Source organism: Bacteroides faecalis, assembly GCF_003865075.1.
GTDB lineage: Bacteria > Bacteroidota > Bacteroidia > Bacteroidales > Bacteroidaceae > Bacteroides > Bacteroides faecalis.
Genome location: NZ_BHWB01000001.1, coordinates 288,358 through 346,028, shown reverse-complemented (window position 1 = coordinate 346,028; position 57,671 = coordinate 288,358). Strand labels below are relative to the sequence as shown.

At 37.4% G+C, this 57,671-nt stretch carries 41 protein-coding genes and 6 pseudogenes (2 of these 47 only partly in view); 29 read left to right on the top strand and 18 right to left on the bottom strand.

What is annotated here, in order from left to right; translation table 11 throughout:
* Positions 1–1,976 carry the 3' portion of a TIM-barrel domain-containing protein gene (locus tag EJF25_RS01290; protein WP_125039656.1) on the top strand. It extends 1,891 nt beyond the left edge of the window, so 1,976 of the gene's 3,867 nt are visible here — the last part of the coding sequence; its start codon lies beyond the left edge, outside the window; its stop codon occupies positions 1,974–1,976.
* A gap of 299 nt (positions 1,977–2,275) precedes the next feature.
* Here EJF25_RS01290 and EJF25_RS01285 read toward each other — a convergent pair whose 3' ends face one another.
* Positions 2,276–3,961: a SulP family inorganic anion transporter gene (locus tag EJF25_RS01285; protein ID WP_125039655.1), complete on the bottom strand. Its 1,686-nt coding sequence runs from the start codon at positions 3,959–3,961 to the stop codon at positions 2,276–2,278.
* Between the two features lie 250 nt (positions 3,962–4,211).
* On the opposite strand from EJF25_RS01285, the gene rbr reads away from it, so the two are divergent.
* The 7 genes from rbr (at position 4,212) to EJF25_RS01250 (ending at position 15,090) form a co-directional block, all read left to right on the top strand.
* Positions 4,212–4,790 (top strand): rubrerythrin, encoded by a 579-nt coding sequence (rbr, locus tag EJF25_RS01280; protein ID WP_025076001.1) that lies wholly within the window; start codon positions 4,212–4,214, stop codon positions 4,788–4,790.
* A 237-nt stretch (positions 4,791–5,027) separates the two neighbouring features.
* Positions 5,028–6,572: a S8 family serine peptidase gene (locus EJF25_RS01275; RefSeq protein ID WP_125039654.1), complete on the top strand. Its 1,545-nt coding sequence runs from the start codon at positions 5,028–5,030 to the stop codon at positions 6,570–6,572.
* Positions 6,569–8,836 carry a S9 family peptidase gene (locus tag EJF25_RS01270; protein ID WP_125039653.1) on the top strand — a complete coding sequence of 756 codons (2,268 nt, stop codon included), beginning with the start codon at positions 6,569–6,571 and terminating at the stop codon, positions 8,834–8,836. Before EJF25_RS01275 ends, EJF25_RS01270 begins: the two co-directional genes overlap by 4 nt.
* A 57-nt stretch (positions 8,837–8,893) precedes the next feature.
* Positions 8,894–12,154 carry a SusC/RagA family TonB-linked outer membrane protein gene (locus tag EJF25_RS01265; RefSeq protein ID WP_235016663.1) on the top strand — a complete coding sequence of 1,087 codons (3,261 nt, stop codon included), beginning with the start codon at positions 8,894–8,896 and terminating at the stop codon, positions 12,152–12,154.
* Between the two features lie 13 nt (positions 12,155–12,167).
* Positions 12,168–13,568, top strand: coding sequence for a RagB/SusD family nutrient uptake outer membrane protein (locus EJF25_RS01260; protein WP_125039651.1), 1,401 nt, complete (start codon positions 12,168–12,170; stop codon positions 13,566–13,568).
* A 14-nt stretch (positions 13,569–13,582) separates the two neighbouring features.
* On the top strand, positions 13,583–13,798 hold the full coding sequence (locus tag EJF25_RS01255; RefSeq protein WP_125039650.1) for a hypothetical protein: 216 nt from the start codon (positions 13,583–13,585) through the stop codon (positions 13,796–13,798).
* Positions 13,799–13,824: 26 nt separating this feature from the next.
* Positions 13,825–15,090, top strand: a complete 1,266-nt coding sequence (locus EJF25_RS01250) for a Calx-beta domain-containing protein (protein ID WP_160119354.1) — start codon at positions 13,825–13,827, stop codon at positions 15,088–15,090.
* A 114-nt stretch (positions 15,091–15,204) separates the two neighbouring features.
* Here the strand turns inward: EJF25_RS01250 and nadB are convergent, their stop codons facing one another.
* Positions 15,205–16,776: an L-aspartate oxidase gene (gene nadB, locus EJF25_RS01245; RefSeq protein ID WP_125039648.1), complete on the bottom strand. Its 1,572-nt coding sequence runs from the start codon at positions 16,774–16,776 to the stop codon at positions 15,205–15,207.
* Positions 16,777–16,882: 106 nt separating this feature from the next.
* On the opposite strand from nadB, the gene EJF25_RS01240 reads away from it, so the two are divergent.
* The 10 genes and pseudogenes from EJF25_RS01240 (at position 16,883) to EJF25_RS01200 (ending at position 27,516) form a co-directional block, all read left to right on the top strand.
* Positions 16,883–17,287: a PH domain-containing protein gene (locus EJF25_RS01240; RefSeq protein WP_125039647.1), complete on the top strand. Its 405-nt coding sequence runs from the start codon at positions 16,883–16,885 to the stop codon at positions 17,285–17,287.
* Between the two features lie 164 nt (positions 17,288–17,451).
* A pseudogene (locus tag EJF25_RS26455) lies at positions 17,452–17,514 on the top strand (hypothetical protein); the annotation flags it as partial.
* A pseudogene (lpdA, locus tag EJF25_RS01235) lies at positions 17,515–18,834 on the top strand (dihydrolipoyl dehydrogenase); the annotation flags it as partial.
* A 224-nt stretch (positions 18,835–19,058) separates the two neighbouring features.
* Positions 19,059–20,261: a TlpA family protein disulfide reductase gene (locus EJF25_RS01230; RefSeq protein WP_125039645.1), complete on the top strand. Its 1,203-nt coding sequence runs from the start codon at positions 19,059–19,061 to the stop codon at positions 20,259–20,261.
* A 26-nt stretch (positions 20,262–20,287) separates the two neighbouring features.
* On the top strand, positions 20,288–21,706 hold the full coding sequence (gene dacB / locus EJF25_RS01225) for a D-alanyl-D-alanine carboxypeptidase/D-alanyl-D-alanine endopeptidase (protein WP_370685677.1): 1,419 nt from the start codon (positions 20,288–20,290) through the stop codon (positions 21,704–21,706).
* Positions 21,707–21,976: 270 nt separating this feature from the next.
* Positions 21,977–23,092: a hypothetical protein gene (locus tag EJF25_RS01220; protein WP_235016662.1), complete on the top strand. Its 1,116-nt coding sequence runs from the start codon at positions 21,977–21,979 to the stop codon at positions 23,090–23,092.
* Between the two features lie 17 nt (positions 23,093–23,109).
* On the top strand, positions 23,110–24,366 hold the full coding sequence (locus tag EJF25_RS01215) for a hypothetical protein (RefSeq protein WP_125039644.1): 1,257 nt from the start codon (positions 23,110–23,112) through the stop codon (positions 24,364–24,366).
* Positions 24,363–24,968: an RNA polymerase sigma factor gene (locus tag EJF25_RS01210; protein ID WP_125039643.1), complete on the top strand. Its 606-nt coding sequence runs from the start codon at positions 24,363–24,365 to the stop codon at positions 24,966–24,968. Before EJF25_RS01215 ends, EJF25_RS01210 begins: the two co-directional genes overlap by 4 nt.
* Positions 24,958–25,527 carry a hypothetical protein gene (locus EJF25_RS01205; protein ID WP_125039642.1) on the top strand — a complete coding sequence of 190 codons (570 nt, stop codon included), beginning with the start codon at positions 24,958–24,960 and terminating at the stop codon, positions 25,525–25,527. The genes EJF25_RS01210 and EJF25_RS01205 overlap by 11 nt, the downstream gene beginning before the upstream one ends.
* An 846-nt stretch (positions 25,528–26,373) precedes the next feature.
* Entirely contained in the window at positions 26,374–27,516 is a 1,143-nt protein-coding gene (locus EJF25_RS01200; protein WP_125039904.1) for an ISAs1 family transposase, read from the top strand.
* A 288-nt stretch (positions 27,517–27,804) separates the two neighbouring features.
* On the opposite strand, the gene EJF25_RS01195 is transcribed toward EJF25_RS01200, so the two are convergent.
* The 3 genes from EJF25_RS01195 to EJF25_RS01185 all read right to left on the bottom strand — a co-directional run bounded on the left by EJF25_RS01195 (position 27,805) and on the right by EJF25_RS01185 (position 31,175).
* Entirely contained in the window at positions 27,805–28,029 is a 225-nt protein-coding gene (locus EJF25_RS01195) for a winged helix-turn-helix domain-containing protein (protein WP_025076144.1), read from the bottom strand.
* Between the two features lie 511 nt (positions 28,030–28,540).
* Positions 28,541–29,881, bottom strand: a complete 1,341-nt coding sequence (locus EJF25_RS01190) for a sigma-54-dependent transcriptional regulator (RefSeq protein ID WP_125039690.1) — start codon at positions 29,879–29,881, stop codon at positions 28,541–28,543.
* Positions 29,882–29,963: 82 nt separating this feature from the next.
* Entirely contained in the window at positions 29,964–31,175 is a 1,212-nt protein-coding gene (locus EJF25_RS01185) for a peroxiredoxin family protein (RefSeq protein WP_125039689.1), read from the bottom strand.
* A gap of 129 nt (positions 31,176–31,304) precedes the next feature.
* Between EJF25_RS01185 and EJF25_RS01180 the strand changes: the two are divergent.
* The 3 genes and pseudogenes from EJF25_RS01180 to EJF25_RS01175 form a co-directional block, all read left to right on the top strand.
* Positions 31,305–32,954: pseudogene (locus EJF25_RS01180) on the top strand (FAD-dependent oxidoreductase); the annotation flags it as partial.
* A 51-nt stretch (positions 32,955–33,005) separates the two neighbouring features.
* A pseudogene (locus EJF25_RS26450) lies at positions 33,006–33,737 on the top strand (DsrE/DsrF/DrsH-like family protein); the annotation flags it as partial.
* A gap of 37 nt (positions 33,738–33,774) precedes the next feature.
* On the top strand, positions 33,775–34,131 hold the full coding sequence (locus EJF25_RS01175; protein WP_125039687.1) for a MarR family winged helix-turn-helix transcriptional regulator: 357 nt from the start codon (positions 33,775–33,777) through the stop codon (positions 34,129–34,131).
* A 162-nt stretch (positions 34,132–34,293) separates the two neighbouring features.
* Here EJF25_RS01175 and EJF25_RS01170 read toward each other — a convergent pair whose 3' ends face one another.
* Positions 34,294–35,598, bottom strand: coding sequence for a S28 family serine protease (locus EJF25_RS01170; protein WP_125039686.1), 1,305 nt, complete (start codon positions 35,596–35,598; stop codon positions 34,294–34,296).
* 132 nt (positions 35,599–35,730) lie between these two features.
* Between EJF25_RS01170 and EJF25_RS01165 the strand changes: the two genes are divergently transcribed.
* Positions 35,731–36,363 carry a DUF4136 domain-containing protein gene (locus EJF25_RS01165; protein ID WP_125039685.1) on the top strand — a complete coding sequence of 211 codons (633 nt, stop codon included), beginning with the start codon at positions 35,731–35,733 and terminating at the stop codon, positions 36,361–36,363.
* A gap of 15 nt (positions 36,364–36,378) precedes the next feature.
* The gene (locus EJF25_RS01160) at positions 36,379–37,005 is read left to right on the top strand and encodes a porin family protein (RefSeq protein ID WP_125039684.1); all 627 of its coding nucleotides are present in this window, start codon (positions 36,379–36,381) and stop codon (positions 37,003–37,005) included.
* A 92-nt stretch (positions 37,006–37,097) separates the two neighbouring features.
* Here EJF25_RS01160 and EJF25_RS01155 read toward each other — a convergent pair whose 3' ends face one another.
* The 3 genes from EJF25_RS01155 to EJF25_RS01145 form a co-directional block, all read right to left on the bottom strand.
* Positions 37,098–40,100, bottom strand: a complete 3,003-nt coding sequence (locus tag EJF25_RS01155) for a serine hydrolase domain-containing protein (protein ID WP_125039683.1) — start codon at positions 40,098–40,100, stop codon at positions 37,098–37,100.
* Positions 40,097–40,876, bottom strand: coding sequence for a bifunctional metallophosphatase/5'-nucleotidase (locus EJF25_RS01150; RefSeq protein WP_370685683.1), 780 nt, complete (start codon positions 40,874–40,876; stop codon positions 40,097–40,099). Before EJF25_RS01150 ends, EJF25_RS01155 begins: the two co-directional genes overlap by 4 nt.
* A 91-nt stretch (positions 40,877–40,967) precedes the next feature.
* On the bottom strand, positions 40,968–41,774 hold the full coding sequence (locus EJF25_RS01145) for a 5'-nucleotidase C-terminal domain-containing protein (RefSeq protein WP_125039681.1): 807 nt from the start codon (positions 41,772–41,774) through the stop codon (positions 40,968–40,970).
* Positions 41,775–41,995: 221 nt separating this feature from the next.
* Here EJF25_RS01145 and rplS point away from each other — a divergent pair, with 221 nt between their 5' ends.
* The gene (rplS, locus tag EJF25_RS01140) at positions 41,996–42,346 is read left to right on the top strand and encodes a 50S ribosomal protein L19 (RefSeq protein ID WP_077153080.1); all 351 of its coding nucleotides are present in this window, start codon (positions 41,996–41,998) and stop codon (positions 42,344–42,346) included.
* 158 nt (positions 42,347–42,504) lie between these two features.
* On the opposite strand, the gene EJF25_RS01135 is transcribed toward rplS, so the two are convergent.
* Positions 42,505–43,485, bottom strand: coding sequence for an ROK family protein (locus EJF25_RS01135; protein WP_025076135.1), 981 nt, complete (start codon positions 43,483–43,485; stop codon positions 42,505–42,507).
* A gap of 575 nt (positions 43,486–44,060) precedes the next feature.
* Between EJF25_RS01135 and EJF25_RS01130 the strand changes: the two genes are divergently transcribed.
* The 3 genes from EJF25_RS01130 to EJF25_RS01120 all read left to right on the top strand — a co-directional run bounded on the left by EJF25_RS01130 (position 44,061) and on the right by EJF25_RS01120 (position 48,983).
* Positions 44,061–45,884 (top strand): sensor histidine kinase, encoded by a 1,824-nt coding sequence (locus EJF25_RS01130; protein WP_160119355.1) that lies wholly within the window; start codon positions 44,061–44,063, stop codon positions 45,882–45,884.
* Between the two features lie 50 nt (positions 45,885–45,934).
* Complete coding sequence (msrB, locus tag EJF25_RS01125) at positions 45,935–46,963, top strand: peptide-methionine (R)-S-oxide reductase MsrB (RefSeq protein WP_125039679.1); 1,029 nt, start codon at positions 45,935–45,937, stop codon at positions 46,961–46,963.
* Positions 46,964–47,036: 73 nt separating this feature from the next.
* Positions 47,037–48,983: a biosynthetic peptidoglycan transglycosylase gene (locus EJF25_RS01120; RefSeq protein ID WP_125039678.1), complete on the top strand. Its 1,947-nt coding sequence runs from the start codon at positions 47,037–47,039 to the stop codon at positions 48,981–48,983.
* Between the two features lie 20 nt (positions 48,984–49,003).
* On the opposite strand, the gene EJF25_RS01115 is transcribed toward EJF25_RS01120, so the two are convergent.
* From EJF25_RS01115 to EJF25_RS01100, 4 genes are all read right to left on the bottom strand, one after another.
* Positions 49,004–50,128 carry a hypothetical protein gene (locus EJF25_RS01115; RefSeq protein ID WP_125039677.1) on the bottom strand — a complete coding sequence of 375 codons (1,125 nt, stop codon included), beginning with the start codon at positions 50,126–50,128 and terminating at the stop codon, positions 49,004–49,006.
* Positions 50,129–50,166: 38 nt separating this feature from the next.
* Positions 50,167–50,487: an outer membrane protein assembly factor BamE domain-containing protein gene (bamE, locus tag EJF25_RS01110; RefSeq protein ID WP_125039676.1), complete on the bottom strand. Its 321-nt coding sequence runs from the start codon at positions 50,485–50,487 to the stop codon at positions 50,167–50,169.
* A gap of 30 nt (positions 50,488–50,517) precedes the next feature.
* A complete protein-coding gene (locus tag EJF25_RS01105) occupies positions 50,518–51,186 on the bottom strand; it encodes a proline and serine-rich protein 1 family protein (RefSeq protein ID WP_125039675.1) in 669 nt (222 codons plus the stop codon).
* A 105-nt stretch (positions 51,187–51,291) separates the two neighbouring features.
* On the bottom strand, positions 51,292–52,140 hold the full coding sequence (locus tag EJF25_RS01100) for a CvfB family protein (protein WP_125039674.1): 849 nt from the start codon (positions 52,138–52,140) through the stop codon (positions 51,292–51,294).
* 176 nt (positions 52,141–52,316) lie between these two features.
* Between EJF25_RS01100 and EJF25_RS01095 the strand changes: the two genes are divergently transcribed.
* Positions 52,317–53,318 carry a malate dehydrogenase gene (locus EJF25_RS01095; protein ID WP_125039673.1) on the top strand — a complete coding sequence of 334 codons (1,002 nt, stop codon included), beginning with the start codon at positions 52,317–52,319 and terminating at the stop codon, positions 53,316–53,318.
* Positions 53,319–54,107: 789 nt separating this feature from the next.
* On the opposite strand, the gene EJF25_RS01090 is transcribed toward EJF25_RS01095, so the two are convergent.
* A complete protein-coding gene (locus EJF25_RS01090) occupies positions 54,108–54,476 on the bottom strand; it encodes a hypothetical protein (protein WP_125039672.1) in 369 nt (122 codons plus the stop codon).
* A 655-nt stretch (positions 54,477–55,131) separates the two neighbouring features.
* A pseudogene (locus tag EJF25_RS25300) lies at positions 55,132–56,162 on the bottom strand (RHS repeat domain-containing protein); the annotation flags it as partial.
* A 62-nt stretch (positions 56,163–56,224) separates the two neighbouring features.
* Between EJF25_RS25300 and nadA the strand changes: the two are divergent.
* Positions 56,225–56,818, top strand: a pseudogene (nadA, locus tag EJF25_RS26445) (quinolinate synthase NadA); the annotation flags it as partial.
* A 302-nt stretch (positions 56,819–57,120) separates the two neighbouring features.
* On the opposite strand, the gene EJF25_RS01080 reads toward nadA, so the two are convergent.
* Entirely contained in the window at positions 57,121–57,579 is a 459-nt protein-coding gene (locus EJF25_RS01080) for a hypothetical protein (protein WP_125039671.1), read from the bottom strand.
* Positions 57,580–57,583: 4 nt separating this feature from the next.
* Positions 57,584–57,671, bottom strand: partial view of a hypothetical protein gene (locus EJF25_RS01075; RefSeq protein WP_125039670.1) — the 3' end only. Its footprint extends 197 nt past the window's final position; only the last 88 of its 285 coding nucleotides appear in the window; the start codon falls outside the window, past its right edge; the stop codon is at positions 57,584–57,586.

The window sequence follows — 57,671 nt, the reverse complement described above, 5'->3', positions numbered from 1 at the left end:
TTCGTAATGGTATCTATCTTCCCGAAGGTTCCTGGATTGATTATTTTAGTGGAGAGAAGTATGAGGGTAACTGTGTGATAAATAACTTTGATTCACCTATCTGGAAATTACCGGTATTTGTCAAGAGTGGAGCTATCATCCCGATGACTAATCCCAATAATAATGTTACGGAAATAGACCGTTCTCTTCGTATTTATGAATTCTATCCCAATCAGCATTCTTCTATGGTAGAGTATGATGATGATGGAGTGACGGAAGCATATAAAGACGGAAGATTTGCCACTACCTTGATTGAATCGGATGTAGATAACAAGAATCGTGTAACAATTACCATACATCCGGCAAAAGGAGATTTTAATGGTTTTGTGAAAGAAAAAAAGACTGAATTACGTATCAATGTTTCGGAAAAGCCTAAGAAACTTGTGGCAAAGATAGGTAATAAAGGAGTGAAATTGACAGAGGTGGCTACTATTGATGACTTCCTCAAAGGAGAAAATGTTTATTGGTATGAGGCTGTTCCTAACTTGAATAAGTTTGCAACCAAAGGAAGTGAATTTGAAAAAGTGGTGATTACAAAGAATCCGCAGTTACGTGTTAAACTTGCTTCTATAGATGTAACAGTGAATCCAGTAACACTGAAAGTAGAAGGCTTCCGCTTTGAACCGTCAGACAGCTATCGTGTGACAACAGGTGCTTTATCAGTTCCGCAAAATGTCCAGGTATCTGAACAAAACAGAGAAGCATATACTTTAAAACCAACATGGGATAAAGTGGCTAATGCTGATTATTATGAAATTGAGTTTAATGGTATGCTTTATACCACTATCAAGGATACGGAATTGTTATTTGAAGATCTGACTGCAAAAACGCCTTACAGTTTCAAAGTGCGTGCTGTCAATAAAGACAATATTTCCGATTGGGCAGAAATACATGTGACAACGAAAGAAAATCCGTTGGAATTTGCTATACATGGCATTGAAGGTGAGTCTTCTGCTGCTGCACAAGGTGGTGCCGGAGTAAATCGATTGTTCGACTTTGCTGAGTCAGGAGATGTTTGGCATACAAAATATAGTGTCAATTCAATCCCATTGGATTTGATTATTGATCTTAAGACAGTCAATCAGTTGGATAAATTCCACTATTTACCTCGTACGGATGCAGGAAATGGAACCCTATTGCAGGGAATTGTATTCTATAGTATGGATAAGGAGAACTGGACCGAAGCCGGTGCTTTTGACTGGCAACGGAATGCAGATGTAAAAGTATTCAGTTTTCCGGAACATCCTTCTGCTCGATACATTAAACTAGCTGTTACGGCAGGTGTTGGAAATTACGGTTCAGGTCGTGAAATATATGTATTTAAAGTACCTGGAACCAGTAGCTATTTGCAAGGTGATATAAATAATGATGGTAAGATAGACCGTAATGATCTTACTTCTTATATGAATTATACCGGATTACGTCATGGAGATTCAGATTATGAAGGATATATCAGTAAAGGGGATATCAATATGAATAATTTGATAGATGCTTATGATATTTCTGTAGTAGCAACACAACTGGAAGGTGGAGTCGATAAGGAAGCTGTCCAAAAGGTATCAGGTTCTTTATCCATTACTACTCCGAAACAGATTTATCAAAAGGATGAAATTGTAGAAATTCATGTAAAAGGTAACGAACTACAATCAGTGAATGCACTTAGCTTTGCTTTGCCTTATGATCAGAATGATTATGAGTTTATAGGTGTTGAACCGTTGAATATGAAAGAGATGGAAAACCTGACATATGACCGTTTACATACGAATGGAGTGAAATCTCTTTATCCTACATTTATTAATATAGGAAAGCAGGAATCACTGGAAGGGTCCGAAGAACTGTTCATCTTAAAGTTTAAAGCAAAACGCAAAGTGAAGTTTGAATTGCAGATGAAGGATGGAATATTGGTGGATAAGCAGTTGAGAATGTATCAATTCTAAAATATACTCTTCTGAGTTTATAAAAAGATCCGGGTTTCCGACCCGGATCTTTTATAAAGTTTATTTTATGATGTGAGCTTGATATGCTACCATGAGAACTATTTAAATCTTCTCTTAGCTCTTATTAAAAAGTATAATTGGTAATATTGGTTCGTTCTATTATAGTTTCCGCTTCGTTCCACAGTTATTTCCGTTGCGTCCCACATATATGGAACGAATTTGTTTTTATTATGTAAATAGATCATTTATATATTGAGGAAGTAAGTAATATACCTCTTTCTAAATAATATATATACCTCTTACTTATTTTTAGTAATGTCTTTTGCTCTATTTAATGCTACATTAATATTGGGGCAAATATTCTCTTTTCCCAGCAATTCATAGAAACCGGATTTACCTAATACATGATGCACTTTCTCATTGACTCCGGAAAGAATAACAGTAATTTTTTCTTTCTGGGACATTTGGCAAAGTGTTGTCAGATTATGTATACCGGTAGAATCAATAAAAGGAACTTTACGCATACGGATGATACGTACTTTCGGTCGATCTCCCAATTGCGCCATTGTTTCTTCAAATTTGGTAGCAATACCAAAGAAGTAAGGACCATTGATTTCATATACTTCTACTCCTTGAGGGATAGTCAGATGTTCTTCATGTAAGGTAATATCAGATTCAGAGTTGGGGTCAATCTCATCAGTGATAACTGAAATTTCTGTAGTTTCCATTACACGCTTCATGAAAAGAACACACGCTATGACTAGTCCAACTTCGATGGCAATTGTCAAGTCGAAGATAACAGTCAGAAGGAAGGTAATCAACAATACGGTAACGTCTGATTTAGGATTTTTCAGTAACGCTTTGAATACACGCCATCCACTCATATTATAAGATACAATGACCAGCACTCCGGCGAGGCACGCCATAGGTATGTATTGTGCAAGCGGCATTAAAAATAGCAAAATTAAAAGTAGGACTACTGCATGGATAATTCCTGCTACAGGGGTTTTACCTCCATTATTGATATTAGTCATCGTACGTGCAATAGCTCCTGTAGCAGGGATACCGCCAAATAAAGGAGTTATAATGTTTGCTACACCCTGTGCGACTAATTCTGTATTAGAATCGTGTCGGTCACCTATCACACCATCTGCTACTGTAGCGGATAGCAAAGATTCGATGGCTCCCAATACTGCAATAGTAATAGCTACCGGAAATAAATTTTTGATAGCTTCCCAGTTTAGGACTGGTACGGTGGCATCCGGAAGTTCAGAGTTGATCGTAAAGCGATCACCAATAGTAGGAATACAATCTATTCCGCCATAAATCTTCATTAAATATACAGCGACTGTCACTACCACAATAGCAATTAATGAACCTGGAATTTTTTTAGAAAACTTAGGAGAAATGGCAATGATAAAGATACTGACAAAACTTACGATCGTATTCCACCAGTTTACCGTATCAAAATGCTGGAAATAAATGATCCATTTTCCAATGAAATCACCCGGTACTTTTTCTCCTCCAAATGTCAGCCCAAATATATCTGCAATTTGTGTAGTAAAAATAGTGACAGCAATACCACTGGTGAAACCTACAATAATAGGGTAAGGAATAAATTTAATGACAGCTCCGAGTTTAAATACTCCTAATAATATAAGAAGAACACCCGCCATCAAAGTGGCAATTATCAGTCCGGCTTCACCATACTGCTGGATGATACCATAAATGATAACGATAAAGGCACCTGTCGGTCCTCCAATCTGTACCTTACTTCCTCCTAACAGAGAAATGATGAATCCGGCAATGATGGCAGTAATGATACCTTTTTCCGGCGATACTCCCGAAGCAATACCGAAAGCGATAGCTAAAGGAAGTGCTACAATACCAACGATAATACCTGCCATCAGGTCCGCCATAAATGTTTCTTTTGAGTAATTCTTCAGACAAGAAACCAGTTTGGGTTTAAATTCAAATAGCTTCATTTTTTATATGTTCTTTGTATATTTATTGCTCTTTTGTAATGTAGAGGTTGCAAAATTAGATAAAATAATTCATATAAGTATGTTTTGGAACATACTATTTGTCTGTTGATAGGTTTTATCAATGAGATGATAGTTTTTATTAATAAAGAAAAGAGTGTTTATTATGAACAAAAATCCTATATTTGCGTTATAAAATTATCGACAACTTACGTATAAATTGGTTTTTCATCAATTAAATTATATCAGAATTATGACTAAAAGTATTAAAGGAACTCAGACAGAAAAGAATCTGTTAACTTCATTCGCAGGAGAATCACAGGCAAGAATGCGTTACACTTATTTTGCAAGTGTTGCTAAAAAAGAAGGCTACGAACAAATTTCTGCTATTTTCACAGAAACAGCTGACCAGGAAAAAGAACATGCAAAACGTATGTTTAAGTTCCTTGAAGGTGGTATGGTTGAAATTACTGCTAGCTATCCGGCAGGTGTAATTGGTAATACACTCGAAAATCTGCGTGCTGCTGCAGCTGGTGAACACGAAGAATGGTCGTTGGATTATCCTCATTTTGCAGACGTTGCAGAGCAAGAAGGTTTCCCAATGATTGCTGCTATGTATCGTAATATCTCTATTGCTGAAAAAGGTCATGAAGAAAGATATTTGGCTTTCGTAAATAATATCGAGAATATGACTGTATTTGCTAAAGAAGGTGAAGTGGTATGGCAATGTCGTAATTGTGGTTATATCACTGTAGGTAAGGAAGCACCTGAAGTTTGTCCGGCATGTCTGCATCCACAAGCATACTTTGAAGTGAAGAAGGAAAACTATTAAAAAGTAATATACGAAGAAGAAAGCCGCGATGGGATCTCTATCGCGGCTTTTTTTATTTTCTTTTATCTGTTTTTTCTCTTTCTCCTTTTAGGAGTATATTTATTCCTTTTTCTTTATTTTTATGTTTTAGCTAAAAAAACTAATATGCGATATTGTTTATTATTGTATAATATCGTATTTTTGCGTGAAAACGTTGCATATTGCTTTGTTAAACGTGTAACTATAAAGCAGCGATATATGAAAAGATTAAAATTATTGGCTTGTTTGTTTGTTTACCTTAGTGTATCAAACATCTCTGTGGCTCAGGATTCTTTTTCGTTGAAATGGCATAAAATGTATAATGATACATTACAAGGAGTGAGGTCTGAAGATGCATTACATTTTTTAAAAACAGAAAAACGGCCCCCTCGCAAACAAATCATTGTCGGTATTATTGATTCTGGTATTGATACTACTGTTGTCGATCTTCAATCTGCTCTTTGGACTAACCGCAAAGAGAAACAGGACGGAAAGGATAATGATAAAAACGGATACACGGATGATATACATGGCTGGAATTTTTTAGGAACCAAAGACGGAACTTTTAATATGACTAGTGCCGGTACTGAAGAATATCGTGAATTTAAAAGACTTTTCCCTAAGTATAAAGACATGGATTCCGCTTCAGTAAAAGATGTTAGCGAATATGCTTATTATGAAAAGATGAAGAAGAAAGCAGGTATTGTGAATTACATAAAGTTTTTCGGATATACTGCCATGAAAGACGCTGCTTACCATGTGGTAGATTCCGTATTGCAAGTGACGGGAGTATCTGTAGACACATTGACGGTCAACGGACTTGCTCATTTGTCCATTGATAATGAGAAATGGAATAAAGCCTGCGAAACTCTATTTGTCGATATGTATAAAGGAGGGAAAGACGCATTATGGAAAAAAATCAGGGATACGCATAGGTCACAGTTCAATTTGATGAAAAAACGAATTGATGGTATTGAACATGATGCAGACAAACGACTGTTGATGGGAGATGATATGACGGATCCGAAGGATCGTTTTTATGGAAATACTATCCTACAGGTGGAAGGTTGTGATCACGGTACGTTTGTGGCTGGAGTCATTGCCGGACAAGGAGTGGGGGATGTGGCGGTGACAGGAGTTTATCCGGAAGCTAAGTTGATGATACTTCGTGCTGTACCCGATGGCGACGAATATGATAAGGATATAGCAACTGCTATCCGATATGCGGTAGATAATGGTGCTAAGGTCATTAATATGAGTTTGGGTAAATATACGTCTCCTAATGCGGAGATGGTAAATGAGGCCATTGCTTATGCTGCAAAAAAAGATGTTTTGTTGGTTCAGGCAGCGGGAAATAATAAGAAAGATATCGATGATGTTGCTTATTTCCCTTCGGCAAAAGATAAATCGGGAGCTATTTTCTCCAATTATTTAAGAGTGGGGGCATCAGATAAACTAGGAAAAATGTGTTCATTCTCCAATTATGGGCAGAAGGAAGTTGATGTGTTTGCTCCGGGTGAGGATATTACTTCAGTTACTCTCGGCAACGAATATATGAAGTCGCAGGGAACAAGTATTGCGGCTCCGGTGGTAACTGCCGTAGCTGCTATGCTTCGAGCATATTTCCCTAAATTAAAAGCTGCGCAGGTCAAGGATATTTTGATAAAAAGTGTTCGTCCGATGCAGGAAGAGGGACTTTGTACGAGTGGAGGTATTGTGGATGCATTACAAGCTGTGAAACTAGCAATGGAATATAAGAAATGAGAAAACTGACTTTTATATTATTCTCAAGCATTTTTTCCCTGTCTGTTTTTGCTCAGGAAGCGAATTGGACGCAGGCTGAAAAATGTTCCGCTGATTCTTTGGAACAATATATAAAAGGTAGAACTCTTTATCCCAATTGGATAAAAGGCAGCCACTATTTTTCCTATGACGTAAAAAGTCAGGATGGGAATCATCATTATTTGGTGAATGCTGAAAACGGGAAAAGGAAGAGCATGATAAAGGATAATGAACAGTTTGTCCGTCAATATGCTCAGATTACTGGAGATACATTGGATGCAAAAGATATTCAACTGTATGGGTACCAATTTAAGAATAATGATTTTAGCCGTTTTTATCTCGATAAGAAAGGCAAATCAATGGTCTATGATATGAATACAGGTAAGCTGTCTGAGATCCCGGTTGAAAAGAAAGTGACAGATCGTTTGAATCTCAAACAATCTTGTCATAGTGCTGATTCTTTATATAGTATGTTAGGAAGTGGTTATGACTTGTTTGTGCGAGATAATCGGACAGGGTCAGTAAAACGAATCACGTTTGACGGGAAAGAAGATGCTTCTTATACTTATCGTAATTCGAAGGATACGGTATCTACCAATTCGAAAGGTTTTTGGCTGGGACATCGGTATATATATATGATGCAGGACATGAGTGAAGTGAAAGAAATAAGCTTAATTCATTCACTGGGTAATTCACGTCCAACTACGAATACCTTTAAAATGCCTATGCCGGGTGATGCGGGAGTACGTCAGTATCGTGTGTTTTGGTATGATGCCGATCGGGGGCAAGGAAAGTTGCTGCCTGTCGAGAAGTATCCGGATCAGGTTGTGGCAATGGATTATTTCCGTTCTCTCACTGCATTATACATTACCCGGAGAAGCCGTAAGGCCGACAAGATAGATCTTTGCCGGATAAATGTGGAAGACGGTACGGTCACTGAGCTGATTTCGGAAGAGTGTGTTCCTCATATCAATCTTACTTTGTTTAACTATAAAATATTGGAGCAAGGTAAATATTTCATTTGGTGGTCGGAGCGTACGGGAAAAGGGAATTATTATCTCTATGATCATGACGGGAAGTTGCTGAATCGTATCACAAAAGGTGAAAGTCTTGTAGCAGGCAACATTGTCCATGTCGATACACTGAAAAGAGAAATGATCTTTTCCGGATACGGCAACGAGGAAGGCATAAATCCTTATTATACTTTTTTCTATAAAGCGCGTTTGGATGGTAAGAAACAAGTTTTGCTGACTCCCGGTAATGGCAATCATGAGTTGACTCTTTCCGGAGATAAAAAATATGCGATAGATAAGTATTCGCGTATGGATATGTTTCCTGTGATGAATGTATTGTCCATTGAAAACCCTGGGAAGAATTTTAAGGTGGACCAAATGGATGGTAGTAATCTGCGGCAGGCCGGATGGCACCCCCCTACTTTGTTGAAAGTGAAAGCGGCTGATGGACAGACAGATTTATATGGATTGATGTATCTGCCTTCCCATTTGGATAAGAGCAAGAAATATCCGATTATAAGTAATGTATATCCGGGCCCTCAGGATGATCAGATTCCGCAATCTTTCGTACTTGATGACAATGGAAATCAGTCTTTGGCGGAATTGGGATTTATTGTGATTAATGTAGCTCCGAGAGGAAGTTCGCCATTACGCGGACATGATTTTTATTGTTTTAGCTATGGTAATTTACGTGATTATCCGTTGGCAGATGATAAATATGTGATAGAACAGTTGGCTAAAGAGTACTCTTACATTGATTTAGATAGAGTAGGTATTTACGGGCATTCCGGAGGGGCTTTTCAGACGGTAGCTTCAATCCTTACTTATCCGGACTTTTATAAAGTGGCAGTAGCCGCTTCCGGCAATCATGATAACAATATTTATATTCAGTGGTGGGGAGAAATATTTCATGGATTGAATGAGAAAATAGATGCTAAGACGGGAAAAACGACTTTTTCCGTAAAAATTCCTACTAATATGGAGTTGGCAGGTAATTTGAAAGGAAAGTTGATGCTGATTACCGGTGATGTAGATAAGAATGTACCTCCTTCTTCTACTTATCGGTTAGCAGATGCCCTGATTAAAGCGAATAAGCGTTTTGATATGTTTATTCTTCCGGGAAAAGATCATGGAGTGATGAGTCCTTACTATCAGAACCTGATTCGTTATTACTTTGTGGAGAATTTGCTTCGGCCTTCACAGAGACATATTAATATTATTAACCATAAATAAAAGCTTATGAGATGTATGGGAATATTGAGAGTATTTCTACTGAATTGCTTTTGCTGCATGGCTATAGGCTTATCTGCTCAAAGGCCACAAGGTGATGCTACGATCCTTGTTAAGGTGACTATAGTGGATTCGGACAAAAATCCATTGCCGGGAGCTACAGTAAAAGTGGCAGGTAAAGCGCAGGGAGTTATCTCAAATGAGAACGGTGAAGTATCGCTGTGGGTTGATAAAAATGCTGAAATTGAATTTAGCTATGTCGGTATGAAACCTTTAGTAATGCGAGTGACTAAACCTATTTCCGGATATATTACGTTGGAAGATGAAATGTCTGAATTGGATCAGGTGGTAGTCACAGGATATCAACGTACTACCAAACGTCGTACTACGGGATCATTGGCAACATTAACGGCAAAAGATTTGAAAGGTGCACCAACAGCAAATTTGGATATGTTGATGCAGGGTAAAATTGCAGGTGTAGATATTAAAGCTGTTTCTGGTCGTCCGGGGGAATCTGCAAAGATTCGTATTCGAGGTACAAATACGATCACAGGTAATGCTGAGCCGTTGTGGGTAGTAGATGGAGTTCCTTTGCAGAGGGATATACCGAGTATCGAAACTAGCCGAATTAAAGCTGGAGATTTTAATGACATTTTTACGAATGGAATTGCCGGGATTAATCCTAGTGATATCGAATCTGTTACAGTTTTGAAAGATGCTTCTGCAGCTGCTATTTATGGTTCTCGTGCAGCAGGTGGCGTAATTGTTGTGACAACGAAACGGGGAAAAGAGGGTAAGATGCAAATTAATTATTCTACGAATGTTTCTATTGTTACAAGCCCTCCTAGAGATGCAAACTTGATGAATTCCAAAGAAAAGTTGGCTTGGGAGCAAGAATTGTGGGATGAATTTTCTGCAAAGAAGTTTGCAGAAGGTAGTAATTATCCGGTAATAGGTATTGTGGGGATGATTCGTTCTGGATATAAACAATATGCTGGCATGACTAAGGAGCAACAAGATGCAACAATTGAATCTTTGGGGGCACATACGACAGATTGGTTTCAAGAACTGTTTCAGAATTCTGTATCGCAGAGCCATTATTTGTCTTTATCCGGAGGTTCAGAAAAGAATTCATATTACGTATCACTGGGATATTCACAGAATAACGGATTAGTGAAGAAAACAGATTATGATCGTTATAATGTTAATGCTAAAATAGATATGAAACCCAATAAACGGGTAAAATTAGGTTTTACGGCTGATATGGCGATGCAACATTCAAACTCCTCTTCATTAGGTGTGGATCCATTCAAGTATGCTTATTTTGCTAATCCATATGAAAAGGTTTATAATGAAGACGGTTCATATGCAGCAGATAATACTTATTATAGTTTATCACATGCTAATGGTTCTTATGATGTAAGATTACCAAAAGATGGATATAATATATTCCGCGAGATCAATGAAACATCCAATAATACGAAAAATATTTCAGCTTCGTTAATTGCTAATTTAAATGTAAATATCCTCGATAATTTTAGCTTTGAAGGTCTGGCTTCGTATGGCTATGTTTCAAATACGACCGATAATATTAACGGAAAGAATACTTATGCGGCATGGACAGACCGTCCTTTTAAAGATGATAATACAGATCGTATATATGGTTCAATCACACAGACTTCGGCATATAATACCAGTTATAATTTGCGAGGACAGTTGCATTATTTCAATACATTTGCTGAAGATCATTATATCAGTGCTTTGTTGGGAACAGAGATTCGAGGGCAATATGCTAAAAGTATTTATGAAAAACGATATGGGTATGATCCGGTGACGGGTAATTCAGCAACGCCTACTTATCCGTCAGATACTAAGATAGAATATGCTGATTTATTAGCTTATGCTGCTATTATAGATGGGTTGTCGGGACAAAGTATTGTAGAAGATGCATTTGCATCTTTCTATTTTTCATTTGATTATGTGTTTAAACAACGTTATGTTCTTAGTTTTACAGGGCGTACCGATGGCTCTAATAATTTTGGGAGTAAAGAACAATTTAATCCTACGGGGTCATTAGGTTTGTCGTGGAATGTAGATCAAGAAGCTTTTATGCAATCCTTGAAGTCTGTTATCAGTAGTCTTTCATTTCGTGCTGCATTTGGATATACTGGAAATATAAATAAAAGTGTTTATCCGCAATTAGTAATGGATTATAATACATCATTCCGTCGGACAGATACAGACTATTATCGTATGGGATATTTGAAGAATGCGCCAAATCCACATTTGCGTTGGGAGAAAACAAGAGATATGAAAATATCGATGGATATGGGCTTTTTTAATGATCGTTTCCGTTTGCAAGGAGAACTTTATGATCGTCGGACACATGATGCGGTTACGACTGTATCTGTTCCTAATACTACGGGATTTTCGTCTCAATCTTACAATACTTCGGAGTTATTAAACCAAGGAATTGAAGTTACTTTGAATGCCAATGTTTTAAAAACAAAAGATTGGAATATTTCTGTTTCTACAAATATAGCTTATAATCGGAATAAGTTGTTAAAGTATGATGTTAATTCTGGGTATCGTAGTTGGGGGACTAATCATGTAGGGTATCCTTTGGGAGCTATTATTAGTGGAAAGGTAAACAAAATTGATAAAAAATTAGGTATTTATACGTATGAGCCACGTCCTGATGCTGTGTTTACAACAGCAGAAGACCGTCGAAATGTTAATAACTATTCTTTTTACTTAGGAACTAGTACTGCTCCTACTAATGGAGGATATTCTATTTCAGTTTCTTATAAAAATTTGAATTTAAGTATAGGAGGAACCTACTCATTAGGTGGAAAAATTTTAAATAATATAAATTGCCCAATTAGTTACAGTACGCTATCAGGAAGCAAGCTAGAGTCAGTACCAACACAAGAAAATGATTTATATATTAATCATTTGAATGTGACAAAAGATGCAGTAAATCGTTGGACACCCAATAATCCCATTACGAATGGTCATCCACGTATCATCGATGCGTATGGTGAAGATCTTGGACTTGACGATTTTGTACCATCCATAGATTTTATAACTAAAGCTTCTATGTTAGAAGATGTATCTTATTTTAAACTTGGTTCGTTAATGATAGGCTATAATTTTACGGGTAAGTGGATGCAGAAAGCACATATTAATTCGTTAGCATTGTCATTCAGTATGAGTAATTTATTTACTATTACAAACTACTCCGGCATTGACCCAGAAACTCCGGGAGCGGTTTACCCCACTCCACGTACATTCTCAATGGGACTTTCTGTCGGATTTTAAATGGAGGAAAACAATGAAGAGAAAGATTATTTTATGGATATATGGACTTGTAACATTGTCTTTTATTTCCTGTAGCCATTATTTGGATATTAAACCATATGGGAAAACAATACCTAAGACATCTGAAGAATTTTCAGCGTTATTACATACTTGGTTGAATGAAATAGATGGAGGTGTAGATGAATTTCTGGTTGGAAATTCATCGGTACTATTGGATATGGATGGGGCATATGGGGATGACTTTGAAGTTTGTCTGACTTCACAGAATGGACGACTTATGAGTGTTTATGTAGGAAATTTAGTCGGTTCAAGAGCTCCTTCAAGACAATATAGTAAGTATTATGAGATAATACGTGATTGTAATATTGTTTTGGGAGAAATGGAAGAAAGTGGAACAGCAGAAGTAGGTGAAGTACGCGCTACTGCCTACGCTATGCGTGCTGTTGCTTATTACCAATTATTACGTTTTTATTGTGAAGTGCCGCAAATTGGTAATTTTGAAAATCAGTTAGGCGTACCTTTGGTGATGTCATTTGATATGGAAGAAAGACCTATTCGTAGTACAATGCAGGAAACAATTGATTTAATTGAATCTGATTTAAATCATTCACTTTCCTATCATATGAAAAATGACCTTTATCGCTTTACAGAAGATGTAGTTAAAGGCTATTTAGCGCGTTTATATTTCTGGACCAAACAATGGGGAAAAGCTTTACCATTGGCGCAAGAGTTACTGACAAAGTATGGATTATTGGAAGGAGATGCTTATAAAAATATGATGTCTACTTCTTATGACCTTGTAGGGAATCAATTATTGAAATCATATCGGATGACTGTTGATATGAGTGAAATAACAGCATCAAAAACTTATCTTCAATATCGTCCTGTGAGCAAGAGGTTTTTAAATACATTTACTGAGGAAGAGAAAGTAAGCGATATACGTTATGCACTTTGGGTAAATAATAAAAGGATAGCTATAAAGACTTTCTTTTGTGGTATGCGTATAGCTGAGTTTAAACTAATGGAAGCGGAGTGTTATTACCATTTAGATAAGCCGGAATTGGCATTACGTTCAATTAATGATCTGCGCGCTCATCGTATTAATGATTATAAGGATTTAGTAATGGATAATCTGCCTTCTCTTCAAGATACAGAAATTATTGTAACTGATGCGGAAGGAAATACTCTGACTCCGTTGATGGGCTTAATTTTACGTGAACGGAGGAAGGAATTGTTTTTGGAGGGAGACCGTTTTTTTGAACAGAAAAGAAACGGTATGCCTGAGTATTGGACAGCATACAATGGTCGCAAATATGTAACTCAAAAGTATATGTATACGCTGCCCATTTCACCTAGGGAGATAGAATTAGTTGATGGGTTAATACAGAATCCCGGATATACAGAATTAGAATGAAAGGAGAAGAGAGTATGAAAAAGAAAATGATTTATGGTGTACTAATTGTTTGCTTGTTATTGACAAACTGTATGTATTCTGCTTGTGAGGATATAGATGAGGTACCTCCAAGAGAAACTGTAGTAAGCAGTGAGGTGTACAAAATACCGGATCCGGTTGTACTGAATACAAATGAAATTGCTGTGATTGATGCTATTAAGCAGGAGTATAATGAACATGTATCTCAATAATTATTAATTAAAAAACGATGAAAATTATGAAGAAAGTTTTGTTTTATTTATTTGTGATGTGCTCGTTAGTAGTTACGTCTTGTTCATCTGATGATGACGATAATTTTGTAGAGGTGATAGAATTGAATTTTAATCAGGCGCATTATTCTTTAGCTAAAGGTGAAATAGAGTTAAGGCTTATTTCAGATCAACCTGCTTCTGCTACAGTTTCTATACCAGTTTTATTTTCAGGGACAGCAGTGGAAGGTACAGATTTTACAGCTGATAAATCGATTACATTAAAAGCAGGTGAGACAGAAGCCGTACTTAAAGTAAAACGTATCGAAGAAAATATTGGTGAAGACGATAAAGAGTTGGTTGTAAACTTGGGAACGGCTCCTACAGGTTTTAAAGTTGGAGTTGGAAGCTATACATCTGTAGAATTACTTGGCACTACAGGAGTTATTATGTCATTTGATGATGTTTCCGGTATTTTAACTGAAGCTACTTCTTATGGTATTACTCTTGAAACTATGACGGGAGCTGTTTATAAAGTATCAGAGGAAACAAGATTTGATATAGAGGTTGATCCTTCTTCTACTGCAGTGGAAGGTACTCATTTCTCGTTTGATGGTGGTAAATATGCGACTGTTCTTAAAAATAAAAACAAAGGAACTGTATCTGTTAAATTCCTGAAGAAGGAAGAAGGAAAAGATAAATTGGTGTTACGCTTGGTAGAAAGGGATGGATATGCTTATGGTAATAATGCTTCCATTATAATTACTATTAGTGGCCCGTATATATTAACTGGTACATGGGCATTTGATAAAATATCTAATTTAACATTCTATCAAAATATGTGGGGAGAAGATATTACTAAATTTCCAACAGGAACTTCTGCAGATCAGATTAAATTTGAGGGTAATTCTTATCAAGAATATACTTTTATTCCTACTTTAAGTGGTGAACTGAAAAACTATTTTGGTACAGAATCTTGTACGGTAACTTATAAAGAGGAACTTGAAAAAACAATTGAGGAAGAGAGTACTCGGTATCAAGTAACTGCAAAAATAGCAGTGTTACAGTTTCCTTCAGTTAATGTAAATTTTTCTGCTAATAATACTAGTAATCGTGCGGCAGTTGTTGGTTTCCGCATTATAAAGTCAGACGGAAAAGATATACTTGAATGTACTATTGATGATTTTGAACCTACGGATTTTATGACGGATACTTATGATATGATGAAAGATTATGGAGAAGATCCTATTATGAAATCAGCTCCGCTTCGTTTGCATTTCACTCGAGTCAAATAAATAACTGTAAATAGCTAGTATAAAATGAAGAGGCTGAATTTTAAGACTTTCAGTTTTTAATTTGATGAAGTTTTAGAATTCAGCCTCCTATTAAATGGTTGAGGTTCTTTTTAATCATTCTTTTTTTCGTGGATAATCAATCGTATAATGTAGTCCCCGGCTTTCTTTCCGTTCCATAGCCTGACGTGTAATCAGATAACCTACATTAATCATATTACGAAGTTCGCAAAGTTCACGGGTAGCTTTACTGCTCTTAAATAGTTTTTCCGTCTCCTCATAAAGAATATCCAGACGATTCCAGGCACGGGTCAGACGAAGATTACTGCGGACGATACCGACATAAGACTCCATAATCTGATTGACTTCCTTCATGCTTTGAGTAATCAGTACCCGTTCTTCTGTAGAAATCGTTCCTTCATCATTCCACTCTGGAATGTCTTCATTGAAGTCATAACGTTCAAGTACGCTTAAAGCATGTTTGGCAGCTGCATCAGCGTAAACCACGGCTTCTATCAACGAATTGGAAGCCAAACGATTTCCACCGTGCAGACCGGTACATGAACATTCACCCAATGCGTACAGGCGGCGGATACTGGATTGACCATCCAGATCGACTGTGATACCTCCGCAAAGATAATGTGCGGCCGGAGCTACCGGTATATAATCTTTGGTAATATCGATGCCGAGACTGAGGCATTTTTTATAGATATTCGGGAAGTGCTTTTTGGTTTCTTCCGGGTCTTTATGTGTTACGTCGAGATAGACATGGTCGTCTCCGCGTTGTTTCATTTCATTGTCGATGGCACGTGCTACGATGTCGCGTGGAGCTAATGACAGGCGTGAATCGTATTTTTGCATAAACTCTTTGCCATCCTGTGTACGGAGTACGGCACCATATCCGCGCATTGCTTCTGTGATGAGAAAACTCGGACGGTCTCCCGGATGGAAGAGAGCTGTGGGGTGGAACTGAATAAATTCCATATCATTTACTGCACCTTTGGCGCGGTAAACCATAGCGATTCCATCTCCTGTGGCTACTAACGGATTAGTTGTATTGCGATAAACTGCTTCACATCCGCCGGTTGCCATTACCGTTACTTTGGAGAGGAAAGTATCTACTTCTCCGGTAGCTTCGTTTAATACATACGCACCGTAACATTTAATGCCGGGAGTGTAGCGGGTTACGATGATTCCCAAATGATGTTGGGTAATGATTTCTACTGCGAAGAAGTTTTCGAATACAGTAATATTCGGATGGTTTTTCACCGTTTCAATCAGGCTGTCCTGTATCTCTGCTCCGGTGTTATCTTTATGGTGAAGAATACGGAATTCAGAGTGACCGCCTTCTTTGTGCAAGTCAAAATCTCCGTTGTCCTTCTTATCAAAGTTTACTCCCCACTTGATCAGTTCGTTGATTTGTTCGGGAGCGTTACGAACTACTTTTTCTACTGCTGTACGGTCACTAATCCAGTCACCTGCAATCATCGTATCTTCAATGTGCTTTTCGAAATTGTCTACTGCAAGATTAGTAACAGAAGCGATACCGCCCTGAGCGAAAAATGTATTGGCCTCTTCTAACCCGGCTTTACAGATAAGAGCAACTTTACCTTTGTGCGCAACTTTCAGCGCAAAACTCATACCGGCAATTCCGGAGCCGATGACGAGGAAATCGAATTTTCTTACCATAATTTTGTTATTTCTCACCGCAAAGCTACAAAATAACTCACTTCGTTGTACTTTTCGTTGTCACTAATTCATAAAATTGCTACCTTGCACGCAAAAATCTGACAAAATGAATCGAATATTCCATGCTCGTATTGCCTGGTATCAGTATTTTGCTTTGGCGTTGTTTACAGTGAATGCTGTTGCTGCTTTATGGTGCAAATATATCTTGCCGGCGGTGTTTCTGATGTTATTGTTGATCGTATTGATTGAACAGATTATTCATACTGTTTATACCGTAACTTCGGACGGAACGCTAATTATACATCAGGGACGTTTCAGCCGTAAGAAAGTAATTCCTATTTCCAAGATTGATTCTATTGAGCAATGCCGTTCCATGAAATTCGGTCGGTTTTCAGTGACTCGTTATGTGCTGATAAAATATGATGAAAGAAAATATGAAGCACTAATGCCTGTCAAAGAACAGGAATTTATACAGTTGATTGAGAAAAGGATGTTGAATGAAGAAACTTGATTCTAAAAGATGATTTTAAGATTCATATTCTCTTCTTGAACATATTCTGAGGACAATTGTTGGACATCTATATTCATCTGGTCGATATATATGCCTAGCATACAGAGTATAACGATTAAATAAATGAACCATAAGTCATATAAAAGTTATATAAATTATTTACTATGAAATACCAAGTGATCATTATTGGTGGAGGGCCTGCAGGATATACAGCTGCCGAAGTTGCCGGTAAAGCCGGTTTGAATGTATTGCTGATCGAGAAAAGCAGTTTGGGTGGTGTCTGTTTGAATGAAGGTTGTATTCCTACGAAAACATTACTTTATTCTGCAAAAACGTACGATAGCGCCAAACATGCTTCAAAATATGCAGTGAATATATCGGAAGTTTCTTTTGATTTACCCAAAATTATTGCAAGGAAAACGAAAGTAGTGCGTAAACTGGTACTGGGAGTAAAGGCAAAGCTGACTTCTAATAATGTGACTATTGTATCAGGTGAAGCTAAAATTATTGATAGGAACACAATTCGTTGCGGCGAAGAGGTATTTGAAGGGGAAAATCTGATACTTTGTACAGGTTCCGAGACTTTTATACCTCCTGTTCCTGGTGTAGAGTCGATAGATTATTGGACACATCGCGAAGCATTGAACAATAAAGAATTGCCGTCTTCTTTGGCCATCGTCGGTGGCGGAGTGATCGGAATGGAGTTTGCTTCGTTCTTTAATAGTCTGGGAGTAGAGGTGACCGTCATTGAGATGATGGATGAAATTCTGGGTGGCATGGATAAAGAGCTTTCCGGCATGTTGCGGGCTGAATATGCAAAGCGGGGAATCAAATTCCTGCTTAATACGAAGGTTACAAGTTTCTCCCCGTCACTCTCTCAAGAAGGGATAAGATATACCTATAAACCTATGTTGGAGAACGAACCTTCAGATTGCCTTTCTCAACCGGAAGAAAGTTTTGGAGAGACTGATCGTTTACTACTTAGTGTGGGGCGTCGTCCTGTGATGAAAGGTTTCGGGCTTGAAAACCTTCATCTGGAAAGAACAGAGCGGGGAGCTATTAAAATAAATGCCCAAATGCAGACTTCCGAACCCAATGTGTATGTTTGCGGTGACCTGACCGGTTTTTCTTTATTGGCTCATACGGCTGTTCGTGAAGCAGAAGTAGCTGTACATTCTATATTAGGCAAAAAGGACAGTATGAGTTATCGTGCTATTCCGGGAGTGGTTTATACCAATCCGGAGATTGCGGGAGTAGGCGAAACAGAAGAATCTGTTCTGGCGAAAGGGATCAATTATCGGATTGTGAAACTTCCGATGGCTTATTCCGGTCGTTTTGTGGCGGAGAATGAAGGGGTGAATGGAGTTTGTAAAATACTTCTGGACGAACAAGAACGAATTATAGGTGCACATGTAATGGGGAATCCGGCTTCGGAGATTATTACACTTGCCGGAACTGCCATTGAATTGGGACTGACGGCTGAACAATGGAAAAAGATAGTCTTTCCCCACCCTACTGTAGGTGAAATTTTCAGGGAGGTATTGTGAGGTTGATTTTGTCATCCTGAACTTGTGAAGGATCTCTTCTCTTTGAATACAGAGAGAAAACATTTATTCTAGAAAAGATTCTTCCTCCCTGCGATCGTCTATACCATAATATAAAAATCAAAAGATGTTTTGAGCGAAGCTAATGACAGATACTATAATTGACCTTAGTATGAATTAATTATGTTGTATTACTAATAACTGTTTCATATAAATTAGAAGATAAAATGAAAAAGTGTATTGTTTGGGTTTTCTTATTGTTGCTTATATGTATGACTATGATCAACTGTTCAATTCAGAAAAGGAGAAATATTCCGGCAAATGAGTATTTCATTTATGGAAAGTTGAAGAACGTTCCGGATAGTGTTGTCATTGGTTTGTACGTGAGTGAAGGGAATATTATAAAATTGCTGTCTCAAGATACATTGACCAATGGAGAGTTTTCATTTCGTGACACCATTTCGGATACTCAACAGTTATTATTAATGTCTAAAAGTAAAGGCTTTCCCGGTGTATGGCTGAACGTGTGGGTAGCACCGGGGAAATATGTTGAAGTCAGTGGACAAGACAAACTTTTGAGAACCTGGACGATAGAAAGTGATATTCCCGAACAATTGGAAGAGAACCGTTTTATGGGTTGTGCCATGACGCAACAAAGAGAATTGATGCAACATTTAGCTGCCAGTTATGATTGGCAGCGTATGATGTTTATTGATCATCCGGGAGATGAAGAGTTTGCTAAAAAAGCATGGGCTAAAATAGATTCTATTCGGAAGCTGGAAAATCCGTTGCAAAAGGAAATCTGGAAAAAAGAAATGGAATATATGAAAAGTGCTCCCGTTTCCAGGGTTTGGATTAATAATTTGTTACTGTATGCTTCTATGATGAAATACGAAAATATTATGCCCTATAAGGATGAAGTGAAAGAACTTTATACCAGAATGTCCGATGAAGAGAAACAAACGCCTGCCGGACAGGAAATTACTCAATATATTTATCCGCCTGTTACTGTTGGCGTGGGAGATGAAATGGTAGATGGAGATTTATATGACAGTGCGGGTGTGTTACATCACCTTGCAGAGTTTAAAGGAAATTACATCTTACTTGATTTCTGGAGTAGCGGTTGCGGACCTTGTGTACAATCTATACCTGAAATGAAGAAGATTGTAGCAATGTATAAAGATAAACTTATAGTAGTCAGTATCAGTGAAGATCCGAAAGACAACTGGAAAGAGTATATAAAAAATAACGGTATGGAAGGTAATCAATGGAATGAACTCCGTAGAGGTCGTACCGGGCTTGCAGCAAGCTATCAGGTGAACGGAATACCATATTATGTACTTATTGCCCCTGACGGAAAGATTCAAGATGTGTGGTCGGGATATGGAGAAGGGTCGCTTTTAAATAAGGTGAAACGGAATATTAAGTAATTGAGGAAGAAGATTATAGAGGAAATATGAAGAAACAATTTTATGTGAGGAAAACTTTTATATCGGTTGTATTGTCTATCTGCTTTTTGCCTTTATGGGGGCAGAGTGACTTTTCTCAGATTGATTCATTAATCAAAAAGATGCTTCCTGAAGCCTCTGAAGTCGGGATATCTGTTTATGACCTGACGGCAAAGGCTCCATTATATAATTTTCGTGCCGATAAACTCTCCCGTCCTGCTTCGACAATGAAGTTACTGACGGCAATTACTGCCCTTTCCCGCCCCGAAGCTGACGATCCTTTTCGTACAGAAGTATGGTATGACGGTGTGATAGAGCATGATACCTTGCAAGGCAATCTATATGTTGTAGGAGGATTTGATCCTGAATTTGACGAACTGGCAATGGATTCGCTGATAGAAGATGTGATCACTTTCCCTTTCTCCGTGATTAACGGACAGGTGTATGGAGATGTGTCCATGAAAGACTCACTTTATTGGGGGAGCGGTTGGGCATGGGATGATAATCCGGAAGCTTATCAACCTTATTTGTCTCCGCTGATGTATTGTAAAGGTGTTGTCGAGGTGGAAGTTGCCCCCGGTGCTCAACAGGGAGATTCGGCAAGGGTCTCTTGTAAACCGAACTCTTCTTATTATACGGTGACGAATCAGGCAAAAACACGTACTCCATCTGCCGGAAAGTTCTCTGTTTCACGTGATTGGCTTACCAATGGGAATAATATCATTGTAGAAGGTAATATGGATGGTATTCGTAAATCCTGGGTAAATGTCTATGATTCGAAGTGCTACTTTATGCACGCATTTCTTGAACGACTTCAGGAGCGTGGAATTATAGTTCCCCAATCGTATGATTTTGCTGAAATTCCTCTTGTTGGAGTGCAAAAGATGAGTAGTCGGGAAACTCCGGTGCAAGACGTTTTGAATCAATTGATGAAGGAAAGTGATAATTTGAATGCAGAAGCATTTCTTTGTCGTCTGGGAGCGCAAGCCACCGGCAAGAAATATGTAACGGCTAAAGACGGGATTACCGAGATTATGAATCTGATTGAGCAATTGGGGTACGAACCGAAAGACTATAAGATTGCAGATGGTTGCGGATTGTCGAATTATGACTATCTCTCTCCTGCCCTGCTTGTGGATTTCCTGAAATATGCTTATTCTCAGACTGACATTTTTCAGAAGTTGTATAAAGCACTTCCCATTGCCGGAATTGACGGGACGTTGCAAAACCGGATGAAAGGGACCGTTGCTTATAAGAATGTACATGCAAAAACCGGATCTTATACAGCAATTAATGCATTGGCCGGATATTTGAGAATGCAGAACGGTCACGAAGTCGCATTTGCCATTATGAATCAGAATGTGCTTTCTGCTGCTAAAGCAAGGGCTTTTCAGGATAAGGTTTGCGAAATAATAATCGGGCATTAATGATCGAATTAAGTGTAAGTTTTCTCTTTCTCATTCTTTTTTTAAGAAAATACTGTTTTGTTTGAACGTTTCCTTTCTTCGCGTGTATGCTTTGTCGGAACGGTTCTATTGAAAACAATGTCAAATTAAAAAAAGTAAATGATGAAAACTATCAAATATCTGTTGTTTATCCTGTTTTGTTGTTACACTACACTATCTTATTCTCAAGTTGAGTCTGTCTTAAATGATAACATATTATCTCCGGATTCAATTGCAAAGGCTGTAAAAAGTATGTGCGATAAGCTGGAGCAAGCAAAACAAAAAGTAAAAGAAAATCCTAAAGACGAAAGAGCATGGCTAGAATATTCGGGAGTACTTCAAATACTTAAAGGAGCTTCATTAATGCAGTCAATGACACCATCGAAAAAGTATCCGACGCCGGACCCGAATATACAAAAGGAAATGGACGAAATGCTGGAAGGTATGAAACAAAATATACCTAATACTGCTACTTATGCTATTACAAGAAACTCGAATATCAAGCCGGGCGAAAAGAGAATGTCATTTGACGAGATCATAGAAAAATGGCCTGATGCTGTCTTACATTATCCTACTTATGTGGCCGTATCATTGAGAAATGAAAAACGGTTGAAAGATATCTGTAAACGTTGGTATGAATCCGGGGAGTTTCCTCCCCAGCAATTGAACTTTGCCTACAATGAGTTGGCCTCGGCAGAGAAAAATGCTATTATCTTCATGGGAGGTTGCTTTGATTTGTACGGTGTAAGGGTTCTTCAGAGTGTGAAAGACCAGTTTAATGATAAGAAGATTATTATGTATCCTTTCTTGACCGACTCTTTTTCTATAGACAAGGTAACCGAAGAGTTAGGAATACCTAAATATCGAAAGGCAAAGAATGATACGATCTCATATTCTTCGCCCGGTGACTTTATGAAAAGCTATTCCAGAGAACTCAAAGGAGTGATTGAACATTTTGCTAAGTATAGTAATCGGCCTATCTATTTTACGATAACAATGGATGAAATGGCTAAAAATGCTCTTAAAGATAACCTGCATTCCGAAGGTTTGTTGATGAGATATTCTTCCAAACCTTATGATAATCTGGCAGTCATGCGGCGGAACTTTGAGAATGTGTATTTAATGGATTATCTGCGTGAGTCTTTTTATCCTCAAACTCTTGCTGTGTCAGCTTTCGATCCTAAAGTAAATGAAGGACTTAATCTTTATTATGTCCCTGCCCTTAAAGCTCTGTTGCAATTCTACAAAGAGTCGGAAGATCATAATCATTATGATAAACTGTATTCAATTCTGCGGACTGTTATCGACGATGCGAAATCTTGTACCAAAGAAGTACGGGAGCAGTATTTGAAAAGTATTAATTCCTGAGCAAACCGATAAGAAATATGAGGCGATTTATCTACTTATTATTCTTTTTCATCATTTTAGGGCAGGTGACAACTGCCCGGAATACAGAGCGTCTGGAAATATCTTTGATGGGATATCCTATGCCTTTGGGGATATCCTGGTATCAGACGCAGAAGGAAGCCTGGCAAATGGAATTGAAGAAAGATAAAAGGAATGAAAAATCATGGGATAACTATGCGTACGCTTGTTTTGCGATGTGGCAAACGGAAGAGGATTCTTCAAAGAAACAGGAATTCCAAAAGGAACTGGATGCATGTATAAAGAGAATGAAGAAGTATATTCCGGATACTCGTACTTACTATCGTTATTTACTGGTACAGAACACTGATTCGCAGGAACAGGAACGCATTCATCAACAGATACTTTCTTTAAAACGGACTTGTGAACGGGATTATCTGAATGATATACGTTATTGTTATGATACGCATCAAATGGAAAAGGTGAAAGAGATAGCTCGTGAATGGTACAAAAGTGGTTTGTTTTCTTCCGATCTTCTCTCCTATTGTCACAATGAGTTAGCCGGTTTAGAGAAGAATGCGGTACTTGTCTCCGAACTGGCTCCGAGTTTGTTTTATCATTATTTGCTTCAATATGGTTTAGGACTGTTTGAGGATATTGAGATCATATCCTCTATCGATTTGATGAATCCCGAACAAGGCAAGTGGTTTTGGGAAAAGCAAGAGGTAGACCCGAAAATCTTCTCAGATAGTAAAAAGGTGGCGCCCGGAGCGGAATATTTTTTGGAAAAAGAGAAACGCCCTGTATATTTTAGCCAATTTGTGTTTGAGAAAGATCTGTTAGAAGCTTTGAAGAGTAAGTTATATCCCGAAGGATTAGTATTAAAGTATTCGTTGAAGCCGTATAATAATATGGCAGTTGCAAGAAGAAATTATGAGCAGGTTTATTTATTAGATTATTTACGCCGTCCCTGGTCCGACTATCATCCGGGGATTACGTACAATTTAACTGCCAATTGGAATTATATCATCTCCTTTGCTCCGCTACTGCAATTCTATCGTACGAGTGGGGATAAAAACCAATATACGAAGTTGAAGAATCTGTTGCAAGGTATTTTGAACCATTCTCGTTCTTTTAAAGCTACTACTGAAAATGAGAAAATGATAGAAGCAGTAATGGCCCGTCAATTGGAGATGAAAGAGAAAGGAGAAGCTGTTGATAAAATAGTAGATAGAAGGGACGAATTTCAGAAACTTATAGACGGAGTGGAACCATGAGGTTATTCAAAACTTTCAAACGCGACGAAACGGACGAGCAACTCATGGAACGATTTGCCACCAGGAGGAATGAAAAAGCCTTTGAAGAGCTTTATGGGCGATACGCTCCCCGGCTGAAGGGATTCTTCATGCGGATGTTTTCCGGAAATGCAGCCTTGGCAGATGACTTCCTTCAGGAATTGTTTCTTCGTATTTATGAAGCAAGAGATAGTTATCAACAAGGAAAATGTTTTTCTACATGGGTTTTCTCTATGGCGTATAATCTCTGTAAAAATGAATATCGACATCGTGAGATTGTAGAAGAATATATGTCTCAACAGTCCTATATGGAAGAAAAAGATTATTGTGTTTCTCCGGAATTTGAGACTGTTTATGATCGGCAAGTGTTTAATGAACAATTGAAAAAGGTCCTCACAAGCCTGACAGACGAGCAACGAGCGGCGTATACTCTTCGATATGAAGAGGAACTTTCGGTTCAGGAAATCGCACAAGTGCTCCATTGTCCTGAGGGAACTGTGAAATCCCGCTTATTTTATGCGCTAAAAATATTGCAGCATTCATTATCTAACTATAACCCCCAAACAAGTGATTATGAAAAATGATGATTTAGAAAGATTAGAAGAATCACAGGAAGTACAATGGTTGATTCGTTCTGCGAAGAAACAATATGAACAGGAAAAGGAGGAGCATTCTCCTGTCTCCTTTTCTTCTGTCATGCAGTCTATCAGGAAAAAGCAAAGTCAAAAGAAAAAGTTGCGAATTTCTCCTTGGTGGCTGACTGCTGCCTGTTTGTTAGGTTGGATAATCGGTTATGCTTTTTCGGGTGGACAAGAATCACAGCCGGATAATCGGTTAACTATTACGGATACGGTAATCGTCGTACACGAAAAGATAGATACTATATATCAAAAAGTAGAAACGCAGCCAATGAAGACATTAATCGCTACTCACAACGTAGAAAAACCTGTGTCTTCAAAAAAAGCCGCTACTCAAAATGAAAAAACAACCAAACAGGTAGCACCGGTTCTGGTATCTCCTGAGTTTTTGCAGTCACAAATGAGTATGCCGGATCCGGAAAGTGATTGTTATGCAGCAAATGGCATGACTGTTGCCGAAGATAACTATCCGATTCATTTGCTAATGACTGCACAATTTAAATAGAGATAGTAAGTAAATGTTTCTAACTGATAAGATCTAAAAAGCTAAGTATAAAATATGGCAGAGATATAGTCAAATCATCGGTTTCATGCGGTGAAACTAATAGTTTCAACCGTATGGAACTAAAGGTTTCAAAGTTTGAAACTTTTTGTTTCTCGGTGTGAAACCATTAGTTTCAGTTATTGAAACCTTTAGTTTCGAATATATGAAACTCGTATTTTAATAAGTGCTTTTGACTGTACTGGTAATTGTTTTAATTATATCTGGGTTTACTCTATTCACTATTTGGCTTTTTTCCTTTTTTAGTATACATTCCCTTTGGAATATTACTGATTCCTTTTGTATTCTGCTGAGACTCTCCTTGATTAATTTGCATAGACTTATTTCTGTTATTCAACTGCCATGAAGTGTTATAAGTATTTTTTGCCGTATATATGATTTGTACTGGTGATATCGATCCTCAAATATAGGCTATTAATAGTTGAGATACAGACTATTAATCCCCATCAACTGGCTTAATGATACTTTTCGGACCTTAAAAACTCAATTGTAAAAGATAGGTGGTATCACAAATTTACGGGTGATAGGTGATAGATCCGGTGATAGGTTCAGGAATCAACCTATCACCACTTAAAGGTCGATGAATAAAGACTTTCAGAAGATTGGTGATAGGTTGATAGAGAAAATGAATAAATTTCTCTAGTAGAACGTTTTTGTATTTAATCTATATCAGGGCAGACGCTCAATAATTTATACATTTGTCATTCTTCTTCTATTAAATATTCAAAAGGCTTTCTTCTGTCAGTATCTCTTTCTATATTTGCTTTCAAATTTCTAACTTTATAAATGCTGAGTCTACTCGAGTTTTCTTCTTATGTTCCTGATATCCGTAATGAGAAAAACCTTCTTTACAGCGTTGATGAAATCGTTTTTATCTCTTTGGTCTCTGTTCTCTGTGGCGCAGAGACCTGGAGTGAGATTCATCTCTTCGGTACTAGTCATGAAGATTATTTCAAGAAACGTCTTCCGACTTTAATCGGTATTCCTTCCGATGATACTTTCAACCGTTTCTTTTCCTTATTGAATATAGATTGGTTCGAAGAAGCCTTTCGTCTCTGGATAAGCGATATTTGCCGTCGTGTTCCCGGCGTAGTGGCTATAGATGGCAAAGCTGTATGCCGTAATCCTGATTCCGCCGGACATGGAATGAAAGATCGTCTTTATATGGTCAGCGCCTGGGCGGTACGCAATGGCCTGTGTTTGGGACAACGCAAAGTGGATGGAAAGTCAAATGAGATAACAGCTATTCCTGAAATAATCAAAGCCCTTGACCTTGAGCAATGTATTGTAACGATTGATGCTGCCGGTTGTCAAAAAGCAATAGCAGAGACAATAATTAATGCTGGCGGGGATTATATATTATGCGTCAAGGACAATCAGAAAAAACTTAAAGGTAAGATTTTATCTTTACTTTCGGAAGAAGACCGGATTTATTTGCCATACAAACAAAGTTATTTTCAAGAAAATGAGGGGCATGGAAGAAAAGAATATAGGAAGTGTGTTTGTGATGCAGTATGCTATCCCGAACATTTTTATCCTGGCTGGAAAGGGATAAAGACTATTGCCAAAATAACATCTGTCAGGCAAGTTGGTAATGCAGAGCCTACTACAGAAACCAGATGCTATATATCCTCTTTACCGCAAGATCCAAAATTGTTACTCGAATCAATCAGATCGCATTGGCAGGTCGAAAATAAACTGCACTGGCAATTGGATGTTTCATTTAGGGAAGATTACACCAGAAAGACAGACAACGGGGCAGTGAACTTTTCACTCATGTGTAAAATGGCGCTAACACTTTTGAAGCAGAGTAAAAAGAAAGTGGGAATAGCAGCCAAGAGAAAACTGTGCGGATGGAATGAGCAATACAGGGATGAAGTACTAGAAATTATAAGAATACCACTGGCAGAAGAGAAAACAATAGGAGGTTAAAATTATTGAGCGGCTGCCCTGATAGAATCTACTCTTTAACTAAAAAGCGGTAAACGCCTTGCCCAACCTTTACTTTACAATAATTATGTTCAAGACCTAACATCACATTATAGATGAAAAAAAGAAATAATAGTCTCTAAAGCATAATTTAAGTAATTAACACCCCGATTAAGCATTTCAAAAAACAAAGAACAACCTAAAAAGATTGTTCTTTGCAAAACCACTTCTTTCAATTTAAGAATTGGTATACTATTAGTTATGAATTAAAAAATGCTTAGAATAAAGGATTCATCCAAAGGAAAAAGCGAAATGATTCTCATCGTACACCTCAATCAGACCATTTTTACGTCCCACACATATCTTATTCTCACGAGCTAGCCAGCCAACAGCCAGCGCAGTACTTTCCACACTCAGATTGAGTTTTCGGGCAAGTTCCGGAATAGATATTTCATCAATTTCTTTAAGAGCATACCATACTTTTCCAGCATTAGCACCTACAATTTTCTTATCCATAGTAAGATCAAAATTAAAAATTAATAATAAAAAAGAGACACAAGCAGTTTGGAAGTATTCAATCACTAAGAGTTCTATAAATAAAAATCTCTGTTCCATCCAAGATAAACGGTAGCTCTATTCTTTCGTTATAGTATAAAACACAAGCCTTTTATCTTCAAAGATAGCAAAATTAACTACCCTTCTATACAACACAAAAATGAAGAACGCCCACGCATATTTCTACCATCAACGCAGGTGCTCTGCCATTTTCACATATCGTAATTTATACCCTAAGGTAAAAGAAATCGGTAATTTCATTACTATGTAAAAAAGCGGAACGCTTTTCTATATTTTATCTCAATGAACGCAATCCTTTAACGGCTATTGTCAATACAACAAATAAAAGAAATAAAAGATTATACCATATCTTCTTTTTTCACTGTATTTCTCTCAAATATCACATTTTTTAGCATTACAGCTCCAAATTAGAATAAAACAGTTCAATTTTATACGAAACAAAAATTTCAACTTATATCTTATACTCTTCTATTTTCCGGTAAAGTGTAGTAAGTCCGATTTTCAATAAGCGGGCAGCTTCTGTCTTATTTCCTTTAGTATATTCAAGTACACGAGCAATATGTCTCCGTTCCATGGCAGAGAGTTCGAAACTTCCAATATTATCATCCGAACTTTCATAATGATTGTTTTGAATTTCCAAAGGAAGATCACAAACATCCAGATGCCCATTATCACAGACTATCAAACTACGTTCAATCACATTCCTTAGTTCCCGGATATTTCCTTTCCACGGTTGCTGTTCCAGCGCTTGCAAGAAAGCCGGAGTCATTTCTGTAATAACATAAGAGAGTTTTTCGGAAAATTTCTTTGCAAAAGCAGTAGCGAGAATCTTTATGTCGCCTGTACGTTCGCGAAGTGGCGGAAGATGTACCTGAAATACGGAAAGACGATAGAATAAGTCTTCACGAAAGCGCCCTTCTTTAATTTCCTCTGTCAGATGACGATTTGTGGCAGCTATGATACGCACATTCACACGTGTAGGTTTCGTATCACCTATCTTTATATATTCACCCGTTTCCAGGATACGCAGTAATTTAGCTTGTAGTTCGAAGGCCATTTCACCAATCTCATCCAGAAAGATCGTACCATTATTGGCTTCTTCAAAAAGCCCCTTCTTATCCTTCAATGCTCCAGTGAATGAACCTGCTTTATAACCAAACATCTCACTTTCCAGAAGTTCTTTACTGAAAGATGAACAATTGACTGCTACAAAATTCTGTTTGCTCCGCTTACTATTATAGTGAATTGCTTGTGCAAAAACTTCCTTCCCGGTTCCGGTTTCTCCGGTCAGCAGAACAGGGACATCGGTAGTCGAAACTTTTTTCGCCAATGAAACGGCCTCTTTCAACACTTTCGATTCACCTGAGATGGAATCGAACGAATACATTTGTCCTACTTTCTTTTCAAGTTTCTCCAATCGGACATTCATATTCGCTTTATCGACTGCACGACTAATCAAAGGAATAATTTTATTATTATCGTCCCCTTTCGTAATATAATCGAACGCACCATTTTTGATTGCCTGCACACCATCGGGGATATTTCCATGAGCTGTGAGTAGAATCACTTCAATATTGGGATTCACCTTTTTAATATTCAGCACCAAGTCTACCCCATTCCCATCGGGAAGAAAAACATCGCACAAAGCTACATCGGGCAATTGAATCTCCAACTGCTTCATAGCAGCTTTGCAATCACCTGCCTGACATACTTCATACCCTTCTAATTCCAACATACGAGCCAAGAGGCTACGAATCTGAATCTCATCGTCAATAATAAGGATTTTACTCATAGTTAATCTTTTAAAAAGAGGAATGACAAAACAGGGTGCACAAATATAAGTCTTTTTTATGAATCCAAAAACAAGTAAATTATCATTCTGAAGAAAGGCTCAGTAAATTTATAGCATTCAATATCTCTTTGTCAGTAACCTTTTCACCATACCCATCAAAAACATTTCTGACAATCCGGTTTTCATCCAACAGGAAGAAAACCGGAACCGATCCACCGGTCTGATATTCTTTGCTTATTTCATCCGTCCCACCCAAAAGCATATATTTTATGCCATAGCGATTAATATAATTTTGAAGCGCATGTCCCTCTCGCTTCCATGTTTCGATAGCGACAAGCCCCAAATCATCTATACTAAATTCCGTCCTTAGTTTATTTAAGAAAGGAATCGAAGCACGACAAGGGCCACAGCCTATTCCTGTAAGCTGTATCAATAGAGCTTTACTCTTTATATCAGAAAGAGACACCGACTTTCCAGCAGCATCTTTTAAAGTCCAGTCCGGAGCATTCTTAGAAAGCAGTTTCGAAGCATGCTGCACATTTTTTCTCTCACCGTACTTCGCTATTTTATAATCCTTCGGGAAAAACGATAAAAGATCAAACTTCTCTTTCGAAGCACTATTCAATTGTGCATCCAGACATTCTTTCATCGAAATGTTAGTCGACATCTCCCTTCGCACTTTATAAGGCAGATCATTTGCCTTACTCACCCATAACTCATATATAGAAGTAGGATCCCAACAATATGGATTGGCAGGCAGATAGCAGGCCTTTCCAAAAAATTCGACTTGTTCATTCTCATTGATAACGATTCTGATATGCCAGTCGACAACATCATCCTCCACTTCCACTGTTATGTTATCTGGAGTTTCAAGTGCATACTTAATTATATTTCTGGTATAATTAAAGAAAGGGGAAGATAAGGGTCTAAAAGGTAAAGGCTTTGTGGTGAAATCATCTATCTCTAACTTTTTAATATCATGATAAGCAATGGCATGAATAGTTCCATCATAACCAAACACAGCCTTCGTAGTATCAATTCCATCAAAATTGACAAATCTCGCTCCTATAGTAGTATCACCGGGATGATCGTACTCGATACAAAAAGTTCTTCTATTCACTAATGCGGTCGTATCACCTGGCTCCCAAGTCTGCTCGATTACAAAATAAGTAGCTGATTCTATTTTCTCAAGATTACCTAATACCTTTCTCAAATAATCCTCCTGACCATTCTGGGCACTTACTATCATTACTGATAACAGAAAGCAAAAAATAAATATCAGTCGTGTTTTCATTATGTGTGTTTTTATTAATAATCAGAGATAATGGAACAATACGCAAATATAAGTTTTTTCCATGAATCTAAGAACAATTTAGTATGTCTTTTTGTTATTTCCATAGGAAACTATTTACATAATTAAAATATGAAAATAATAATTATAGGAGGAGTTGCAGGAGGTGCCACCACAGCCGCACGTATCAGACGAACTGATGAAAAAGCAGAAATCATTCTGTTGGAGAAAGGTAAATACATATCTTATGCAAATTGCGGATTACCGTATTACATAGGAGGAGTCATCAAAGAACGGGAAAAATTATTCGTTCAGACTCCCGAAGCATTTTCCACACGCTTTCGCGTCGATGTACGGACAGAAAATGAAGTAATCTTTATCGACCGAAAAAGAAAAACGGTAACCGTACGCCAAAGTAGCGAAGACACCTATGAAGAAAGTTATGACAAGTTATTAATATCAACGGGCGCTTCCCCCGTTCGTCCTCCCCTACCGGGAATCGATCTGAACGGAATTTTCACTTTAAGAAATGTATCGGACACAGACCGAATCAAAGAATATATCAATCAGCACGCTCCCCGTAAGGCAGTTGTTATCGGTGCTGGATTTATTGGACTAGAAATGGCAGAGAACCTGCACTCACAAGGAGCGGAAGTATCTATTGTGGAAATGGGAAACCAAGTAATGGCTCCCATTGATTTCTCAATGGCTTCGCTGGTCCACCAGCACTTGATGGATAAAGGGGTAAATCTTTTCTTGGGACAAGCGGTAGCTTCTTTTGAAAGAGAGGGTAAAGGATTGAAAGTTTTCTTTAAGGATGGTCATTCTATTTCGGCAGATATTGTTATTTTGTCCATTGGGGTACGCCCAGAAACAAACCTGGCACGTGCCGCAGAATTAACAATCGGAGAAGCGGGTGGTATTGCAGTTAATGATTACTTGCAAACTTCGGATGAATCGATTTATGCCATTGGTGACGCTATCGAATTCCGTCATCCGATTACCGGCATACCTTGGCTCAACTATCTGGCCGGACCTGCCAATCGCCAGGGACGTATCGTAGCAGACAATATTTTGGGAGCCAAGATCCCTTATGAAGGTGCGATCGGTACTTCAATCGCGAAAGTATTCGATTTAACAGTTGCTGCTACCGGATTACCCGGAAAAAAACTTCGACAGGCAGGAATCAACTATTTATCAAGTACGATTCATCCTTCCTCGCATGCCGGCTATTATCCGGATGCAATGCCAATGAGTATCAAAATTACTTTCGACAAAGAGACAGGCAAGTTATATGGTGGACAGATTGTGGGGTATGATGGAGTAGATAAACGTATTGATGAAATAGCTCTTGTTATTAAACACGAAGGTACGATTTACGATCTGATGAAAGTGGAACAGGCTTATGCCCCTCCATACTCTTCTGCAAAAGATCCGGTAGCTGTTGCAGGTTATGTAGCAGAAAATATAATTACCGATAAAGTGAAACCCGTCTATTGGAGGGAACTAAGAGATATCGAGATGGAGAATAATTTGTTGCTCGATGTTCGTACTCCTGATGAATTTGCATTAGGAACTCTACCAGATGCGGTGAATATTCCTTTGGATGAGTTGCGTGACCGATTGGCTGAACTTCCCAAAGATAAGATGATATATACTTTCTGTGCCGTTGGATTGAGAGGTTATCTCGCCTATCGAATTCTGATACAACACGGATTTGAAAACGTACGCAATCTTTCCGGGGGACTAAAAACTTACCGTGCTGCTACAGCCCCTATCATACTTAATAATGCATCCGTACAACAAGACAAAATGACTACTCCTACTGTTGAAGTAGCCAAAACGATTCAAGTAGATGCCTGCGGGTTACAATGCCCAGGACCTATCTTAAAAATGAAAAAAACAATGGATACGCTCTCTTCAGGAGAACGGGTAGAAATCACAGCCACTGATCCCGGATTCCCCCGCGATGCCGCCGCATGGTGTAACTCAACAGGGAATCAACTGATTAAGAAAGAGTCTGTAGGAGGAAAATCAATAGTTATTATTGAAAAAGGAGAACCAAAATCGTGCAATATTGTTACTTCTTGTGACAGTAAAGGGAAAACTTTTATTATGTTTAGCGATGATCTGGACAAAGCTTTAGCTACTTTTGTACTAGCTAACGGTGCAGCAGCAACGGGACAGAAAGTTACTATCTTCTTCACATTTTGGGGATTGAACGTTATCAAAAAGCTGAATAAGCCAAATGTCGAGAAAGATATTTTCGGAAAAATGTTTAGCATGATGTTACCCTCAAGCTCTAAAAAGCTGAAACTCTCTAAAATGAGCATGGGAGGTATAGGAGGGAAGATGATGCGGTATATCATGAACCGAAAAGGTATTGACTCATTGGAATCTCTGCGCCAGCAAGCTTTAGAGAACGGTGTAGAATTTATCGCTTGCCAGATGTCTATGGACGTGATGGGGATAAAACAGGAAGAGCTTCTTGATAAAGTAACTATTGGCGGAGTGGCAACTTACATGGAACGTGCTGATAATGCTAATATCAACCTGTTCATATAAAAAGAGTAATTTAAAATGAACAAATATTTAGCTATATATGAAAACAATATGTGCAATGCGTGAAGTATTCAGAGCAATGTCCAACTTTGAGATTGCTTTTGAAAAGACTTATAAAATATCTTTGAATGAGGCTATTATATTATGTGCCCTACAGGACTCGCCTCAAAAGATGACAGCCACTAATCTCTCTAAACAAACGGAGCTTAGTCCTTCTCATACATCGAAAATGCTTCGGATTTTAGAAGAAAAGTCTTTAATTATCAGAACTCTTGGAAATCAAGATAGAAGACAAATGTATTTTCATCTTAGCCCAACCGGAAAGCAAAGGATGAATGAACTGAAATTGGATAAAGTAGAGATTCCGAATTTACTGAAACCATTATTTGAGGATTAGTAATGTTTGACTAAAAACAAAAGAACTAAGAATATCTAAACGAATCAGGTTTTCATCCTATTCGCCCAGATATTCTTTGTTTTTATTGTGAAGTTCATCACTATTTCTTATATAATTCAATACGTACCCATACGAAATTCATCACCTACCAATCGGGAATCATTATTCGCTCAGCCATTCTTTCATAATAGAAATAATTTTCTGTTTTTCAGGTTCAGGCATGGTACTTATCCGCGCCAGATGGCTACCACCTGGTTCTAAAAAGACATGAATATTCTTCTTATTTTTAAGCCAAGTGACTCCGGCCGCTGTCCAAGGATCATTTTCACCATAAATAAAAATCATTTCCGGATCGTCTTTTTTCAAAAATCTCACAATTTTCTTACTCAGTTTCTTATCAAACTTTATATTCTTTAATTCTTCGGGTAACATTAAGTGCCTTAGATAATCTTTGCTTGTTTTAATGGAGAGATAAGATTTGAAGGGTGTAATATCATAACCGTAATATCCCAATTCACGAGCTGCTTGTACAAAAAAAGAAAGATTGGAGCTTTCGGCCGAAAAATAAGAAGGATCGCTGATGTCCAATAAATGCCTAAAGATAATTTCGTCAGAGGCAGAAGATTCCGGTATTTGACTGACAGGAGTTCCCCATTGCCAAAAAGCAAAAGAATATTCCAGTACACAGTAATCATAGATTTCTTCCAGAGGAATACGGAATGTATGCTTTCTTTCAGTACATAGTTTCTCGAAACGAGGTAACAAACTTGCCTTTCGTTTCAAAGCTTCCAACTGAAAATCTTCTACTTTTTTCCTGTCTTCTTTCGTAGATACACTATGAAGAAAAGGTTCATGCCGTCCATCCTCAAGATCATAGCAAAGAGGAGCTACATAGGGAACCGAGATATCAACGTCATCAGGAAAAAATGCACGATACAGAAGAGACGTTTGTCCACCTTTACTGATACCTGTACTAATCCACTTCCCAGAGTAAAGAGTTTTGAAAGCAGTAGTCACAGAATGCAGGTCTTCTGCCGAATTTTCGGCTGTCAGAAATTGCCAATCACATGGTTCGGGAGTGGATTCAAGGAAATAACGATGCTCAACAAAGATCATATTTGCATCGAATAATTCGGAGATTTCTTCTCTGTATTGTGATCTCAGCGCATACCCTGCGCCATATCCTTCAGTTACAATTACTGTAGGACGGTCGAAACCGACATGACCTACAATTACACGTTGGCGGAAAGTTCCTTTTTCGGGATGACGATGATCCAACGGTTGTGTCAAAAACATCACATATTTCTCAGAAAACCGATTCGTTTCGAGTGGCTTTATTCCGGTAATAGAAGTGTTTTTTTCAATCTTTTGAAGAAAACTTTCCTGTGCCAACAAAGATGATGGCATAATCGCCGTCAGCAACAGGATAGAAAGCCATCCGACGAAATTTATTTGAATGCGTTTCATATGGTTAAAATGTTAATTATCTGGCAAAGATAATCATTTGAGCGAACCTTTTTACACTTTCCTTGTTGTTTGTAACAAAAGCCCCGAGGTACCAGGGCGCGATTTTTATATAACCTAAACATTATAAATGATATGAAGAAATTAATTCCTATTTTATTGGCGGTCTTCGCACTCGCTTCTTGCGAAAAAGACCCGGACATGGGTAAGCTGGATGACAATTATCTGGTATACACTAACTACGACAAGCAAGCCAACTTTAAAGACTTTAGTACATTCTATCTGGCAGATAAGATACTGATCATATCCGATAGCAAGGAACCAGAATATCTGGAAGGAGAAGGTGCTGAACAGATATTGGCTGCTTATGCGGAGAATATGGAAGCAAGAGGTTACCAACCGGCTCCTGATCAGGAAAGTGCAGATCTTGGTATTCAAGTGAGCTATATTGCTAGTACTTATTATTTCACCAGTTATTCACAACCCGAATGGTGGTGGGGATATCCAGGTTACTGGGGACCTTCTTACTGGGGAAATTGGGGTGGATGGTATTATCCATATGCTGTGACTTACAGCTATAGCACTAATTCATTCCTGACCGAAATAGTAAATCTTGAAGCAGAACAAGGTACAAACAAAAAACTTCCTATTTTATGGAATAGCTATCTGACTGGATTTGAAACTGGTTCTAAATTGATAAACCGTGCACTCGCTGTACAAGCAGTCAACCAATCTTTCGCCCAGTCCCCTTATCTTACTAATAAATAAACAACTACAACTGTTATGAAAACAAGAAAAAATATATATTTCAAGGTGATGGCCCTGGCAGTCATTGCCATTGCCTTCGCTATGCCGGCTAAGGCACAGTTATCTGACAACGGATATGCTAATATAGACTGGCAATTCAACGTTCCGTTGAGTAATAATTTTGCCGACAAAGCCAGCGGTTGGGGTATGAACTTTGAGGGTGGTTACTTCGTAACTCCGAACTTAGGTTTAGGACTCTTCTTAAATTATCACAGCAACCATGAGTATTTTCCTCGCGAAACATTCAAATTGGGTGCAGGTGATGTAACTACTGACCAACAGCATACAATGTTCCAGTTACCTTTCGGTGCCGCCGCACGTTATCAGTGGAATCGCGGTGGAATGGTACAACCGTATGTTAGTGCTAAATTAGGTGCTGAATATGCTAAAATCCGTTCTAACTTCAATATGCTGGAAGCCAGAGAAAATTGCTGGGGTTTTTATGCTTCTCCTGAAGTCGGTATCAACGTATTCCCTTGGGCTTACGGACCGGGTCTGCACTTCGCATTGTACTACAGCTATGGTACCAATAAAGCTGATGTACTGCACTATAGTGTAGATGGATTGAATAACTTCGGTTTCCGCGTTGGTTTGTCATTCTAAAGGATAAATAATTTAACTAGACTATATTAATAGTAGTGCCCCTTTGCAATGAAAAGCAAAGGGGCACTTTTTATTTCTAATAAAAAGATTAATTATTGCTTCATCGCCTCATAAATTACATCTTGTATGTCTTCACGGATATTCATTTTACTCAATTTTCCGTTCGTTACTTTCGGATAGATACGATTACTCAAAAAAACATAAACCAATCTATTATCAGGATCTACCCAAGCACAGGTTCCGGTGAATCCGGTATGTCCGTATACTTTTGCCGTAGCATGAGTGCCACATGGACTCAACCTCGGATTCTTTGTATCCGGTTTATCAAAACCTAATCCACGACGGCTGATTTTGGACACTTCTGTAGTAAACAACTGACATGTCTCTTTGCTCAAATAGCGTTTGCCATTCAATTCACCCCCGTTCAGTAACATCTGATAAACCTGAGCAACTTCCCGCGCTGTAGAGAACAATCCGGCATTCCCGGAAACTCCTCCTTGAAATGCAGCAGTTTCGTCATGTACAAATCCTTGAAGTGTTGTCTTACGCAAAAAGTTATCGATGGAAGAAGGGACTACAACTGATTTCGGTAAACGGCGTAAAGGCAAATAGCCTGTATGTCCTAATCCCATCGGTTGGTAGAACTCACGTTGAAGATAAGTATCCATTGGTACACCTGCCAATTGCTCTACTAACAAACGCAACAGGACAAAACCGACATCACTATATGTGTAAGTTTTCGATTTCATCGGAGCCTCTACGATTTTCTTTTCCATCTCTTTCAAAAAGGTAGGATTCAACCATAAGCTATCAGAGATTTGCAAGTTATATCCTTTTTTTTCAATAGGAGAGACATATTCTTTTTTAAACTCAAATTGGGGATTTGCCCAAGTGGAAGTACCTAATTGCACTGAATGATGTGCATCTTTTCGTGCAGTAAACAATCGTCCTTCATAACTATCTTTATCTATTGCCTCCTGATAGAGAGCTATACCTGATGGCAATCCTGACTGATGATAAAGCAGTTCTTGAATTGTTATATCTTTCTTATTCGTCCGTTGAAGGAAAGGTAAATAATCCGAAATCTTATCTGTCAGGTTAAAGCGTCCTTTATCGTAAAGTTTCATCAAAGCAAGCAATGTACCTGTTGTTTTGGAAAGTGAGGCCAAATCATAAACATCGGTAGGTTGTACCCGGTTACTTCCCTCTCCAGAATGAGTACCAAATGTCTTATCTACCATCAAATGACCGTCTTTCATCACTACTATCTGGCAACCGGGATAGGCTCCTTGACGAATACCATCCAAAGCAATAGAGTCTATTCGTTGCAAGATGGTGGAAGAAAGACCGTATTCTTCCGGAATGAAATGTAATGGAGTCTGCGGAGTAATGGTCACCCCTGCACCGGCACTAAATATCCCCCCCAAAGTAGCAGACAATCTTCCATCAGCTGTCGCTTTAGCAAATAAAACATCGGCAACCTGTTTTTGCACATCATCATCATAACTATGAGCTAACACAACAGACGAAGCAGCTGTTACTGCCCGTTGAATCTGTAACATCATTTTTCCCGGAGTAAAAAACAGATAAATAACCGGAGTCTGAGGAGCAAATCTAGCAAAAAATGGCTGATAGCGTGCAAGACGCTGTTCACTGATTGCAACAATAATTCGTTTATAAGTTGCCAGAGAGTCTTTTAATTGCTGGGCTTGTATTTCCGTAAGATTCGGTTGTAGACGGAAACGGGATATAGATACATAATTCGACAGTTGCTGGACTAATGGATTCATTTCTCCTACATCACCAACTTCAAGTAGTGCCACTGACTGGCTTGTATCTGCATATAATGGAAGAACTTGATTTTTATTATTCAGAACGGTTATTGCTGCCAAATTTAATCGGCGAATCAAATCACGTGTCTGTGGAGTATTGATTCGTTGTCCTAAACCAGAAAGTTGTATATATGGCTTCTTCTTTAATCCTAATATATATTTGTAAGTCAGAACCTTGCGGCATTTATTTTCAATATCTCCTTTACTGATCTCACCTTTTTCCACAGCTTCAATCACCGCAGGTATCTCTTCTTTAAGATTGCGGGGAGACAATACAATATCATTACCCGCCTTTAATGCCTGTAGACAAATACTTTGATTGCCAGACACTCCTTTCATTGCAAGTGCATCGGTAAAAATTAAGCCTTTAAAAGCTAATTCATCTGTGAGTAAATCGTACACTACGTTGCGGGAAAGAGAAGAAGCAACTCCTCTAACCGGTTCGATAACAGGCACTTGAAGATGTCCAACCATTATTCCACTCACACCTGCACGAATCGCTTCTTTAAAAGGATAAAGTTCCACACTGTCCAAACGCTCGCGAGTAAAAGGTAAAACAGGTAATGCCTTATGCGAATCTACATCTGTATCTCCATGACCGGGAAAATGCTTGCATACAGAGAGTACTCCTCCTCCTTCCAAACCGGAAGCATAAGCAATCACTTTATCACTTACCTGTATCGGATTTTCACCAAAAGAGCGGGTGTTAATCACCGGATTATTAGGATTGATATTTACATCAGCGACAGGAGCAAAATTAACTTGTATTCCCAACAACTTGCATTGTCGGGCCATTTCCCGACCATATTCATAAATCAAACGATTATCTTGTATACATCCTAACACCATGTTTTTGGGAAATACCGGAGTTCCACGCAAACGCATTGCCAATCCCCATTCTCCGTCAAAGGTAAGCATTAAGGGCACTTTTGCCATACGCTGAGCAAGATTAGTCAGCTCTACCTGATTCTGCATTTTTCCTCCGGAAAACAACAAGCCACCAACCTTATATGTATCGACTGCATCTTTCAGCAATATCTGATTACGTTTGGTATCAACAGGAGCAATGGTATAAATAAATAATTGACCAACCTTTTCTTTGAGAGTAAGCTTATTCATAACAGAATCTACCCATTGACGGCATTGTTTGTCCTGATTGGCTTTATAAAGTAATAAGGGTTCTACAGCTGTACCAGTAGCCACTCCCTGAGCTTTGAGAGGAAGGATTAAAAATACAGCTATCACAAATATCAATATTCTCATTTTTTATTTAAGGTCAAATCCAAGCGTCCAACATAAATTCCATTCTTACCAGTGTGCATAATAGGGACATTTTTGCCGTCCATATTCAAATAGTTCTTTGGAGCTTTCAGAAAAGTATGTGAGTGTCCTCCTAAGATTACATCAATATTACGGGTATTTGCGACTAATCTCTCATCCATCTGGATTCCTAAATGTGACAGACAAACAATAATATCACATCCTTCTTCTTTCAATAGTTCTGCTATTTCGTTTGAAACGCCTATGGGATCTTTATAGATTACTCCTTCGCATTTATTAGCCTGTATCAATCCCTCAGGCTGGGCTCCTAACCCAAAGACACCAATCTTTAAACCATAACGTTCTAAGACTACGTACGGTTTCACTATATCTTTAAGTACAGTAGCATCCAAGTCATAATTGGCACACACTATCGGAAACTTAGCCAACTTGAAAATGCGTGCCATATTATCCAAACCAAAATCAAATTCGTGATTACCGATTGTCATCGCATCATAACCCATTTCATTCATCAGATTGATTTCTACTTCTCCTCTAAAGATATTATAGTAAGGAGTACCTTGAGAAATGTCACCGCAATCAAACAATAATACATGGGGATTATCTTTACGGAATTGAGAAAGAAATGTGGCTCGGCGAACGAATCCTCCTTTATCATAATTTTGATCTCCTTTTTGTGTAATTGGTTCTATCCGACTATGTACATCACTGGTTTGTAAAATGGTTAGCGTCTCAGTTTCTTGTCCCCATATCAACATAGGAAACAATAAAAAAAAGAATATAATATAATTACGAATAGTCATAATAATGTGTAGATTAAACATTTAGCATTTAGTTCTTTTTCTCCCCTTATAGTTGAACTGTATCAGGAACAATGGTGATACGTCCGTCTAATTTAGAAGTTATTTTCTTGCCCATAGAGGTTTGTTGTTTAACATACTCCAGGAAAAGTCCACGCAATGTCACACCATCTGGACATACGCGTTTGTCTGCTTGCAGAAATGGGGTAAGCCCGTCATTTCCGTCAGCCAAATAATCGATAGTAGCTACCGTGTAATTCTTATCCTCTTCAATCGGTTTACCTTGTACTGTAGCGCTTAACAGTTTTCCGTCTTTTGTCATCTCAATGCGGGCTCCGCTTAGTCCTTCGCCATACAGAGAAGCGATAACAGACAGCAGATTTTTGATTTCTGCCCCTTTCATTGTTAATATACAAAGAGAATTCTCAAAAGGAAGTATCTCATACACAGCATCTACTGTTATATTACCATCGGGAAGTATATTCCTCAATCCCCCCATATTCATCACGCCAATGTCAGCAGGTTGTTTCAACACACGTTCAGCAGAAAGTCTCAACACTTCTGCTACTAAATTAGAAAGCATACTTTCAGGACGTTCTTTATCCATCTTCATCTCACTAACACCAATCACTTCGTACATCATCTTATCAACCTTTTCTTTATATGGTTTAAGAATAGCTTCTGCCTGTACATCCGGATTAGCATTCCACGTGGAATCCATACAAATTCTGGTACCTTCTATTTTTATTATTTCGTAGTTAGCTTGACCTGCTTCACGAGCAGAGTGACAAGAGGTAAACAAAAACAAACCGGAGAGAACAACTCCTGAAATAAACTTAATATGACTTTGTTTCATTTTACTAATTTTGTTGATGCTACAAACTTACACAAAAAACTTCATTTATAAGCACACTCAACGAAAATAACCTCCTCTTTAATATAGAGGAAATACACAAAAACATTTGGCTATCTGACAAATAATTAGTTACTTTGCACCGCTTTCGCGCAATCGCTGTCAAGATAAGAGTTACTTGGTATGTTGCGTTGTAACGATAAAACAATTTAATAATAACAACAATGGATTTAATTAAAATTGCAGAAGAAGCATTCGCTACAGGTAAACAGCACCCGAGCTTCAAAGCAGGTGACACTGTAACAGTAGCATATCGTATCATTGAAGGTAACAAAGAACGTGTACAGTTGTATCGTGGTGTTGTTATCAAAATCGCCGGTCATGGAGACAAGAAACGTTTTACTGTACGTAAAATGTCAGGAACTGTTGGCGTAGAAAGAATTTTCCCAATCGAATCACCGGCTATTGATAGCATTGAAGTGAACAAGGTAGGTAAAGTTCGCCGCGCTAAATTGTACTACCTGCGTGCTCTTACTGGTAAGAAAGCTAGAATCAAAGAAAAAAGAGTTAATTAATCAATCTCTTAGATTCGAAATAAAAAAGAGGAAATGCCACATTGGTAATTTCCTCTTTTTTATTTTAGTTATCTTCAACTAAAATAATAACAATAAAAAATCCCCGGAAATAAACAATTATTCCCGAGGATTCTATTACCTTTATTATAATATTGATATTATTCTTTCAAGTCTTTCAACTCCCAAGCTAACGCACTGGCACCCAATACAGCAGCATCAGAATCTTTCAATTCAGAAACAAGTAATTTTGCTTTTCCTCTATAGATATTCAGAATATTTTCATCGATTGATTTCTGAATCGGCTTCATGATATAATCACCCGATTTAGCTAAACCACCGAACAATACAATTGCTTCCGGACTAGAGAATGCAATAGCATCTGCCAAAGCTTCACCTAGAATATTACCTGTAAAATCAAAAATTTCCTGAGCCAATGCATCACCTTTCACCGCTGCATCATATACATCTTTAGATGTGATATTTTCAGCAGGAATATTACGAAGCAAACTTGCATCAGTACGAGCAGCTAATAATTCGCGGGCAGTACGTGCTACGCCAGTAGCAGAACAGTAAGTTTCAAGACATCCTTTGCGACCGCAACCGCAAACACGACCACCACGACGAGCAATCACATGTCCCAATTCACCAGCAAAACCATCGTGACCATATACCATCTGACCATTGATTACAATACCACTACCTACACCAGTACCCAGTGTAATCATGATAAAGTCTTTCATACCACGAGCAGCACCATAAGTCATTTCACCAATAGCAGCTGCATTCGCATCATTCGTCAAGGCAGTAGGAATACCTAATCTTTCTTCAAACATGGCAGCCAACGGAAGAATTCCTTTCCAAGGCAGGTTCGGAGCAAATTCGATAGTTCCTGTATAATAGTTACCATTCGGAGCACCAATTCCGATACCTCTAATCTTATCTACACCACCATTAGCTATAATCAAAGGAAGTAAGTTTTTGCATACTTCATCAGCATATTCTTCCACTGTCGGATGACCCGCTGTTTTGATTGAGCTACTAGCAATAATAGTTCCGCGTGCGTCTACAATTCCAAAGACGGTGTTCGTTCCGCCTATGTCAATACCTACTACGTAGGGCTTTTCCATGTTTGAATTCATGATACTTTTATTTAAAAGGGTTAGTTAATCACTAAATTTGTTGCACACAAATTACGCAAAGAAGATTGAGTCTACAAAATGTTTTCTAAAAAAAGTTCAACTCATATGCAACTTTTCGTAACTCATAGGTCTTGAATGGTGATAAAAGCCTTTCTTTCCCACTCTTTCTTTCCAGTAATTTGGTTTTCGAGAAAAATAATATATCATTAAAGTTTCTTATTGTTTTTGCTATCCAGAACAAAATTTAAATAATTAATATTATATTTCGAAAATTTTTATAATAGATACCTAATAACATTCAAAACGACTCCTTATGGAAGCAATAAAGATAGAGAAATTATTAGTTTCAATAACATTTGTGCCAATTATATTCCATCAATGGGATATCCCCGACCCATTACATATAGCACTTCTCACGTAATAGTTTCCTAATCGTAGAATATCCCTATATGTTCCATGTATACAATAAAAAATTAATGAACTCAATGTCTCAAATAGCTTCACGTTCATTGTGCATAGTTCTTTTCTTTTTCTGTATGACGCCCCCCAATTACGCTGTCAATAAAGAAAAAGATATGAAGCATATTTTATTAATCAGTTCTTACTTCCCTGATAAGGAAAACAGTAAAATCATTATCAACTCCTTCTCATACAAATTAAGTAGAGAGTTCAACTGCCGAATTACTATTGAATATATGGATAGTGAAGCTTCTATCAATTTCAAAGAATGGGAAAATTGGATGAAAGAACTATTTGAGGCTTACAAAACTGCACCTGATATAGTAGTTATCATCGGAGGAGAAGCTTGGACAACTTACACAACTTCTTGTCCCCATACATGGAAAAATATTCCGATAGTATTAGGAAGCGTCAAAAGCGGTTATATTGATTATAATCGACTCGTTCCACAAGATATTAATGATATACAAGATATTTGCAAAACAACAGAATCTTTCGAAGATTTTCATGTCACCGGATATTATACCAAAGATTACTTCAAGGAGAACTTACAACTAATTCGACAACTTCAACCGAATGCCAGCAAGATTGCCTACATATACGATAATCGGTATAATTTCCAGTTTCTAACACCGCATCTTCAAAAGTTAGCCAAAGAAGTTGGTTTTGAAGAATTACATCCTTATTATGGAAGCGAACTGAATACAATGCAACTTGTAGACTCTCTTGTATCCCAGGATAATACTTATGCTTTTCTCTCCTCAGGCTGGTATACAGATGCTCAAAACTATTCTCATGCCTATTCTATGCTCCACAACGAATTGGTACTGCAACATTCGAAATTCTTTTATTTAATTATGGATCAGGGAAAAACAAACCCGAATTATTTAGGTGGATATTATGTGGCAGCAGAAGATTTAGGAAATGATCTTGCCGGATTGACCTATGAGGTACTTTCAAAAGGCATAGACAACAGTCGAAAATTTCAGATCACTCCTTCTAGACCTCAATATTATATTAATTATAAAATACTTCAGAAAAACAACATTGATCAATCGCGATTGCCGGTCCATACTGTTTTATATAATAGAGAACCATCATTTCTGAAAACTTATTTCTGGTATTTTTTTGCTGGAGCATTAATAATATCAGGTATTATTATCATTTTGGTTCTACGGATGCTATATTACAAACGGATTACGACTGTAAAAGCCCACATGATGGAAGAGCAAAAGATATTACGAGAGAAAGCTGACGAATCCAACCGTCTGAAAAGTGCATTCCTTGCCAATATAAGCCATGAGATTCGTACCCCACTTAATGCAATTGTAGGTTTTTCAAGCCAACTAGCTTATGCCGATGATAAGGAGGAAGCACATGCATACATGAAAATTATAGAAACCAATAATGCTCTGTTACTACAACTTATAAGTGATATTCTCGATTTATCCAAAATTGAATCCGGGCAGTTAGATTTTCATTATTCTGAGACTGATATAGTACAGGTATGCCGGAATCTAAAACAAGAATACCAGCCTAAAATAAAAGAAGGGATATCATTACAATGTGAATTACCTGATAAAGAGTGTATCATTTATACTGAACGGCACAGGCTAGCGCAAGCAATATCAAACTTCCTGAGTAATGCTGCAAAGTTCACTGAAAAAGGTCATATATGCTTCGGATATGAACATATAACAGCCGGACTACGTTTTTTTGTAAAAGATACAGGAAAGGGAATTGCTGACGAAGACTTACCCAAAGTATTTGCGCGCTTTGAGAAAATAGATAATTTTACTCCGGGTAATGGATTAGGGATGTCAATATGCAAAGGTATTATAGAAAAGATGAATGGTGAAATTGGTGTAAAATCCGAGTTAGGTAAAGGAAGCACATTCTGGTTTACATTACCTTGCAAAATTATTTCTGTAGAAAAATAACATAAACATATCCGTCGGTTCATCCGTTATTAGAAAAAGAACCAACGAATATGAGACATTTTATCATCTTAGTGATTCTGATAATTAGTAATGTATTTTTAGGAATTGCAGGACCAATGAAAAAGCAAGCAGAAATCTATTTTGCAGGAGGTTGTTTTTGGGGAACAGAACACTTTCTGAAACAAATCAGAGGGGTAGAAACTACTCAAGTAGGATATGCCAACAGTACTATCTCCAATCCTAGTTATGAACAAGTTTGTTCTGGAAAAACAAATGCAGCGGAGACAGTCAAAGTCGTTTACGACTGTGAAGTAGTAAATTTAAACTTGCTACTTGACTTATATTTTCAAACTATAGACCCTACGAGCCTCAACCGTCAGGGAAATGATCGTGGGACACAATACCGTACAGGTATCTATTATACCAATAAAGCGGATATTCCTATTATCAATCAAGCCATAAAAACATTATCTGCCCAATATCAAAGGCCAGTGATGATCGAAGTAAAACCGTTAGAGAACTTTTATCTGGCAGAAACTTACCACCAAGATTATCTTGATAAGAATCCAAATGGATATTGTCACATCAATCCAGCTTTATTTGATATGGCACGTAAAGCCAATGCTCCTCAAACAAAAGTTTACCAAAAGCTAGATGCTGCCACCCTTCGTAAGAAATTATCAGCAGAACAATATGCTGTTACCCAAAAGAATGCTACTGAACCAGCTTTTCATAATGAATATTGGAACGAACACCGTCCAGGTATTTATGTAGATATAACTACAGGTGAACCATTATTTGTTTCTTCCGATAAATTTGATTCCGGTTGTGGTTGGCCTAGCTTTTCTAAACCTATCCAGAAAAATCTAATTAATGAAAAATTAGATACCACGCATGGGATGGTACGAACAGAAGTACGTAGCAAAACGGGCGATGCTCACTTAGGACACGTATTTACAGACGGTCCGAAAGAAAAAGGTGGGCTTCGTTATTGTATCAACAGTGCCTCATTACGATTTATCCCAAAAGATAAAATGCAGGAAGAAGGTTACGGAGATTATTTATCGCTTGTCAAATAAAAAAGAACGGTTCATATACTGATCAACAGATTATTGTCTACCTTTGCACCTGATTTATTATCAAAGGCAAACGATGAAAAAGTACAGTAAAAAAAAGATTCTCCTACTTTCTGTTGGTGGGGGAATGCTTATCTGCCTCATCAGTATTTATTTATATCGTAACACTCTTTTACAGAGTATTGTCAGTAAACGCACTGCCCGAATCGAGCAAGTGTATGGACTTAAAATTCATTATGAGAAAATGGAGATGAAAGAACTGAACAAAATCATTCTCCAACAATTATCAATTGTACCAAACAAACGAGATACTCTTCTGACATTAAAATCTGCAATTATCAAACTTAGCTTTTGGAAGCTACTCACCCGCGAGATAGAAATACGTCATGTAACAGTGAACGATCTGTCACTTGCCTTTATCAAACAGGATTCGATAGCTAATTATGACTTCCTTTTTAAAAAAGGCACAAAGCAATTTCCTCAAGCAGCAGTAAATGAAGCTAACTATTCAGAAAGAATCAATAAACTTCTAAACCTCTGCTTTGGTTTTTTACCCGAAAACGGAAAGCTAAACCATATTTGTATTACAGAACAAAAGAATAAAAATTTCGTTTCCATTACTCTACCTTCATTCATCATAAAAGAGAATCATTTTCAATCGGATATCAATATACAAGAAGATACTCTATCGCAGCATTGGACAGCAAATGGAGAAATTAAACAACATGATAACACCTTAAAAATCAATCTTTACTCATCAGACTCAAAAAAGATCTCTTTACCCTATATTACCCGACAATTTGGAGCAAAAATTACATTTGACACTTTATCATACAGCCTGAGGAAAGATATTCTTGGCAGAAATCAAATGCGCCTCAACGGACAGGCTCAAGTAAATGGGCTGGATGTTTACCATAAAACTCTTTCCCCGGAAGTCATTCACCTAGACCAAGGAAAATTGGATTATCAAATAAACATTGGTAAGAATACTTTGGAACTCGATAGTACCACTACTGTTATATTTAATAAACTTCAGTTTCATCCGTATTTACGTGCTGAAAAACAAAAAGAATACTGGCATTTCATAGCGTCGGTTAATAAAACCTGGTTCCCGGCAAATAATTTATTCAGTTCTTTGCCAAAAGGTTTATTCAATAATTTGGAAGGTATAAAAACTAGTGGAGAATTAGCCTACCATTTTCTATTTGATGTTGATTTTGCTCAGATAGATAGTCTAAAATTAGAATCGGAATTGAAAGAAAAAAAATTTCGAATTATCGAATACGGAACTACCCCTCTTTCTAAAATGTCCGGTGAATTCAGTTATACAGCTTATGAAAATGGAGTTCCTGTACGTACTTTCCCAATCGGTACTTCCTGGGAGCACTTCACCCCGTTAGATAGTATCTCTCCCATATTACAAATGTCCGTACTGCAAAGCGAGGACGGTGCATTCTTTTATCATCGAGGATTTCTACCAGATGCACTGCGCGAGGCACTCATTTATGATCTACAAGTAAAACGTTTTGCCCGTGGTGGAAGTACCATTACCATGCAATTAGTAAAAAATGTATTCTTAAATCGTAACAAAAATTTTGCACGTAAACTAGAAGAGGCATTAATCGTATGGTTGATAGAGACAGAAAGACTTACATCTAAGGAAAGGATGTACGAGGTTTATCTGAATATTGCAGAATGGGGACCACAGATATATGGTATCCAAGAAGCCTCCTCCTTCTACTTTAACAAACGTCCTTCCCAACTGACTATAGAAGAAAGTATTTTTCTAGCTTCTATAATCCCGAAGCCTAAACATTTCCGCAGTTCATTCGCCAACAACGGACAGTTAAAAGAAAGTATGGAAGGATATTATAAACTTATTGCCGAACGCCTTACTAAGAAAGGATTAATAAGTGAAATCGAGGCGGATAATATCCGCCCCGAAATCCAAGTAACGGGCGAAGCCCGGAACAGTCTAGCCGGCAACGAGCCGGAGTCTAGTTCTCCTTCCGCTGAGGAGTAAATATATTAATAAAGGGTAGGTTATCTTCTTGTGTTATTTCCCCTCTCCGAAGAACGAGAAGAACTACGATTACTATTGCTTCTTGTACTTTGAGTAGACGAACGTCTCTCGGTTGAACCTCTTGAAACATTTTCCCTACTGGTACTACGACTACTGCTACTTCCACGATTATTTTCCCGATTCGTTGTCGTAGTAGGTCGCCCTTTATTATTTTCACTCCTGTTTGGAAGTACATCTTTACGAGATGATTCTCCTCTGGACGGAGTTGAAGGTCTGCTAGAGGTAGAAGGACGTTCAGACGATGAGGGCCTATTAGACGTTGAAGGTCTACCAGAGGTAGAAGGACGTTCAGACGATGAGGGCCTATTAGACGTTGAAGGTCTACCAGAAGTAGAAGGACGTTCAGACGATGAGGGTCTATTAGACGTTGAAGGTCTACTCGGTGCAGAAGGTCTATGCCCCGATTCGGGACGCTGATGATTCGATCCTCCTGGACGTTCAGAAGCTCCCGGACGAGTTGGCACATTATGAGGACGAACAGAAGTATTAGGACGGAAATGCACCGAACCAAAATCCGACCGACGATATGAATGGAATACTCTTTGGTCTCTCACTCTATGTGGTGTCGGATAATGTACAAAGTCATTATATCTACCCCTATAATAACTTACGTGATGGAGATGTGGACGAAAATGAGCTCCACAATAAGTCCGGTAATGATAGGGCACACCAAAATAAAACAATCCTCGATTCGGATAGTTAATATAAATCCTAAAATTCCATCTTCCCCCGGTAACATAAATCGGACGATAAAAATAATCGGCTCCCATAAATCGACGATATTGCAAATCATTCAATACCCAACGAAGATCATCATTACGGATATCCAGAGCTTCATAATAGTCGTTTACTGCCCATTCATCTCCACGTACTACATAATCCATTATATTACGGACAGAATATATAAAATCATAATTGATCTCATAGATATCATTGTATTGCTGAGTATTCAAGTTCAATTCATATGCCATCTTATCAGTAAGGAAACGTGTCTCCTTACGCACTTTGCTAGTGCTCATAGAAGCCATCATAGTCATACTGGCACTCAGACCAATAGCAAAGAGTAAAAATAATATTCGCTTCATGATTCAACCTCCTCTTATTTATTATTTAAAACTCATTTTTATATAGCAGGCGGCAGAGGCAATGTAGACCTACCATAGCCACTAAAAGTATCCATACTTACCACTTCACCATCCATAAATTGAATAATAATCGTCATAGGTGTCGGAGTTAGTGGCGTTCCTTTATCACGACGAAATTCCCACTCTTCCAGATCGCCTTCAAACCGTCGATAATCAGGTTTCCCCAAAAGCTGTCGTACCTCTTGTTGCGTCATGCCTTTCTGTACTTCCATCACTTTTTTACCGGAAACATAATAAGATGCACAACTACTACTCAAAATAAGTACCAAGAATAACAAAACAGCATGTATATTTCTCATAATCATATCTTTTTAATGAATATTAATAGCTTATCGACAAATACTATAGTTTTTTACGAATTCATTCATCTCGTCCTTATTTGACGAAAAGGTTAATACATCAATGACAGTAAAGAAAGCTTCTCTATCCACAATCCGAGGATACATCAACTTCATTATTTCCATCTTGTCATCATCAAAACTATAAAGTTTTACCAATCTAAGACACTGTCCACAGGTAAAATCTGTATTTACTAATGCCGCCTCTAACATTTTAAGACGGTCTGATGAGAAAGGCTCATTTTTCATCTTATTAAAAAAAGTATCAAAGAGCTGTGAACTCATCACTCTATCATATTGACCATATTCAGGACAATGAGCTCCTTGATCTGGTCTATCAGGACGATGACCTCCCATTCCTCTTACCTGAATATATTTGACACCATTACCATTAAAATAAATACGTTCGGTATACAATCTCTCTCCTTTCCAAACACGTTCTCCGGGGCGAGTACGTCGAGTTGCATATACTTCTACAGTATAATAATCTGGTCTCAAATTAGCAATGAAACAACTTGTTGAAGGAAGACACATCTGATTACCGCCTATATAGACAAGAATCGGAATATTTCCACCATCAATACTGATCCCACTTATCATCTGTGCCTTTAATGAAAGAGTGGTAAACAGAATACAGAAACATATAATAATTTTACGCATAACTTAGCTAGTTTTTATAATTAGCATCCTTTTGATTTATCACAAAAATAGGGTGAGGAAACTCCCCACCCTAATGATTCTCTCTATTCATCAATAGGGATTTCCCTATTTCACTTCGGAATTTGCGAGTATAAGCCCATCTTCTTTCAAGATAATCAGATGCTTTTTATACAAATCTCCTACACCTTTCTTAAAAGTTTTCTTGCTCACACCAAAAACAGCATAGATTTCATCAGCCGGACTTTTATCATTCAAACTAATTCTACCACCCTGTTCTTCAATATATTCCAGTAACACTTTCGAAAAGTCTCCCACTCTATCGAAGCCTGTTTTCTGAAGCATTAAATCAATCTTTCCGTCTTCGCGCACTTGTTTCACAAATGCTTTCATTTTCATTCCTGTCTCCAACGTACTGAATATCTCATTATCATATAGCAGTCCACTATACTTATTATCTATAATCGCTTTAAAGCCCAAATCCGTTTTCTGCCAGATCAAAATATCCACCTTATCTCCCGACAAATATTCAGCTTTATCTTTCGACAAATAGCGTTCCACTTTGGCAGAAGCTACAATCCGATAACTTTCTTCATCAATATATGCATATACAACATATTTCTTTCCCACTTGCATTTTCATCTTCTGTTCACGGAAAGGTACAAACAGGTCTTTCATTAATCCCCAATTAAGAAATGCTCCAAACTGATTTACCCACGCCACTTCCAGACAGGCAAACTGTCCAACCTGTACCAACGGAGTCAATGTTGTAGCAATCAACCTCTCCTCAATATCCAAGTAAAGAAATACATTCAATATATCTCCTACTTTACAATCTTCCGGCACATATCGGCTAGGTAATAAGATCTCGCCTTCTTCCCCTCCATCCAGATACATTCCGAAATCTACTTGCTTGACAACTTCAAGCTGATTGAATTTTCCTAATTCGATGCTCATACTCTATCTATTGTTTATACGATATACAAAGATAAACTATTTTAAGTAGATTCTCCCTACAGATATAACTTTTCGTTATCTGCCAACACTTTTTTCAATGAACAATCAGAGAATAAATGCGTTATCTTTGTAACCGTTAAAGATAAAGATTACTCACCTTTAAAAGATATAAAATTATGAACTTTCTAACCAACGAGAAACTTACGATCGTAGGAGCTGCCGGAATGATCGGCTCTAATATGGCGCAAACTGCCATGATGATGAAACTCACTCCGAACATTTGTCTATACGATCCTTTTGCTCCCGCTCTGGAAGGGGTGGCAGAAGAATTATACCATTGCGGTTTCGAAGGTGTAAAGCTGACATTTACTTCCGATATCAAAGAAGCATTGACTGGGGCCTCTTACATTGTTTCGTCCGGTGGTGCTGCTCGCAAAGCAGGTATGACTCGTGAAGACTTATTGAAAGGAAATGCAGAGATCGCAGCTCAATTCGGTAAAGATGTCCGTCAATACTGTCCAAACGTAAAACACATCGTTGTGATTTTCAATCCCGCAGATATAACTGGCCTGATCACATTACTTTATTCCGGGTTGAAGCCTTCACAAGTTTCTACTTTAGCTGCATTGGACAGTACTCGTCTACAAAACGAATTGGTTAAATATTTCCATATCCCTGCTTCCGATATCCAAAACTGCCGTACTTATGGTGGACATGGAGAACAGATGGCTGTATTCGCCTCAACAACCAAAGTTAATGGAGAACCTTTAACCGATTTTATCGGCACTACGCGCCTTCCATTAGCCGAATGGGAAGCTTTGAAAGCTCGTGTTATACAAGGAGGAAAACATATTATTGATTTACGTGGACGTTCTTCTTTCCAAAGTCCGGCATACCTTTCTATCGAAATGATTGCTGCTGCTATGGGGGGACAACCTTTCCGTTGGCCTGCAGGAACATACGTGTCTAATGGCAAGTTTGACCATATCATGATGGCAATGGAGACTTCAATCACCAAAGATGGTATTAGTTATAAGGAAGTAGCAGGTACTCCTGCTGAACAAGAAGAATTGGAAAAGAGCTATGAACATTTATGCAAATTACGTGATGAAGTGATAGAGATGGGCATCATTCCTGCTATTAAAGACTGGCATACATTAAATCCGAATATCAACTAAATCTAATTTTCTAATCTCCAAAAATCTTATAAAAAAATAGGAACATAGCGATAAAATCATCAAATTTACAGTAGCAAATTATAACATCTAACGACTATCACTATATTACTAATAGTCAATGATATATTTTCCTATTCACATCGCTTTCCTTTAGATTTGTATCATCTTACTATTGAGATAAAACAACTACTTTTATAGTAAATAAAAGTAAACATGAGCATATGGTGAACTATATCAAACTCTGAGTTGCATGTACTCATAACGTGAATTAGTTCACACTCTCATTTCTGTTGAACAGATCCAATTAGAATTTTAAGCTAACGACTTATTAAAGGATATAGCTTGTTCAACTCCTTGGTTAACTCTTAAAAGATGAACAAAGATATGGAAAAGAAATGTTTTGTAGGCATCGATGTATCTAAAAAGACAACTGTAAACATATAAAAGTAGCACAACAATAAATTGATATTACAATTATTAATAATGCGAATCAGTATTTGATTCCAAGAATTTGTTTCCAGATATCGTCTTTATTCATCTTTTAGCAATTTTTTTTTCAATTATTATAAATATCTGATTTATAATAACTCATTTACTTTTATTTATTTTCCCAATCACATATGGTGTATATTTTGAAGATCGGTTCCATTGTTTCATCTTTCCTGAGATTGGAAAGTTCCTTATCCCGTTTAAAAATATTAAAAATAGCAGTATCTCCTTGTTGGTAATAACAGTCCAAATCTATTATTGGATCAGCAGAACCCCGTTTGGAATGACCGATACTATGTGTTAAACTATCTTTGATAACCCATTCCTTAAAAAAATTATCATGTTTGAAAAAGTATTATCCGGAATAATATCGACTATAATACGTTTGGTGTCTTCAGTAACGGTGATAACTATACCTATAGCATTTCGTCCTAAGCTGTAATATTTTTCTACCCATATCTTTTGAATAGGAAATTTATAACCAGACATGAGAGTGTCTATTTTAAAAATTCTGCATTCTCCGACATAAGCATCTACTCGCTTTGATTTCTCAATGCTTTCGGATGCCCAATAAAGATTTTTCGGAGGTATTATGAATAATTTTCCCAATAAAAGTATTAATAGCACAATTAAAAAAACTCGAAGATAAAATGATAGTATTATTTTCATAATAATATATATTAAAAATTTATGCAGAGGGTATTTGTTTCCTCTGCAAATAAATTATGTTTTATGGTAATTACCATTTAAAAATGATATTTGGATTGCTTGTCAGCCACTTTCCCAGTAGATTGATAAAGTTATTCCATGAATTACTTTTATTATATTGTCTGTTGGCATTTTCTGTTTTCCAGATTATAAAATCGGCATTCATTTTAAGAAGTTTATCGTATCTTTGATTAGGTCGGGGATCTCCTCTTAAAATCATAGAGTGACCAGATAGATTATGCGTTTCCATGTAATAGTTTTCATCCGCATAAAATCCTGCAGTTCTTAAAGCACTTCCCACAGCATCCATACAATTATGATTTGTGACATCATACCATGAATACATTTCTTTCCACATAGTTACAAATGCTGCATCATCCTGCTCATTTGTAGATGTAAATCTGGCTCGGGTTTGATAACCATGAAATTTCGCCGCATACTCTGAATTGTCAAATTGTTGGATATTATTAAATTTCTTATTTCCAACTTCAGGTATGTCAGATACAATCAATCTTTGTCCTCCGTCTTTCGATAAATAAAACCAGCCATCAGTTTCATTTCCAATAAGAACAGCGGTATGTCCGAATCCTCCGGCACCTTTTCGGTCATGTAATACAATTATATCTTTACCGTCAGGATCAATTATATTGACTGAATTATTTTTGCAATGCAGATATAAGCTTTCTGAATAATATTTTTCACACATCGGGTCCACCATGTGCCATCTTCCTATGGCTGCGTCATACTGCCTTGCTCCGTAATCATACCAATCCAGACCGTTGGTTCTGTCCAGCTCCTTACCATTATATTTATAAGGCGAATATTCGTATAATTGGTGAAGCCTCCTCCAAAGGGATAAAAATGATTCACTTCTTCCACTTTTCCATCCTTATCCATTACCACTCGGTTGTTCCCCTGATGATCTTGAATAAAGTAATGGGGTTTGGAGTCATTAACTGTAAAATATCCATCTTCCATGAGTACCTTGGCCAGTACCCCATTTTCATAGATCGCATTGTTACAGTAATCCGTAGTTGAAGTATTGTTTCCTGTTGTGTGCGTTGTTCGAAGTTTGCTTCCGTCCGCTGCATACAGATAGGAAATACTGTTTCCAGTTTCAAACTGTATCTTATCAGGCAAATCTAACCAATTATATTGAATTTGAGTAATTTTTTATTGAAATCTTTAGTCAGATTACCATTTTCATCATAGGTGTATTCTGTTTCAGCATTTGCACCGTCTTTGAATTCAACCCCGTTTCCATACACAGGATTTGTAGCGTTGTCTTTAACCGCTTTGAGCTGATTTCCATTATAAGATAGAGTAAGGTTATCTATCAAACTGTATCCAGTTTCTGAAATTTGTCCGTAACGTGATAATCCAAGAATATTTCCCTGTTTATCGTAGCCTGTTACCTGCTCGCTGAATCGATTTGTATTCAGTGAAAGATTATCTCCTTCTCCGTAAGCAGCATTTTTTATTCTTGCCAATCTGTCATAGGTGAATTTATATCCTCTAACAGTTGTTTCACTTCCTGCCTCCATGTCATGATGCTTATATTTCCATTATAACATCATCCGTATAATAGAGATTCTGTGAGAAATAGGGACTTTGTATGGCTATCATCCATCTTCTTATGTTGTATGACAGATTTTCTTTAGCACGTTCTCCATATTTTTTGGTAATCATTTCATAACTGATCTTGTCCACCTAGATATACTGTTATTTCATATGTCAATATACGATAGCTACTATAAAAACACTGACAGATGTTTCGTCAATGTAATGCAGATTGTTGAAAGCTTCCTAAAAGATGAGAAAATATCTTTGGACCTGATGGTAATATAGGTAATTATATCAACTCAATTACGAACTATAATATGTTACTTTGGGATGCTTCTTGTCATGTGCAAGCACAGAAAGATTGAAAAAAGAACATCCTGATGCAGTAATATTGGTCTCATCCTGAATGTAAAATACAGCGTTGAAATTGGTCGATATGGTAGGTTCTACAACTACGTTGTTGAAGTATGTGTAAGTTATCCTGCAAAGAAGTATGTAGCTAACGAATTAGGTATTCTAGATGAGATGCAGAAGAGGTGACAATAAATTATGTTTACATCCTTTCCTCTGAATGATAGTACATGTGCATGTAAATAGTATAAAATATAATTAAATATATTAGAGAAGTCCTATGAGTGTTTAAGGAATAAGTCTACTGAAATTATAATTGATCCGGAGGTATAAAAAATATAAAATCTATTCAACAGATGTTGGAGATTTTGGCAAAATTAGGGTTCTAATTTCCGTCATATTTTCATGTATCTTGTCATTACAAGAACTGTTGCATTACGTCATCTTTTTCACTTAACTTTTCTCGTATAGGTTACTAGAAAAATTATGAGTAAAAAAGATGACGATAGACATTCTTTTTGAGGTATCATTAGAATAAAGGATGATAGAGAAAATCTTATGATATCTCAATTAAATTGTAAAAAAGATTTATATCAGAATAAAAAACAGATTATTTATAAATTAATAAAATAGAAGTTTCTTACTCATCTTTTTATAAATGACAGTAATTTTTTCCGACTTTTAAGATAATCTAATAAAAATAAAGCAAGTTTTTTTTCTCATTTTCAAGCTTTTTTTCTTTTAAAAGAACTTCCAGTTTTGTAATGTTTTTATTTAGAGTTCTTGTTTTAAAAGGAGCACGCAAATCCATAATAATAGAGACTGAATCCATATATACTTCATCTCCTATTTCACAATTTAATAACAAATGTATAAAAAAATCTAAATACTCACTGTTTTTGTCTGTAGGTTCAATACATTCATTCAAAGAGAAAATCAGATTTCCTTTTTGATTCTCCCATTGTTTATCGTGTAATAGTTCGAAAAATAGATTCTCTACATCAGTAGTCTTGTAATAGTCAGTCAATAAAATTCTTGAATAATATTTCAGACTAGAATTACTAGAATACTTAACTTGATTTATTAGTTCTGAGATTTCTTTTTTTATTATCTGATCTTTAAATAAATAATCTTTTTTGTACTCATCCATATTATTATTTTACTTTAGGTTGTCCCATTTTTATCCATTCTTGATAGAAATCATTTAGTTCATCTGTCGTTGCATCTAAATCACCATCCTTT

Excerpts from the sequence above, each read along its gene's own strand:
- dacB (WP_370685677.1), top strand. The coding sequence starts at position 20,288 with ATGAAGAAACAATTTTATGTGAGGAAAACTTTTATATCGGTTGTATTG.
- EJF25_RS01090 (WP_125039672.1), bottom strand. The coding sequence starts at position 54,476 with ATGAAAATAATACTATCATTTTATCTTCGAGTTTTTTTAATTGTGCTA.
- EJF25_RS01190 (WP_125039690.1), bottom strand. The coding sequence starts at position 29,881 with ATGAGTAAAATCCTTATTATTGACGATGAGATTCAGATTCGTAGCCTC.
- EJF25_RS01285 (WP_125039655.1), bottom strand. The coding sequence starts at position 3,961 with ATGAAGCTATTTGAATTTAAACCCAAACTGGTTTCTTGTCTGAAGAAT.
- EJF25_RS01195 (WP_025076144.1), bottom strand. The coding sequence starts at position 28,029 with ATGGATAAGAAAATTGTAGGTGCTAATGCTGGAAAAGTATGGTATGCT.
- rplS (WP_077153080.1), top strand. The coding sequence starts at position 41,996 with ATGGATTTAATTAAAATTGCAGAAGAAGCATTCGCTACAGGTAAACAG.
- EJF25_RS01270 (WP_125039653.1), top strand. The coding sequence starts at position 6,569 with ATGAGAAAACTGACTTTTATATTATTCTCAAGCATTTTTTCCCTGTCT.
- EJF25_RS01160 (WP_125039684.1), top strand. The coding sequence starts at position 36,379 with ATGAAAACAAGAAAAAATATATATTTCAAGGTGATGGCCCTGGCAGTC.
- EJF25_RS01220 (WP_235016662.1), top strand. The coding sequence starts at position 21,977 with ATGTGCGATAAGCTGGAGCAAGCAAAACAAAAAGTAAAAGAAAATCCT.
- EJF25_RS01175 (WP_125039687.1), top strand. The coding sequence starts at position 33,775 with ATGAAAACAATATGTGCAATGCGTGAAGTATTCAGAGCAATGTCCAAC.
- EJF25_RS01105 (WP_125039675.1), bottom strand. The coding sequence starts at position 51,186 with ATGCGTAAAATTATTATATGTTTCTGTATTCTGTTTACCACTCTTTCA.
- rbr (WP_025076001.1), top strand. The coding sequence starts at position 4,212 with ATGACTAAAAGTATTAAAGGAACTCAGACAGAAAAGAATCTGTTAACT.
- EJF25_RS01120 (WP_125039678.1), top strand. The coding sequence starts at position 47,037 with ATGAAAAAGTACAGTAAAAAAAAGATTCTCCTACTTTCTGTTGGTGGG.
- EJF25_RS01155 (WP_125039683.1), bottom strand. The coding sequence starts at position 40,100 with ATGAGAATATTGATATTTGTGATAGCTGTATTTTTAATCCTTCCTCTC.
- EJF25_RS01230 (WP_125039645.1), top strand. The coding sequence starts at position 19,059 with ATGAAAAAGTGTATTGTTTGGGTTTTCTTATTGTTGCTTATATGTATG.
- nadB (WP_125039648.1), bottom strand. The coding sequence starts at position 16,776 with ATGGTAAGAAAATTCGATTTCCTCGTCATCGGCTCCGGAATTGCCGGT.
- EJF25_RS01185 (WP_125039689.1), bottom strand. The coding sequence starts at position 31,175 with ATGAAAACACGACTGATATTTATTTTTTGCTTTCTGTTATCAGTAATG.
- bamE (WP_125039676.1), bottom strand. The coding sequence starts at position 50,487 with ATGAGAAATATACATGCTGTTTTGTTATTCTTGGTACTTATTTTGAGT.
- EJF25_RS01100 (WP_125039674.1), bottom strand. The coding sequence starts at position 52,140 with ATGAGCATCGAATTAGGAAAATTCAATCAGCTTGAAGTTGTCAAGCAA.
- EJF25_RS01205 (WP_125039642.1), top strand. The coding sequence starts at position 24,958 with ATGAAAAATGATGATTTAGAAAGATTAGAAGAATCACAGGAAGTACAA.
- EJF25_RS01250 (WP_160119354.1), top strand. The coding sequence starts at position 13,825 with ATGAAGAAAGTTTTGTTTTATTTATTTGTGATGTGCTCGTTAGTAGTT.
- EJF25_RS01260 (WP_125039651.1), top strand. The coding sequence starts at position 12,168 with ATGAAGAGAAAGATTATTTTATGGATATATGGACTTGTAACATTGTCT.
- EJF25_RS01265 (WP_235016663.1), top strand. The coding sequence starts at position 8,894 with ATGGCTATAGGCTTATCTGCTCAAAGGCCACAAGGTGATGCTACGATC.
- EJF25_RS01170 (WP_125039686.1), bottom strand. The coding sequence starts at position 35,598 with ATGAAACGCATTCAAATAAATTTCGTCGGATGGCTTTCTATCCTGTTG.
- EJF25_RS01240 (WP_125039647.1), top strand. The coding sequence starts at position 16,883 with ATGAATCGAATATTCCATGCTCGTATTGCCTGGTATCAGTATTTTGCT.
- EJF25_RS01150 (WP_370685683.1), bottom strand. The coding sequence starts at position 40,876 with ATGTTGATATGGGGACAAGAAACTGAGACGCTAACCATTTTACAAACC.
- EJF25_RS01255 (WP_125039650.1), top strand. The coding sequence starts at position 13,583 with ATGAAAAAGAAAATGATTTATGGTGTACTAATTGTTTGCTTGTTATTG.
- EJF25_RS01130 (WP_160119355.1), top strand. The coding sequence starts at position 44,061 with ATGAAGCATATTTTATTAATCAGTTCTTACTTCCCTGATAAGGAAAAC.
- EJF25_RS01210 (WP_125039643.1), top strand. The coding sequence starts at position 24,363 with ATGAGGTTATTCAAAACTTTCAAACGCGACGAAACGGACGAGCAACTC.
- EJF25_RS01080 (WP_125039671.1), bottom strand. The coding sequence starts at position 57,579 with ATGGATGAGTACAAAAAAGATTATTTATTTAAAGATCAGATAATAAAA.
- EJF25_RS01135 (WP_025076135.1), bottom strand. The coding sequence starts at position 43,485 with ATGAATTCAAACATGGAAAAGCCCTACGTAGTAGGTATTGACATAGGC.
- EJF25_RS01215 (WP_125039644.1), top strand. The coding sequence starts at position 23,110 with ATGAGGCGATTTATCTACTTATTATTCTTTTTCATCATTTTAGGGCAG.
- msrB (WP_125039679.1), top strand. The coding sequence starts at position 45,935 with ATGAGACATTTTATCATCTTAGTGATTCTGATAATTAGTAATGTATTT.
- EJF25_RS01275 (WP_125039654.1), top strand. The coding sequence starts at position 5,028 with ATGAAAAGATTAAAATTATTGGCTTGTTTGTTTGTTTACCTTAGTGTA.
- EJF25_RS01145 (WP_125039681.1), bottom strand. The coding sequence starts at position 41,774 with ATGAAACAAAGTCATATTAAGTTTATTTCAGGAGTTGTTCTCTCCGGT.
- EJF25_RS01095 (WP_125039673.1), top strand. The coding sequence starts at position 52,317 with ATGAACTTTCTAACCAACGAGAAACTTACGATCGTAGGAGCTGCCGGA.
- EJF25_RS01165 (WP_125039685.1), top strand. The coding sequence starts at position 35,731 with ATGAAGAAATTAATTCCTATTTTATTGGCGGTCTTCGCACTCGCTTCT.
- EJF25_RS01115 (WP_125039677.1), bottom strand. The coding sequence starts at position 50,128 with ATGAAGCGAATATTATTTTTACTCTTTGCTATTGGTCTGAGTGCCAGT.